The organism is Sinorhizobium psoraleae (assembly GCF_013283645.1).
Lineage (GTDB): Bacteria > Pseudomonadota > Alphaproteobacteria > Rhizobiales > Rhizobiaceae > Sinorhizobium > Sinorhizobium psoraleae.
Genome location: NZ_JABEKV010000003.1, coordinates 561,790 through 617,777 on the forward strand (window position 1 = coordinate 561,790; position 55,988 = coordinate 617,777).

Genomic DNA, 55,988 nt, shown 5'->3' on the forward strand with positions numbered 1-55,988 from the left:
CAAAATGCGTCTGAACAGACGACAAATGCTGGGCACGTCCGCGTTTGTGGCGGCCGCCGGCGCAATGGGCGCCGGTGGCGCGCTGACGCTCTCGGGTGGCACGGCAACGCCGGCAAAGGCGCAGGAAGCATCCGGCTCCAGCTACGAAGTGAAGCCGGGTGAGCTCGATGAATACTACGTCTTCTTCTCATCGGGGCAGACAGGCGAAGTCCGCGTCGTCGGCGCACCGTCAATGCGTGAAATGATGCGGATCCCCGTCTTCAACCGGTGCAGCGCCACGGGCTGGGGCCAGACGAATGAAAGCCGAAAGATCCTGACCGAAGGGCTGCTTCCCGAGACCGTGGAGTTCCTGAAGGAGCAGGGCGGCCTCTATCTCAACGGCGATCTTCACCACCCGCATCCTTCGTTCACCGACGGGACCTATGACGGGCGCTATCTCTTCGCCAACGACAAGGCGAATACACGCATTTGCCGCATCCGGCTCGACGTGATGAAGTGCGACAAGATCATCCAGCTTCCCAACCAGCACACTGTTCACGGCATGCGGGTTCAGAAGTATCCGAAAACCGGATACGTCTTCTGCAACGGCGAGGATCGCGTGCCGATCCCGAACGACGGCAAGGTTCTGGACGATCATAAGCAGTACAGCGCGATTTTCACCGCGGTCGACGGCGAAACCATGAAGGTCGCGTGGCAAGTCATGGTCGACGGCAACCTCGACAACGTCGATGCCGACTATCAGGGCAAGTATTGCTTTGCCACCTGCTACAACTCCGAAGAGGGCGTCAACCTCGCGGAGATGATGGCCAGCGAGCAGGACTGGGTCGTCGTGTTCGATCTCAAGCGGATCGAGGAAGCGGTCGCCAAGGGCGACTACAAGGAAATGGGCGGTGTGCCTGTTCTCGATGGTCGCAAGGGCTCACCCTACACGCGCTATATCCCGGTTTCGAACAGCCCGCACGGCATCAACACGGCACCTGACGGGATCCACGTCGTCGCGAACGGCAAGCTGTCTCCGACCGTGACCGTCTTCGACGTGCGCAAGTTTGATGACCTGTTCGAGGACAAGATCAAGCCGCGCGACACGGTCGTTGCTGAACCAGAACTTGGCCTCGGCCCATTGCACACCGCTTACGATGGCAAGGGCAACGCCTATACGACGCTGTTCATCGATAGCCAGGTCTGCAAATGGAATATCGAGGACGCCAAGCGTGCCTATGCGGGTGTGAAGGTTGATCCCATTCGCCAGAAGCTCGATGTCCACTACCAACCTGGCCACAACCACACGTCCATGGGGCAGACCAAGGACGCCGACGGCAAGTGGCTGATCTCGCTGAACAAGTTCTCCAAGGACCGTTACCTGAACGTCGGCCCTCTGAAACCGGAAAACGATCAGCTGATCGACATTTCCGGGGAAGAAATGGTCATCGTCCACGACAACCCGACCTTTGCCGAGCCGCATGACGCGACGATCGTGCATGCCTCCAAGATCAACCCCGTGCACGTCTGGAACCGCGAGGATCCCTTCTTCGCGGACGCGGTAGCCCAGGCAAAGGCGGACAACATCGATCTCACGGTCGATTCGGAAGTCATTCGAGACGGCAACAAGGTGCGCGTCTATATGACGTCCTCCGCTCCGGCCTTCGGCCTGGAAACCTTCACCGTGAAGCAGGGCGATGAGGTCACCGTCTATGTGACCAACATCGACGAGGTCGAAGACCTGACCCACGGTTTCGCCATCGTCAATTACGGCGTCAACATGGAAGTGGCTCCACAGGCGACCGCTTCTGTCACCTTCAAGGCCAGCAAGCCAGGCGTCTACTGGTATTATTGCTCGTGGTTCTGCCACGCCATGCATATGGAAATGAAGGGACGCATGTTCGTCGAACCTACGGCAGCATGATGAGCTTGCGAGCCCTGACATTGCGAATCGGGACGGCGGCTATAATGGCCGCCTTACCGGTGCTCGCGCGTGCGGAAAGCCGTTCCGTTGCACCGGACGAGGGGCGGCCCCTCCAAACGGTGATCGATGCGGCGACACCCGGCGACGTAATCACGTTGCAGGCCGGGGAACACATGGGGCCCGTCACGATCGACAAAGCCTTGTCGCTCGTAGGACAGGGGCGCGCATCGGTCGTCGGGAATGGCAAGGGCAGCGTCATCACGATCACCGCGGAGGGCGTTACGATTCGCCGCCTGCAGGTGAGCGGTTCCGGTATTGATCTTACAAAGCTCGATTCGGGGATCTTTGCTGCAAAGACCGCCAAGCGCGCCGTGATCGAGGACAACACGATTACCGGCAATCTCTTTGGGGTGTATCTTCACGGAGCATCAGAAAGCATCGTCAGGGGAAATCGCATTGCCGGCCTGCAGGAAGGCCGCCTGAGTGAAGCAGGGAATGGCGTCACGGTATGGAATGCGCCAGGCTCGATGGTTCTCGACAACGATATCAGCTTCGGGCGCGACGGAATCTCGACCAACGCGAGCAGGCGGAATGTCTTCAGCGGAAATCGCTTCCGCGACCTGCGTTTCGGGGTTCACTACATGTACACAAACGACAGCGAGATCAGCAACAACGTGTCGACGGGCAATGCCGTCGGCTATGCGATCATGTTTTCCAACCGCCTGAAAATAAAAGGCAATCGCTCGGATGGGGATCGCGACCGCGGTCTGCTGCTGAACTACGCGAACGGTTCCGAAATCACCGGCAATGTCGTCGTCGGTCGCCTGCAACCGACCGAGCGCTGGCTAACGGCAGGAACCCGATCCAGCGAACACGGCATGCCCAAAACAGAGGAGGGGAGCGCGGTCGCCGACGGAAACCGCCGTCTTGGACCGGAAAAATGCGTCTTCATCTACAACGCCAACAAAAATCGCTTCCGGGACAACGTGTTCGAGGGGTGCGCGATCGGCATTCACTTCACGGCAGGATCGGAAGGCAACGGCATCAGTGGCAACGCGTTCATAAACAATCGCAACCAGGTCAAATATGTCGGAACGCGTCACCTCGATTGGTCGGCGGACGGCAGAGGCAACTACTGGAGCGACAATCCGGCATTCGATCTCAACGGGGACGGGGTCGGAGACAGTCCCTATAGGCCCAACGATCTCATCGACAGGGTGCTTTGGACTTCGCCCCAGGCCAAACTTCTGACGAGCAGCCCCGCCGTTCAGGTCATCCGCTGGGCCCAGGCGCAGTTTCCGGCGATTCTGCCAGGAGGTGTCGTCGACAGCCATCCGCTGATGCTTCCGACCCAACGCAAGGAAGCTACACAATGAATGAGACCGTCCAGGTTTCAGGCATGGCCAAGCGCTATGGGAAGTCGACCGTCGTCCGGGACGTATCCTTCACGCTCCGCGCGGGAGAGACGGTCGCGCTCGTCGGGCATAACGGCGCCGGCAAGACGACGCTCATCAAGCTGATGCTCGGCTTGATCCGGCCCACGGCGGGCACAGTGCGTGTCCTCGGCGAGGATCCTGCCACTGGCGACTTCGCGGTGCGTCAACGCCTCGGCTACCTGCCGGAAAGCGTGTCGTTCAACATGGCACTATCTGGACGCGAGACCTTGCGCTTCTATGCGCGACTAAAGCGCGTCGATGCTACCGCCGCAGAGGAACTCTTCGAGCGCGTAGGTCTCGCAGCGGAAGCCGTTGACCGGCCTGTCCGGACCTATTCGAAGGGCATGCGGCAGCGCCTCGGGCTCGCTCAAGCTTTGCTCGGAGCGCCACGGATCCTGATGCTCGACGAACCGACCAGCGGGCTCGACCCGGCGCTCAGGAGGAACTTCTACGATCTGATCGCGGAGTTGCAAGAGAAGGGCACCACGGTATTGCTCTCGTCGCATGCGCTGACGGAGCTCGAAGGGCGCACGGATCGCGTCATCATCCTCAACAACGGCGTGGCGATTGCGGACGGCACGCTCGACGATTTACGTCGCATCGCGCAACTGCCCACACGCATCAGCGTCAACCTTTCGCAAATCGACGCAGCACCTCGATGGGCGAATGATGGCATGAACTGGCACCGGAGTGCGGACGGTGTCCTCGACGCGGAAATATTGCCCGATCGGAAAATCCGCTTGCTGCACGACATCACCGCAGATGCGGCGCTGATCTCCGGTTTGACGATCACCGAGCCGACGCTCGATGACCTCTACGCCCATTTTCTCAAAGCCCAGGTGATGAAATGAGAAATGTTCTGACGATCGCCGGGAAGGAGATACAGGAAGGCACCCGCAACCGTTGGGTCCTGGCAACGACGCTGCTGATGGCGGCACTTGCCTTGACGTTGACGTTTCTTGGAAGCGCGCCGACCGGCACGGTCGGCGTCAACAGGCTCGATGTCGTCATCGTCAGCCTCTCAAGTCTCACGATCTTCCTCGTGCCCCTGATCGCGCTCCTTCTTTCCCATGACGCCATTGTCGGGGAGATGGAGCGGGGGACGATGCTTCTTCTTCTGAGCTATCCCATCGGACGTCGCGAGATCGTCCTCGGCAAGTTCCTCGGTCACCTGGCGATACTCGCCTTCGCGACGCTATTCGGCTACGGCGTGGCCGCCATAGCCTTGATGGCGACAGGAAGCCAGATCGGACCGGAAAGCTGGCGCGCCTTCGCATCGATGATAGCATCCTCGATCCTGCTGGGCGCAGTGTTCGCCGCAATCGGATACCTGACGAGTTCCTTGGCGAGCGAGCGGACCACGGCCGGCGGCATCGCGATCGGGATCTGGCTGTTCTTCGTACTGATCTACGATATGGCGCTGCTCGGCGGCCTGGTTGCCGCTCAAGGGCAAACAATACCGACGGCCGTTCTCAACGCACTCCTGCTCGCCAATCCCACCGATGTCTATCGGCTGCTGAATCTCGGTTCCGGCGGTGCGAGTGCGCTTTCTGCCATGGGGGGTGTAGCCGACCACACGGGCCTTTCCTCATCGGTTCTGCTCGCCGCTCTCGGGCTCTGGGCGCTTGCCCCGCTCGGTTTCGCCACGGTGATCTTCTCAAGGAGGGAATTATGAGGCTGGCGCTTACTGCGGCAATGCTGACCGCAATGTTTCTCCTCGGTGGTTGTGAAAAGGAGGAGGCGAAAACGCCCGCTCCATACGCGCTTACGGCCGATGCCATGGGGCGCTATTGCGGCATGAACGTCCTCGAACATCCCGGGCCGAAGGGGCAGGTCATCCTCCGGGACATTCCTGAGCCGATCTGGTTCTCCTCGGCGCGCGACACCGTGGCATTCATCATGCTGCCGGAGGAGCCGAAAGACATTGCCGCGATCTATGTTTCCGACATGGGCGCTGCAAAGAGCTGGGGAGATCCTGGTGCCGAGAATTGGATCGACGCGAAGAAGGCGTTCTACGTCATCCGCAGCAGCGTGAAGAGCGGCATGGGGGCCGAGGAAGCAGTGCCGTTCCTCGATGAAGGCGCCGCGAGGAATTTTGCCGCGAAGAACGGCGGGCAGGTGACAGGATTTACCGAGATTCCGAGGGACTACGTGCTGGGGACCGATGCTCCCGATCGGGACGCGGGTTTGGAGATCGACAGCCATGGCGGGGGGCAAACTCATGGGTAATCCGATTACGCGCCGCCGTGCTGTCTGCATCATGGCCGCCGCTGCCGGACTTCCATTGCTGGGACCCGGCACGCAAGCGAGGGCCGCTGCCCCCGCGGTCACCTGGAAGGGCCAGGCCTTGGGAGCGCCGGCGACAATAATTTTGCACGTAGATGACGAGGCACAAGCCGCCCGTCTGATCGACCGCGTTATCGCGGAGGTTTCGCGGCTCGAGAGCGTGTTCAGCCTCTACCGGAGCGACTCGGTCCTCTCGGAGCTGAACCGGGCGGGAGCAATTGCTGCTCCGCCTTCGGATCTGGTGCGCCTGCTTGAGGCGTGCCGCAAATACTGGAAGGCGACGAATGGCGCCTTCGACCCCACCGTCCAGCCGCTGTGGGCGCTTTACGCAGGGCATTTCTCCGTAGAGGGTCCCGATCCCGCGGGCCCGTCCGATGACGAGAAGGTGCAGGCGTTGGCGCGGGTCGGCTTCGACAAGGTCAGGCTCGGCCGCGACCGCGTGGCGTTCATCCGGCCAGGAATGGCCCTGACGCTAAACGGCGTCGCGCAAGGCTACATAACCGACCGCGTCGTCGAGTTGCTCAAGGACGCGGGCATCGCAAACAGCCTCGTCAGCATGGGGGAGATGCGCGCAATCGGAGCGCGAAACGACGGCAGCCCATGGCGGGTCGGTCTTGCGTCGAGGGAAGATGCGCCGGCACCGGAAAGCACTCTGGACATCGTCAACAAGGCCGTCGCTACGTCGAGCCAGGACGGCTTTCTTTTCGGCGACTCCGGCCGCTACGGCCACATTATCGATCCGCACAGCGGGGGAGCGCCGAAACTCTTCAAGAGGATCAGTGTCATAGCCCCGACGGCGACGGAAGCGGATGCTTTCTCAACTGCGTTCAGCCTGATGGACATGTCCAACATTCGCCTCATGGGCGAACGACACCCTGATCTTACCGTTGACCTCGTTTCCAACGCGGGTGAACGCACCCGCTTCGGGTAGGCAGCGTCCTTTGCGCGCCTGATAAGACGAGGGGCGCTGTAGGATCAGGGCCGCACGCGTTTGCCAAGAATGGTCATTTCTTCGCTCGCGATCCGATCCTGGCTGTCCAGGATAGCCCGCCACACCCGCTTTCCGAGCTTTACGCTGAGGCGGCACGTGCCGGCATCCTCGGTCTCCCGAGGCCGCAACCTCGATGCCGGCCGTAGAGAACTTGCTGAACAATCTCAGCTCGGACATGCGGCTCGTGCGCGAAATCCTGCAGCGCCTTGAGGATGGCGGGCAGCAGTCGGGGCAGCTCAGGCGATAAAAATCCCGCAGGGGCGAGGTTGATCAGGGGTTAGGCGACAACTGCGGCATTAAGTGGCGCAAGTGACGTGCTGGATCGCGTTACCGAATATGCGACCTGAACTTCTCGCTTCTTGTTGCCGCCCATGACTTCCAACATGCGCGGCAGTCACTTCGAGTCTCGGCCGGTCGAATTGTCACGCGCGTCGGCTGCACTGGACTGAGCGCTTCCCTTCGATCGCTGACGATGCGGCGGCTACAGACGGTCGACGACAGCGCCGGCGGCCCAAAGGCGTGTCGAACATGGATCGGCCCTTGTCATCGAGCACAATTGCCTCGCCATCGAGGATGGCTGGTTACAGCAAGTGCCGGGGGGCCTCCCCGCCGGCTGGCCTAGATGATGACTTGCTCTCCCAACTCGACGACACGATTTGGAGGCAGATGGAAGTACTCGGTTGGATCAATCGCCGAGTCGGCCATAACGATGAAGAGCTTGTCCTGCCACTGGGGCAGTCCTGATTGGGAGTCTGCTATCAGCTTGCGCCGGCCGAGATAGAAGGACGTCGACATGATCTCGAACTTGAGCCCTTCCTTTCGGCAGCGCGCCAGGGCCCTTGAGACATTCTGATCATCCATGAAGCCGAATCTCAGCTCCAGTAGGCTGAACCGGTCCGAGAGCCTTGTAATTGTGTAGCGGTCCTTCTCAGGCACGTACGGGACCCTGGCGGTTTTGATGGTCAGGATGACATTGTGCTGGTGCAGCACGTGATTGTGCTTGATGTTGTGCAACAGAACTGCCGGAGTCGTGTCGGGCGTGGCCGTCAGGAAGATAGCTGTTCCGGGCACGTCGACAGGAGCATGCTCAGACTTTCGTTCGACCATGGCTATGAACTGGCTGAGCGGAATGTCCTGGCGAGCCGTCTTTTCACGCAGCAGTCTGACACCCTTGCGCCAGGTCCACATCATCGTAATCAAGGTGCCGGCAATGAGGATGGGCACGTAACCCCCATGGTGAACCTTGAACAAGTTGGCGCCAAGAAAGACCAGTTCGAGGCTGAACAATGGAAGCAGGACGGCTATTGCTGTCAACGCGGGCCAAGCCCATTGGCGGCGGACGAATTCGAAGGCGAGGATAGTATCAATCACCATCGCGCCGGTGATCGATACGCCGTATGCGGGGGCAAGGGCTTCGGAACTACCGAACAACAGCATGAGGGCCAGCACGCCAATCAGCAGAATGCTGTTGACCAAAGGCAGGTAGATCTGACCTGTCTGCGTTTCCGAGGTGTAGCAGATCTCGAACCTTGGCAGGAAGCCGAGGTGGATCGCTTGCCTTATGAGCGAGAACGCTCCGGTGATCACGGACTGGCTGGCGATGATCGTTGCGGCAGTGGCAAGGATCACCATCGGCAACAGGGCCCAGTTCGGGAACATCAAGAAAAACGGGTTGGAGAGAGCATCAGGATGGGACAACACCAGGGCGCCCTGTCCGAGGTAGTTCAACGCAAGAGCCGGAAACACCACGGCAAACCAAGCCGTCTGGATGGGGAGGCGTCCGAAATGGCCTAGATCGGCATAAAGCGCCTCGGCTCCGGTCACCGTGAGGAAGATGGCGCCGAGCACGATAAAGCCTACGAGACCGGCATTCCATAAGAAGGCAACCGCATTGAGCGGGTTGAATGCGGAAAGAATTGCCAAGTCGTCGCCTATATGCGCAACGCCGGCAGCCGCCATGACGAGAAACCAAATTAGAGTGATTGGGCCAAAGAATATCGAGACGGCCCCGGTGCCACGGGATTGCACGGCGAAAAGCAACACGATTATCGCGACGGAGATCGGAAGGACATAATCGTGAAGCGCCGGCGTCACGAGCTTCAATCCCTCGACGGCCGAGAGCACCGACAGCGCTGGCGTGATCATCGCGTCACCGATGAACAGGGCGGCACCGAGAATGCCGGCAAAAAACATCACGATAGGATACTTGGTTCCCCTCTTCATCAACAGGGCGAGCAGGGACAAGGTGCCTCCCTCACCATCGTTATCGGCACGAAGCAGAAAGAGCACGTACTTGATGGTAACGATGGCTGTGAGCGTCCAGATCACGAGCGAGACGAGGCCGATGACCTCGTCTCGCCCGACCCCACCTGGTCCAAATGGACGCAGTGCCTCACGGAAGGCGTAGAGAGGACTGGTCCCGATATCACCGTAGACCACGCCGATTGCCCCAATGGTCAGCGCCAGAAACCGCAGCAGATTGTTCGCTTGTGCCGGTACGTGGTCGAGGGAGTCGGCCAATGTGTTCTCCCAGTGTTGATCGGGCGACGTGCTGATGCAGTTGAAGACATAGATACCGCCCGTTCGAGAGTCGAGCCACCGAACTAACTGAACCGCGTTCTTATTTGTTCCTGCTTAAAGAACACCGGAACGCTCAATCCATCCGGTGAACACGGCGTATAACCGTCGAGATATTCTTCGAGTAGAGGCATTGCGCTTGATTTCACCTGTGCCGTCTCTAACTCTCTAGGGGTAGCGACGTTCGCAGCGGTTCCCTTGGATGGAACAGGGCGAATGAGCCCCAGCTACATGATGAATACGTCGCGATCGGAGCTGCAGCGGACCCGGCCAATCCATGTGCAGCTCTATTGCCGTTTGGGCGCGACGAGTTGCCGTCACGCCGGCTGTAACTCTTTAGGTCCTGGGCTGCGGTCGCCTTCGCCACCATCGTCGTCCGGCCACCATCCTTGCCAATCATCGCCGAGCGCTTCTTTCGCCTGCTGGCCGCTCAGTCGGGTCAATAGCTGCTGAAGAAACTGGTGCTCGGTGACTCCGCTAGCCGCCGCTCGCTTCTGGCGCACCAAAAAAAGGAAGCGACTTATCGCTTGACGGTCATCCCTGGGGATCGGCGCTGACCCATTACCCGCATGTGCACATCACCGTGCCCGGCGGGGCTGACGGATGCCACCCGCTGGATCGCATGTCGCCCCGGCTTCTTCCTGCCCGTAAAAGTTCTGTCGCGTCTGTTCCAGCGATTTATTCCTTGAGGGCCTGATGGCACTGCGTCAATCCGGCGATCTGTCCTTCTTCGCCGATATCACTGGGCTCGCCGAGGCGGATGCATTCATCGCCGGGCTTGCCCCTTGTCGCGCCTTCGAGCCTTGGCTTCAGGGCCCTTAGGGCTCATCGGTACGTCGAGCCACAAGATCGTGAAGCTGCCGGCCGAGTACGCCGTCGCAATCAGCAAGGTCCAGGACGATGTTCATGTGGTTGAGGCCAGGAACGGAGAGCAGTTTGGCGCATTCATCCTGTGCACGCAGCAGCTCGCATAGCCCAGCCGCCTGATCTTGGAACGGCGCCGTCTCATCCGCTCCATAGGCGATGATGCGCGACGGGCAGGAATGTTGCGAGCTGGTGAGAGGCGACCATGCGGCCGCCTCTGTCGGTGTCATCTCCGCTTCGTCTCGAAGGAAGCTGTCCGGTATCCCCGACAGGTCGTAGATGCCGCTTAGGAGCAGCAAGCCTTGAAGCGTCGGCAGGGAGGGCGGGTAGGCTTCCTCAGGCCCAGTCGCGGCGAGGAAGGAAGCGAGGTGCGCGCCTGCCGAATGACCGCTGACGGTCAGCCGCGCAGGATCTGCTCCGAAATCCCTGGCATGGGCCTGAAGCCAGAGCACCGATCGCCGAACCTGATCCACCAGCACGTCCAGGCGTTTGCCAGGCATCAGGTCGTATTCGACCAAGGCAGCAATGCCGCCGGCCGCAAGAACCGGTGCGGCGACGAAACGATAGTTGCCCTTTTCGCCGGAGCGCCAATATCCGCCGTGAACGAACACGTGCAGGGGCGCGCCGGCCCCCGGGCGTTCCGGCAAGATGACGTCCAGGACCTCCCGGGCGCCCGGGCCGTACGGTATGTCTGCCCGCACATCGGCGCGCGCCGAAAGGGCACGGCTGCGTTCGGCGAACTCTGCGGCGATGGTGTCGAAATCGGGCACGAAGTCGCGAATGCGGTAAAGGTCCTGTGCTGTCATCGTCTGCTCCGCCGATCAATAATCAACCGCGTAATATTTCGCCTCCATGAATTCCAGAATGCCCGTCACGCCGCCCTCGCGGCCAAGGCCGCTCTGTTTAACGCCGCCGAAGGGAGCTGCGGGGTCTGACATCAGGCCCCTGTTGATGCCGAGCATGCCCGTTTCGATGCGCTTGCCTACCTTCATCGCACGTTTGAGGTCGCGCGAGTAGATGTACGCGGCGAGGCCATACTCCGTATCGTTTGCAAGGCGGATCGCCTCGTCGTCGCTTTCGAACTTGTAGACAGGCGCGACCGGCCCGAAGATTTCCTCACGTGCGATTGACGCGTTTACGGGGACGTTTTCGAGTACAGTCGGGGGATAGAAATAGCCGTTTTCCATAAGCGGTTTGCCGCCGGTGGTCGCCCGCGCACCCGCGGCGAGTGCGTCGGAGACGAGCCGGTCGATCTTGCGGACGGCGGTTTGCGTGATCATCGGTCCACATTGCGTCTCGGGATCGTAGCCGGGACCGATCTTCAGTGCCATCATCCGCGCAGTGAGGCCGGCGACGAAGGCATCATGGATGCCCGCCTGGACATAGAAACGATTGGCGGCAGTGCAGGCTTCTCCAGCGTTTCGCATCTTTGCGATCATCGCACCGTCGAGTGCCGCCTCGAGGTCAGCGTCGTCGAACACGATGAAGGGCGCATTGCCGCCGAGCTCCATCGAGCAACTGACGACCGACTTGGCGGCTTCGGCAAGAAGAACGCGGCCAACGCCGGTCGAGCCGGTGAAGGAGAGCTTGCGAACGCGTGGATCGGCGAGCATCGCATTCGTTATTCCGCTTGGGTTGCTTGTGGTCAGCACGTTGACGACGCCAGGCGGGACGCCCGCCTCTTCGCCGAGACGGGCCATGGCATAGGCCGTCAGCGGCGTCTCCGAGGCAGGTTTCAGGATCACCGTGCAGCCAGCGGCAAGGGCAGGTCCGATCTTGCGGGTCGCCATCGCGGCGGGGAAATTCCAAGGTGTGATCAGGACGGCGATGCCGATCGGCTCATGGTCGACGAGGATATTGTGCGACCCGGAGGGGGTGCGTCGGAATTCGCCTGGAATGCGGGTCGCCTCTTCAGCGTACCAGCGGAAGAATTCGGCGGCATAGGCGACTTCGCCGCGCGCGTCGGGCAGAGCCTTGCCATTTTCGAGTGCGATGAGCGTTGCAAGCTCCTCAGCGTGCTGCGTCATCAGCTGGAACCAGCGTCGCAGGATTTCCGATCGCTGGCGAGCGGGAGTGGAGCGCCACTCGGCGGCAGCGGCATCCGCGGCATCGACGGCGCGCCGTGCATCCTCGATAGAAGCGTCGGCAACCTCGGCCAGCAGATTACCGGTCGAAGGATCGAGAACGGTTATACCGCTGCCGCTTTGCCATTTGCCGCCGATGTAGAGGCCCTCGGCATGCAGGGCAGGATCGGCGTAACCGGAAAACTTGGCATGGAACGTCATGAAGGGGTCCTTTCGACTCAGTTCAGGCTGCAGCGATCGCCGAAATAGGCGGCGGCAACGAGGTTGCGCATCTCGTGCGGGTTCAGCGGGCGGGGATTGTTCTGGATGAGGCGCGCAATGCCCAAGCTTTGCTCTGCCACCCAGTCGATCCGGTCTTCCTCAAGGCCGAGATCCCGCAGCGTGGCGGGAATGCCGATGCGTTCAAAGAGCGAAACGAGGGCAGGTATCACGTCATCCGGTCCGTTGAGTCCGGCCGCAAGCGCGATCTTCGCAAGTTCGTCACGGATGAGTGGCGCGTTCCAAGTCATGACATAGGGCATGAGGCAGGCGACGCCGAGGCCATGCGCCGTATGGGTAAGCGCGCCGACGGGGTACTGGATGGCGTGGGCCGCGGCGGTGCCGGCCACGCCGAATGCAAGGCCGGCAAGAGTTGCGCCAAGCATCACCTTTTCACGCGCGCCGCGGTCGGCGCCGTTCTTGCAGGCCGTTTCCAGCCCCTGCCACAGGAGGCCAATGGCGCCAAGGGCAAAATGGTCGGAAAGCGCGTTCTTACCGACGAAGACGCGCTGCTGCGCGATGCCGGGAACGGGCTCGCGCCGGATCGCGGTGAAGGCTTCGATCGCATGTGTCAGGGCGTCCGCGCCGGCGATTGCCGTCAGGCCAGGCGGGCAGGAGAGGGTGAGTTCCGGGTCGCAGATCGATACCGCCGGGATCAGGTGGGGGCTGGAAATGCCGACCTTCAGGCTGCGCTCGGCATCCGAAAGCACGGCGACGGGCGTCACCTCCGAGCCGGTGCCGGCGGTGGTGGGGATGGCGATCAACGGCATCACAGGTCCCGGCACGGTATGTTCGCCATAATAGTCCTGCGGCCGTCCGCCGTGGGTAAGGAGGAGGGCGACGCATTTTGCCATGTCGAGACATGACCCGCCACCGATGCCGATGACGAGGTCAGGAGCAAAGACCTTGGCCCGTGTAGCGCTGGCGATGGCCGATTCGACCGGGACGTCCGGCAGGGTGGAACTGTCCACCATAACCGCGAGCCCTGCTTCTTCGAGTTGCCGCACCAGCGCGAGCAAATCGGCATCCGCGGCAAGGCGCGTGTCCGTGACGACCAGCGCGCGTTGGCCGAGCCTGGCGGCGATGCCGCCAAGGGCATGGCGCTGCCCGGCGCCGAAAAGCAGTTCGCGCGGCGCCCTCAGTATGCCGAATAGGTTCATTCCGTGTCTCCTCGCTGAATTCAAGCGGCCTCGAGGGCCGTAAGGTGTTCGAAAAGCGGCTGCGGCAGTTCGATCCCGGTTTTCGCGGTTGCAGCGCGACGTGCTCGTGCACCATCGCCCGGAATGGCGACTGGTTGGGTGGGGTCGAGCGGGCGGGATAGGCGCAGGCGGTCGAGATAGGCGGCAAGTGCTGCTGTACTACCCGAACCTGCCGACGGATCGATCAGAATGACAAGGTCGCCTTTGTTGGCGGGGTGAATGTCGTCGAGCGTTCCATGTACGTCAGGTGCGAGATCGGATCCGGCAAGCGCCGCGACCAGAAGCTCGATCGCAAGACCCAGGCCATATCCCTTGGCGTCGCCGAAGGGCGCGATCGCTCCTGCCTTTGCTGCGTGCGGATCGGTTGTCGGGCGACCGTCTCGGTCCATTGCCCAGCCGGGTGGGATCGGTAGGCCGCGCATCGCATGGCTGTTGATCTTGCCCATGGAAACGACGCTGGTTGCGAGATCCAGCACGAAAGGATCGCCATCAGCAGGAATGCCGATCGCGATCGGATTGGTGCCGAGCATGGCTTGCGTTCCGCCGTATGGGTGCACGAGCGCTTCGCTGGTCGACATGACAATACCGATCAGGCCGTCGCTTGCGGCGGCCTCCGCATAATAGGCAAGCATTCCGATGTGATTGGCGTTGCGGATCGCAGCAACGGCGAGCCCAGTCTCCTTCAGGGCGCCTTGCATGACGCGCATGGCGTTCATGACCACAACCGGGCCCAGGCCGCCTTCGCCGTCGATGCTCAGAAATGCATCTCGTTGCCAGGTTCCGTTTCCACGCGTTGTGGGATTCGCCAGTCCGTTATCCAGGCGGGAAAGAAGCAACGGCAGGCGTTGCAGGCCGTGGGAGGGCAATCCGCGCAGTTCGGCCTCCAAGAGGAGGTCTGCCTGAAGGCGAGCGGAGTCGGCCGGAACTCCCCGCTTTTCGAGCAGAGCCACGGTCAAATTCCTCAGCCGAGTAGGCGGGAGCTTCATTTCAAATCCTATATCAGATCCTATACGATATTATATTTGACATACGATATCTTATTTGCAACAAAAGATCGCATGTCAATAAGCAGTCGGAGAATCGAAGTGACAAATGCAGCGGCGCGGGAAGGCAGGGCGACCGGCATACGCCCGATGAGCGTGGTCGATGGCGTCTATGACAGCATCTATCACCGGCTGATGTCGCTTGAAATTGCGCCTGGTGCACGCATTCCGATTGATGTCCTCGCTCGCGAACTCGGCGTTTCGCAGACGCCGATCCGCGAGGCCCTGAGCCGTCTGGAACGTGAGGGCCTTGTTCGCAAGGAGCATCTGATCGGCTATAGCGCAGCCCCTCAATGGACGCGCAAGCAGTTCGAAGACCTCTATGCTTTTCGCCTGCTGATCGAACCCGAAGCTGCCCGGCTTGCCGCGATCAATATGACTCCTGAGGCGCTCCAGCAGCTCGAGAATTCCGCCGCCGACATGGGCCACGGCGAGGCGCCTGTCGATCGCAACACGCGCTACTCGCGCTTTGCCCGCGCCGATGCGCAGTTCCATGACGCGATCTTGAAAATCGCCGGAAACGACGTGATCCGCAGCACTTTGTCGAACCAGCATGTCCACCTGCACATCTTCCGGCTGATGTTCCACACCCGGGTGACTCAGGAGGCGCTCGAGGAGCATGAGAACCTGCTGGCTGCCTTCCGGGCGCGCGATCCGCAGGGCGCATATGATACCATGCGCGTCCACATCGAACGCTCGCGCGACCGCTTGCTTTCGGCTTTCGAATGAACGCGGTCCCGTCTCCCAATCCGGTCGTGGCGCCGCCAAACCCGGCTGTTGCCGCGCTCAGGGCCGAAGGGCTTGGCAAGGCCTATGGTCTGATCACCGTCCTGTCGGACGTCACGCTTGAGATTGAAGCCGGGGAGGTTCACGCCATTATCGGTGAGAACGGCGCCGGAAAATCGACGCTGATGAAGCTCCTTTCCGGCCATGTCGCCCCAACGGCCGGCCGCCTGCTCATGGAGGGGAGGTCGGTTGAGTTCCGAAATGCGGTGGAAGCCGAAAATGCCGGCATCGTACTCGTGCATCAGGAAATCCTGCTCGCTGCCGACCTCACGGTTGCGGAAAACCTGTTTCTGGGACGCGAGGTCGGCCGCGGTCTGATGGTCAACGACCGGGCGATGAACCGACGCGCGGCCGAACTGCTCGCGCGGGTCGGTTCAACGGCCCGGCCGCGCGACCGTGTGGGTGAACTGCCGCTCGCCCAGCGCCAGCTCGTGCAGATCGCGCGCGCCCTTCTGGATGAGCGCAAGGTCATCATCTTCGACGAGCCGACTGCGGTTCTCGCAAACGACGAGGTGGCGGCGCTGCTCGACATCGTACGCAGCTTGCGCGACCACGGGGTTGCGGTGCTCTACATCTCCCATCGACTAGACGAGGTTCAGGCGCTTGCCGACCGCATCACCGTGCTTCGTGACGGCCGCATGATCGGGACCTGGCCGGCGGCAGGCCTCGGGCAGCGTGAAATGGCGGAACTGATGGTCGGGCGAGAGCTGGACATGCTCTATCCGCATAAGCGACCTGCCACGACCGCTGCTCCAATTCTGTCGGTCACCAACCTTGCCGTCGACAACGGTTCGCAGAGGGTCTCCTTCAGCGTTAGCCCCGGCGAAGTGCTGGGTATCGGCGGCATGATCGGGGCGGGTCGTACCGAACTGATCGAGGGCCTGATTGGCCTTCGTCCGTCAGAGGTGGAAAGCGTCGTCCTGAACGGCCGGGAGATCGGGAACCGCTCCGTCCGTACCCTAATGGACGCCGGCCTCGTCTACCTGACCGAGGACCGCAAGGGCAAAGGCCTGCTCCTGGAGGAGAAGCTCGGCCCTAACCTCACCCTGCAGGCGCTTGATACGATCAATCCGGGTGTCTTTCTGGACAAGCGGGGAGAGCTTTCCTGCCTTCAGAAGGCGGTCGTCGATTACGATATTCGCGTGCGCTCGCTGCGCCTTGAGGCCAGCAAGCTTTCGGGCGGGAACCAGCAGAAGCTGCTTCTTGCCAAGGTCATGATGGCCGATCCCTCCGTGATCATCATCGATGAGCCGACGCGCGGAATCGACATCGGCAACAAGAGCCAGATCTATGACTTCATCGACGGGATGGTGCGCGCCGGCAAGGCCTGCATCGTCATCTCGTCGGAAATGCCGGAGCTCGTGGGCCTTGCCGACCGCGTGCTGGTGATGCGGGCCGGGAGGATCGCCGCCGAGCTTCGCGGCACTGATATCAATGAGGAAAATGTCGTCTACGCCGCCACGACCGGGGGGCATGCAGACGTCGGGGAGGAGAAACATGACCGTAGCGACAGTAACAATCGCGCCCACGGATGACGGAGCGCGCTTTCGCTGGGCCGATCTGGCGCCCTTCATCGCCCTTGCGGTGATCGTGCTGTTCGGGGCGCTGGTGAATTCAAACTTCGTGTCGTCGGCCAATCTCATCAACGTTATCACGCGGAGCGCCTTCATCGCGATCATCGCGGTCGGGGCGACATTCGTGATCTCGTCCGGCGGGCTGGACCTGTCGGTGGGTTCGATGATGGCCTTCGTCACCGGCCTCATGATCATGGTGATGAACTATCTCGCCCCGGCATTCGGAAACTGGGCGATCCCGATGGGAGCGGGCGTGGCGCTGCTGGTCGGATCGCTATGCGGCCTCTTCAACGGACTCATCGTGACAGTCGGGCGAATAGAACCTTTCATCGTCACGTTGGGCACGATGGGCATTTTCCGCGCCTTCATCACCTTCATGACCGATGGCGGCTCGTTGCCGATCGATCGCAGCCTCCGGGAAGCCTATCGGCCGGTCTATTTCGGCAGCATCTTCGGTATCCCTTATCCGGTGCTCATCACCTTCGTCGTCGTCATGCTTGGCGCCTTCCTGCTCTACAAGACGAAGTATGGCCGCCGCTTGACATCGGCGGGATCCAATGTCGAGGTCGCGCGCTTTTCCGGCGTCAATGTCTCTGCCGTGCGCACCGTTGCCTACGTCATCCAGGGCGTCTGCGTCTCCGTCGCCGCCATCTGCTATGTGCCGCGGCTCGGCGCGGCGACGCCCACCACCGGGCAGCTCTGGGAACTGCAGGTCATCACTGCAGTCGTGATCGGCGGCACCCTGCTCCGCGGCGGGCGGGGGCGCATTGGCGGCACAGTGGCCGGCGCCCTCATCCTCGAGGTGATCGCCAACGTCACGGTTCTGTCGGACATGGTCTCGGAATATCTCGTCGCCGCCGTTCAGGGAGCGATCATCATCATCGCCATGCTGGCGCACCGCTTTACTGCCAACCGCTGAAAACAGCACCGACTTCAAAGGAGGAGAAAATGAAGTCTGTTATCCATAAGGCTGGACTCTTGTTATCGACGGCTACCCTGGTCCTCGCTCTACCGCTAGGCAGCACTCAGGCCCAGGAGAGGAACGTGACTGTCGCCGTCTCGATTCCGGCCGCAACGCATGGATGGACCGGAGGGGTCGTCTACCATGCAGAGCAGGCTGAAAAAGAGGTCGAGGCTGCGTTTGCAAATGTAGACGTCGTGCTGTCGACCGCGTCGTCGGCGACCGCGCAGGTCTCGGCGCTCGAAGATCTATCGGCGACCCGGAAGCTCGACGCGCTGGTCATCCTGCCCTTTACGTCGGAGGAACTGACGGGGCCGGTCGAGCAGATCAAGGAAAAGGGCACCTTCATTTCCGTGGTCGACCGTGGCCTCGCCGACCCAACGATCCAGGACCTCTATGTCGCTGGCGACAACATCGCCGTGGGTGCCAATACGGCGCGCTGGCTTTCCGACAAGCTAGGTGGCGAGGGCGAGATCGTCGTGTTGCGCGGTATCCCGACCGTCATCGACGACGAACGCATAAAAGGCTTCTCGGACGTCATCAACAAGACGAACATCAAGATCCTCGATATCCAGTATGCCAACTGGAACCAGGACGAAGCCTTCAAGTTGATGCAGGACTATCTAGCAAAGTACCCGAAGATCGATGCCGTCTGGGCCAACGACGACGACATGCTGCTCGGCGTGATCGAGGCCGTCGATCGTGCGGGTCGCAAGGACATCAAGTATGCGCTCGGCGGCAACGGCATGAAGCAGGTCATCGAAATGGTGAAGGAAGGCAACGAGCGCACACCGGTCTCGACTCCCTATCCGCCGTCGATGATCAAGTCGGCCATCTACATGACAGCGGCACAATTCGCTGGGCAGGCGCCCATGCGCGGTTCATTCCTGCTCGGTGCGCCGCTGATCACCCCGGAAAACGCCGACCAGTTCTATTTCCCCGATTCCCCATTCTGATCCGAAACGGTGCCCGGCCGGCCGCCGGGCACTCGTCCGAAATTCATGACAACAGGAGACACGACATGACCGGCAAGAAGATCCTCATGCTGACCGGCGAATTCACCGAGGAATACGAAATCTATGTCTTCCAGCAGGGAATGGAGGCGGTGGGCCATACGGTGCACGTCGTTTGCCCGGACAAAAAGGCCGGCGACCGCATCAAGACCTCCCTGCATGACTTCGAAGGCGACCAGACCTATACGGAAAAGCTCGGCCACTACGCCGACATCAACAAGACGTTTTCCGAAGTGCGGGTCGACGAATATGACGCGGTCTATGCAGCGGGCGGCCGCGGCCCGGAATACATCCGCACAGACAAACGCGTCCAAAACATAGTCCGCCATTTTCATGAGACGGGCAAGCCGATCTTCACAATCTGCCATGGCGTGCAGATCCTCATGGCCGTGCCTGGCGTGCTGGAAGGCCGCAAAGTCGCGGGTCTTGGCGCCTGCGAACCGGAGGTGACGGCTGTCGGCGGCACCTACATCGACGTGAAGCCCACCGAGGCCTATGTCGACGGCAACATGGTCTCGGCCAAAGGGTGGACGGGCCTTGCGGCTTTCATGCGCGAGTGCCTGAACGTGCTGGGCACGAAGATCACGCACACGTAGTCGATTGACCTGAGATCGATAACAGCTTCGCCCTCGGGTGGTCGGCCCGAGGGAGTTTTGCGCAGCCAAAGCCAGTTTGCGGGGTGCGGTCCGCTGTACCAAGTGCAGTTTTATCGTGTGATCTGCTCCATGTTCGCTGACCTGGGAAAAACGTTCGCCGGCTCGAACCTTCAAGACCCTTGAATGATAGGGTCGGCGGTTCGAATCCTGACAAGGCGACGGATGCATAGTCGACTCCCGAGCTGCGCTGTAGCAGGACGGATTCAAATTCTGGGGTGTCGATCCGCTCGCGCAAAAGGCGCTCGTCCAGCGTCAGGAACGGATGGATGATGTTGGCGTCGACTCGCCTCGCGCCACAAAGAACCAGACAATCACCTGTTTCTTCCGTCCTTGTGACCAAACCGCGTTTCAAGATAGTTCACCCCGAAAGAGACGACATCTTGCGCATCGAGCAGGTAGGAACGTGCGTCTCCCACTTGGCCTTCGCGATGCCGCCCCTGCGAGACGTACGCTTTCGCGATCGTCTCGACTTCATCCGGTTCTCCGTCAATGGCGAAGCAATCGAGGATGCCGTTCGTATCGAAGTCTTCAGCGGTCTCCCAAATTACTTCCCCGTTCGGTCCAAGCATCGGCATCTCATAGGTCACACGGCGTTTGCCCGGGATATCGGCTATCGCCTCTGCGTAATGCAGCACGGTGACCGTATCGAGGGGAGCTCCAAGCAAGAGCACTTTTCCGCCGCGCCGGACAAAGCGTTCGACAGGAGAACCGCGGCCCAGAGCATGGCCCAGTCTGTGCGGCTCGATCAGCTCTTTCGCAAGCGCGCCGATGGCTATCAGTGACGCATCGGGATGCGCACTGCGCAATGCGCCGGGCGTCTCGGCCAGGAACTGGTTCAGCAGACCGAAACCACGATAGGTTCGGGCGGTCGCGGGATCGAACGGCGGCCAGTTGCGCCGCACCTCCTCCGCCATCTGAGCGCCGTTCAACGTCTCCTCATAGGGAGACCGATCCCAAGAGGCATAGCCCATCAAGGTCCCGGTTGGTCCTATGGCATCACGCAGCGCTGCAACCACGCTTTCGGCCCCTCCTTCGACCACGCCAATCGCCTTCAGCGAGGCATGCACCATCACGGCATCGCCTGTCTCTATGCCGAGCGCGTTGAGGTCCGATTTGAGTGTCGTCCTGTTCGTCACGTGGGTCCTCAGCTGTATGGTGACCGGCACTGCTCATGCGCCATCACAGGGCTGATAGGTGTTATCGTATGCCCGATACGACCGACAATGATCAAACGCCCACCGAATATGCGCGGCCATAAGACCTCGAACCGGCGCCACCGGACGCGCGATTGCAACTCCAATGATCATACCGGCGGCAAATACGGCGGGAGGAAACAGTATTCCCTATGGCGGCGGTAGCCGGGGCGAGCGACTACGATGCCGCGATATCCGTTAAAGATCAGCCCGATATCCTCGAAGCTCGCGCGCAAGGGCCTAGTCGGATCTGGCGATCGCACGCGAGCGGTTTGCCCCGTGCGATCGCCAGATCGTCAGTGCCAGATCGTCAGTGCCAGATCGTCAGTGGTTGTGCCGCGGCGGCGTCTTGGAGATTTTACGGAACTCGTCCGCCTTCCTGATCGTCGCGCCGTCGGCGAGCTGGGTCACGGTCTGGCGGTAGATCATCTGCCAGGGAGTGGCGTCCTCCGGTACCTTCGGAATACCCTCGGCCTTCCGGCGCTCGATCTCGGCATCGTCCACCAACATGTCGCAGAGGCCTTCGTTGAAGTCGATGCGTATGGTGTCGCCGGTGCGTACCCAGGCAAGGCCGCCGCCGGCCGCGCTTTCGGGCGAGGCGTTCAGGATCGACGGGCTGTCAGCCGTGCCGGACTGGCGGCCGTCGCCGATCGTCGGAAGGCTCGTGATGCCGCGTTTCAGCAGGTGATCCGGCGGCTGCATGTTGACCACTTCGGCCGAGCCGGGCCAACCCCTGGGACCGCTGCCGCGGATCACCAGGATGCAGTTCTCATCGATTTCGAGCGAGGGATCATTGATCCGCTTGTGGTACTCCTCAGACCCGTCGAAGACGATCGCGCGACCCTCGAATACGCCCTCGCGTCCCGGCTCCTGCAGGTAGCGCTTGCGGAAGCCGTCGGAAACGACGCTCATCTTCATGATGGCGAAGTCGAAGAGATTGCCCTTGAGGACGAGGAAGCCGGCGCGTTCGCGCAGCGGCTCGGCAAAAGGCCTGATCACTTCGCGGTCGTCGGATTCGCGGCCTTCGAGGTTTTCTGCCATGGTCTTGCCGGTCACCGTCGGACAGCTGCCGTCGATCTTGCCGGCCTTGAGCAGTTCCCACATGATTGCGGGCACACCGCCGGCACGATGGAAACGTTCGCCGAGATAGGCACCCGCCGGCTGGACATTGGCGAGCAGGGGTATGTCGTAGCCATGAACCTGCCAATCGTCCGGGTTGAGCGTCACTCCCGCGTGCTTGGCCATTGCCATCAGGTGCGGCTGAGCATTGGTCGAGCCGCCGATGGCGGAGTTGACCTTGATCGCGTTCAGGAACGCCTCGCGCGTCAGGATGTCGGATGGCTTGACGTCTTGAAGTACGAGCTCAACGGCGCGGCGGCCGGTGCGATAGGCCATCTGTCCACGTTCGCGGTAGGCTGCCGGGATCGCCGCACAGCCGGTCAGCGACATGCCAAGCGCTTCGGCCATGGCGTTCATCGTGGACGCCGTACCCATGGTGTTGCAATGACCGACCGAGGGAGCGGAATCGAGGGCCGCTTCGAGGAACTCCTCGCGGGTTATTTCGCCGGCGGCATATTTGCGGCGCGAACGCCAGATCACGGTGCCGGAGCCGACGAGATCGCCGTCGTGCCAGCCGTCGAGCATCGGTCCGCCGGAGAAGACGATGGCCGGAATGTCGACAGTCGAGGCGGCCATCAATGCCGACGGGGTGGTCTTGTCGCAGCCGGTCGTCAGGATCACGCCATCGAGCGGATAGCCGTAGAGGATCTCGACCAGCCCGAGATAGGCGAGGTTGCGGTCGAGCGCCGCCGTCGGCCTCTTGCAATTCTCGAACAGCGGATGGGTCGGGAACTCGATCGGAATGCCGCCCGCATCGCGGATGCCGTCGCGCAGGCGCTTCGCCAGCTCCAGATGGTGGCGGTTGCAGGGGTTGAGATCGCTACCCGACTGGGCGATGCCGATGATCGGTTTGCCGGACCGCAGCTCTTCCGGTGTGGTGCCGTAGTTCATGAAGCGCTCCAGGTAGAGCGCGGTCAGGTCCAGGTGCTCGGGGTTATCGAACCAGTCCTGCGAGCGCAGCCGCCGGGTTACCTTCCTGTCGTCGGTCATTGATCTTTCTCCCGTTCTCTTCCGTTGACCTTCTCCAGATGCAACAGAAGCGCGCTGTGATCCTTTTCGCCGCCGCCATCGGTGACGAAGTCACGGAATTCGCTCCGTACCATGGCCGTCAATGGCAATTCCAGATCGAGGAGATCGGCCATGGCGGCAACCGCATCCAGGTCCTTCAGCTGCAGCCGAGATGGACCACCGGGGGCGAAGGTGCGGTTCACCATGCGGGCGCCGTGCAGGTCAAGAATCCGACTCTCGGCGAAGCCGCCGCGAATGGCGTCGCGGAAACTGCCGCGATCCGCGCCGCCGGCTTCCACGAGGATCATCGCCTCTGCAACCGCGCCGATCGTGATGGCGACGATCTGCTGATTGGCCAGCTTGCAGACCTGGCCGGCGCCGGCGGGGCCGACATGCGTGACGCGGCCAAGGGCGGCAAAGACGTCCGTAAGGCCGGAGATAACCTCGGCGTCGCCGCCGGCCATGATGGCGAGTGTCCCGGCTTCGGCGCCGACGACGCCGCCGGAGACCGGGGCATCGACGTGGGCGACGTCGAACTCGGCGAGGCGGGCGGCGTGATCGCGGGCGATCGGCGGGGCGATCGACGAGGAATCGACGACGGTCGCGCCGGCCTTCAGGACTTCGGCGACGCCGGCTTCGAACAGAACTTGGCCAACCGCGTTTCCGTCGCTCAGCATGGTGAAGATGATGTCGGCATCACGCGCAGCGTCGGCGGCCGTGGCGGCGAGGCTTGCGCCGTCGGTCGCGAGCGCTTCGGCCTTGGAGGCGTCACGGTTCCAGACGGTGACGGGAAAACCTGCCTTCAGCAAGCGGCGCGCCATCGGCGCGCCCATGAGTCCGGTGCCGAGAAAGGCAATGCGCCGGGACGCATTCGCTCTGTCCGCGGTCATCAGAGCTTGGCTCCCAATTCGTCCTCGATGTGGACCTTGATGATCTCGTCGAAGGATTTTTCAGCGGTGAAGCCGAGTTCGGTGGCGCGCTTGGCTTCGAAACCGGGCGCCCAGCCGGCGCACATGCGCATGATCATCTCGTCGGGCTCGCGACGGATGAGCGACACGGCCTTCTCGCCGGCGACGCGGCGCAGAGCGTCGATCTGTTCGCCGACGGCGGCGCTGAGGCCCGGCATGGAAAGGTTGCGGCGCGGGCCGACCTTTTCGACATCGATGGTCGCACCGTGGATCAGGAAGCCGACGGCCGAGCGCGGCGAGGCGTGCCAGTGGCGGACGTCCTCGGAGACCGGAAGTACGGCTTCCTGGCCGACCAGCGGCTCGCGCAGGATGTTGGAGAAGAAGCCGGAGGCGGCCTTGTTGGGCTTGCCCGGACGGATGCAGATGGTCGGAAGGCGGATGCCGATGCCGTCGAAGAAGCCGCGACGCGAATAGTCCGACAGCAAGAGTTCGCAGATGGCCTTCTGGGTGCCGTAGCTGGTCAGCGGCGTGGTGTGAAACTCGTCCGGAATCGGATAGGGCAGGGGAGCGCCGAAGACGGCGATCGACGAGGTGAAGACGACACGCGGCTTGTAGCCGTCCTCCCCGTGGGCGATGCGAATCGCGTCGAACAGGTAACGGGTGCCGTCGAGGTTGATGCGGTAGCCCTTGTCGAAGTCGAGTTCGGCTTCGCCCGAGACGATGGCGGCGAGGTGGAAGATCACGTCCGGCCGTCTGGCGACGAGGCGCTCCGCTTCGCCGGCAGCCGAAAGATCGACGGTTTCAAGGACGGTCGTGCCGGTGAAACCAGCCGGCGCTTCCGGGGTGACGACGTCGACCAGCGTCATCGCTTCGATGGCGCGGCCGTCCAGGTTTGCGTCCTTTGCAAGACGTGCAGCGAGCTTGCGACCCACCATGCCGGCGGCGCCGATGATCAGAATGTGCATGTGATTACCTCCTCCATGCTTTCGTTCCCACCTTCCGACGAAAGTGCGAACCACTCAGCCGAAAAAAGACATTGTAAGGTTGTCTGATAACCTTATATGGTGCATTTGAAAACAGAATAATTGGCATCCCGCACAGGTCGTCAGCGCCGGGGCCGGGAGGGACACGTGAGCGTGAGTATCCAGTCATATCAGCAGAAATTCGTGGACGCCCTCGGAGCGGACCTGGTTCTCCTCGGGGAAGAGGTGGAGCGCTATTGTCGAGACTGGCACGGCGATGTGACCACCGGAGCGATCGCCGTTCTTCGTCCGCGCTCTACCGAGGATGTCTCGAAGGCGGTGCGCATCTGCGCCGAACTCGGCGTCGCGATCGTGCCGCAGGGCGGCAATACCGGCCTCGTGCTGGGTGCCACGCCGGATGCGCCGGAAAGCCAGGTCGTGCTCAGCCTCGAGCGCATGAATGCCATCCGTCGGATTGACGTCGACGATTTTTCGGCCGTCGTCGAGGCGGGCGCTATCCTGTCCGAATTCAAGGACAAGGTCGCGGAAGCCGGAATGTTCTTCCCGCTCGCGCTCGGTGCGCAGGGGTCCTGCCGAATCGGCGGCAATGTCTCCACCAATGCCGGCGGCATCAACGTCCTGCGCTACGGCATGACCCGCGAACTGGTGCTGGGGCTGGAAGTCGTTCTGCCCGACGGTTCGGTTTTCGACGCGTTGTCGACGCTGCGCAAGGACAATCGCGGCATTGATCTGAAGCAGTTGTTCATCGGGGCCGAAGGTACCCTCGGGATCATTACGGCGGTCGCGGTGAAGCTGATGCCGATGCCGGATCAGGTGGCCACCGCACTTCTGGGATTGAATTCGCTCGACGACCTGATCGCGCTCTACCGCCGTGCCCGTCGCGACTGCTGCGACCTCCTGTCGGCCTTCGAGTTCATGCCGCCGCTCGCCTTCAAACTGGCGCGCGAGGCGATGCCGGACCTCGCCATGCCGATGTCGGGCGACCACGCGGCCTATGCGCTGCTCGAAATCTCGGGCTCGGGGCTGGTCGACGTGTCGGATCTGATGGAACGTTTCCTCGAAGGTGTCATGGGTGACGGTCTCGTGGTCGACGGGGTAGTCGCCACGTCCAAGGCGCAGTCCCGCAATCTCTGGCTTTTCCGCGAGGCCATGAACGAGGGCCAGGCCAAGCGCGGTCCGCACTTGCGCACCGACGTTTCCGTTCCGCTGTCGCGGCTCGCCGATTTCGTGCGCGATGCTGAGAAGGCCGTCCATGACGCGCTTCCGGAATGCGTCTGCGTCTCCTACGGCCATGTCGGCGACGGCAACGTGCACCTGAACGTGCTGCCGCCGGGTGACCTGCCGCGTAGTGAGATCGATGCGCGGATCTACAAGGCGAAGAAGATCATCAACGAAGTGCTCGACGGCTATCACGGCTCGATCAGTGCCGAGCACGGCATCGGTCGCCTGAAGAAATTCGACTTCGACACGCGTCTGTCCGAGGTTCGGCGCAAGCTGCTGACCGCGGCGAAGACGGCGATCGATCCGGATCTTCGGATGAACCCCGGTTGCCAATTGAGTTTCGCGAGGGATTGATAGAAAACCCTCACGTGACGCGGAGGAGGCGGGACGTAAAGATCATGGAATTCGGACATATCAGGCGAAGTGAACATCTGCCGGCGCGCATTGCCGGTCAGATTGCGCGCGACATCACGGAAGGCCGGATGCGTCCCGGCGAGAAGCTGCCGACCGAACACTTTCTGGCCAAGGCGCTGGGCGTGAGCCGGTCCGTGGTGCGCGAGGCGATTGCCCAACTCCGCAACGAAGGACTGGTCGAGACGCGCCAGGGTGTCGGTGCCTTCGTCACCGAGGCCCACGCACGGCCGATCCGTATCGAGCAGGATGACCTGGCCGACCGCCAAAGCTTCCGCGACCTCTTTCAGTTGCGCGTGCCGCTGGAGATCGAGGCCGCAGGCCTGGCCGCGCTGCACCATACGGCCGACGATCTTCGGCGTATCGACGAGGCGCTCGCCAGCATGAGCGGCGGGGAAAAGTGGACGGCGGAAGGCATCGTTGCCGACCTTGTATTTCACCGCGCAGTCGCTGCCGCCACCGGAAACGAATACTTCTCGGTCTTCATCGGGTTCATCGCGGAGCGCATCAGCCTGGCGATCGATGCCGCGCGGGCGGCCGCGGTTCTCGAGGAGATCGTCGAGGTGACGATCGAGGAGCATGTCGCCTTGCGCGATGCCATTGCCAGCCGGGATCCGAAGCGGGCGCGGAAAGCGATGAAGATGCACCTGTTGGGGGCGGCGAAGCGGCTCGACCTGACGCTCGAGGGCTATGAGGTCGCATCTGATTAAACTCGAGGCCAGGTATCGTCGAAAGTCCGCCAAAATGGTGGTGAGAACCTCATTCGTGGGGGCTTTTTGAGCAAGCCGTCATTTGAATGCTGGACAGTGCGACGGAGTCCGACTAAAACGATTGAGGAGCGTTGTCAGACACCCTGACAATAAGGCAAGGCAGCAGGAGGCCGCTGCCTGGGAGACATTCAAAAAGGGAGGATGGACTTGGTTTCCAAGCATTCACTATCCGCAGCCGTGATTTTGCCGGAAGATGCAGCGCAGGCCGTTCTGGTCGGGCGCGTGTGGTCGAAGGCCGGCGACGGCCCTTGCCCGGTACTGCTGCGCGATGGACGCTTGCTTGACCTGACAACCATCGCCGCCACCGTTTCCTTCCTGTTCGAGCAGGATCGGCTGGTCGACAGGCTGAAATCCGCGACCGGTCTTGCCGATCTCGGCTCTCTCGACGATTTCCTCTCCGGCAAGGCGGGCGAACTTCTGGCGCCGATCGACCTTCAGGCGATCAAGGCGGCCGGCGTCACCTTCGCCGACAGCATGCTCGAGCGGGTGATCGAGGAGCAGGCCAAGGGCGATTCCTCCCGGGCACGCGAAATCCGCGAACGGCTGGCGCCGGTGCTCGGCGACAGCTTGCGCGGTCTCGTGGCCGGTTCGGAGCAGGCGGCGAAGGTCAAGGCGCTGCTGCAGGACATGAATCTCTGGTCGCAGTACCTCGAAGTCGGAATCGGCCCCGACGCCGAGATCTTCACCAAGTCGCAGCCCATGTCCTCCGTCGGCTGTGGCGACACGGTCGGCATTCATCCGATCTCGCAGTGGAACAATCCCGAGCCGGAAGTCGTGCTCGCAGTTCGCTCCGACGGCACGATCCTCGGCGCCACGCTCGGCAACGACGTGAACCTTCGTGATGTCGAAGGCCGTTCTGCCTTGCTGCTCGGCAAGGCGAAGGACAACAATGCGTCCTGCTCGATCGGCCCGTTCATTCGCCTGTTCGACGAGAACTTCACCATCGACGACCTGCGCAAGGTTCGCGTCACGCTGCTCGTCAAGGGCGAGGACGGTTTCGAGATGAACGGCGAAAGCCCGATGGAAGCGATCAGCCGCAGCCCGGAAAACCTGGTATCGCAACTGCGCAACCGCAATCACCAGTACCCGGACGGCGCGGTGCTGTTCCTCGGCACCATGTTCGCGCCGGTGAAGGATCGCCGCGGCGTCGGACAGGGCTTCACGCACGAAGTGGGCGACCGGGTGGAAATATCGACGGCGAAGCTCGGACGCCTGGTGAACTGGGTTGATCGCTGCGATGCCTGCCCGGAATGGACCTTCGGGGTCGGCGCCCTCATGCGAAACCTCGCCAAGCGCGGCCTCTTGTAATTTTCGAATAGGGGAGGACCGAGTGCAAAAGGCAATCGATCTATTCTACAAAGTTCTCGAATTCCTGCTGATCATCCTTCTTTCGGGGATGGCGGTCATGGTTTTCGTCAACGTCATCATGCGCTACGCCATGAATTCCGGCCTGACCGTGTCGGATGAATTGGCGCGTTACTTCTTCGTCTGGGTGACCTTCATCGGCGCCGTGGTGGCGTTCCGAGAACACGGACACATGGGCGTGGAGACCCTCGTGGCACTGTTTGGCCGCAAGGGTCGCATTATCTGCATGGCCGTCAGCAACATCGTGATCATCGGCGTTTCCGCCATCTTCTTCTGGGGCACCTGGAAGCAGCTCCCGATCAACTGGAGCATGAGTGCACCGGTGACGGGCCTTTCCATGGGCTTCGTTTACGGCATCGGCTTCTTCACTGGCGCCGGCTGCGTGATCATCGCCCTGGAACGCCTCATTCGCCTTCTGACAGGTCGCGTGACCGAGGAAGAACTTGCCGCCTTTGCCGGCGAAAACATGTCCCTCGAACATCTGGCCGAGCGTAGCTGATGACTCTTCTCGTATTTATTGCCTCCCTCTGCGGCGCCATGGCCATCGGCGTGCCGGTTGCTTTCGCCCTGATGTTCTGTGGCGTCGTCCTCATGTGGTTCATGGGGATGTTCAATAGCCAGATCATCGCGCAGAACATGATCATCGGTGCCGACACCTTCACGCTGCTGGCCATCCCGTTCTTCGTTCTCGCCGGCGAGTTGATGAACTCGGGCGGCCTGTCCAAGCGCATCATCGAGTTCGCGATCGCCTGCGTCGGTCACATTCGTGGCGGTCTCGGCATCGTGGCGATCATGGCTGCCGTCATCATGGCGAGTATTTCGGGTTCGGCCGCTGCCGACACCGCTGCCCTTGCCGCGATCCTGATCCCCATGATGGCGAAGGCCGGCTACAACGTGCCGCGTTCCGCAGGCCTGATCGCGTCCGGCGGCATCATTGCCCCCGTCATCCCGCCGTCCATGGCGTTCATCGTGTTCGGCGTGTCGGCCAACGTATCGATCACCCAGCTCTTCATGGCGGGTATCGTACCTGGCCTTCTGATGGGCCTGTCGTTGATCCTCACTTGGCAGTTCGTCGTACGCAAGGACAACATCCAGCCGCTGCCCAAGGCTCCGATGTCCGCACGTCTCAACGCGACCGGGCGCGCCGCCTGGGCACTCGGCATGCCGGTGATCATTCTCGGCGGCATCAAGGCCGGGGTCGTGACGCCGACCGAAGCTGCCGTGATCGCGGCCTTCTATGCCCTGTTCGTCGGCATGTTCATCTACCGCGAACTGAAGCCGCGCGACCTGCCGAAGGTCATCCTGCAGGCTGCCAAGACAACTGCGGTCATCATGTTCCTGGTCTGCGCGGCGCTTGTCTCCGCGTGGCTGATCACGGCCGCGAACATTCCGAATGAGATCACAGGCTATATTGAACCGCTGATCGACCGTCCGAAGCTCCTGATGTTTGCGATCATGATCCTGATCCTGATCGTCGGCACGGCTCTCGACCTGACGCCGTCGATCCTGATCCTCACGCCGGTACTCATGCCGATCATCAAGCAGGCGGGCATCGATCCGATCTACTTCGGCGTGATGTTCGTCATGAACTGCTGCATCGGCCTGATCACCCCGCCGGTGGGCGTCGTTCTGAACGTCGTGAGCGGCGTCGGTCGAGTTCCGCTCGGAAAGGTCACAGTCGGCATCCTGCCCTTCCTGCTGGCCCAGACGGCGCTGCTGATGCTGCTCGTACTGTTCCCTGAAATCATCACCGTACCCGCCCAGTGGCTGCGGTGATGGACAACCCTCAATCTTCTCAAACAATCATCCTCGGGAGGGATATCATGAGAAAACTTCTACTCGCCACAACCGCCATTGCATTCGCCTGCACGGCTTCGGCTCCGGCGTTCGCCGAATTCAACGACCGCAACATCCGTGTGTCGAACGGCATCAACGCCGACCACCCGGTCGGCAACGGCATCGAAGCCATGCAGAAGTGCCTGGACGAAAAGTCCGGCGGCAAGCTCAAGCTGACCGCGTTCTGGGGCGGTGCTCTCGGCGGCGACCTGCAGGCCACCCAGGCGCTCCGTTCGGGCGTTCAGGAAGCTGTCGTGACCTCGTCCTCGCCGCTCGTCGGCATCGAGCCGGCGCTCGGCGTCTTCGACCTGCCGTTCCTCTTCGCCAATGCCGAGGAAGCCTACAAGGTTCTCGACGGCAAGTTCGGCAAGATGATGGACGAGAAGCTGGCAGCCGTCGGCCTCGTCAACCTCGCTTACTGGGAAAACGGGTTCCGTAACCTGTCGAACTCCGTTCGTCCGGTCACGAAGTGGGAAGACTTCTCGGGCCTGAAGGTCCGCGTGATGCAGAACAACATCTTCCTCGACACCTTCCAGAACCTCGGCGCGAACGCCACGCCGATGGCCTTCGGCGAGGTGTTCTCGGCTCTCGAAACCAAGACGATCGACGCCCAGGAAAACCCCTATGTGACGATCGACACCTCGAAGTTCTTCGAAGTGCAGAAGTACATCACCGAGACCAACCACGCCTACACGCCGTTCCTCTTCCTGTTCTCGAAGGCCATCTTCGACACCTACACCCCGGAAGAGCAGGCGGCCCTTCGTGAATGCGCCGTCGTCGGCCGCGACGTCGAGCGTCAGGTCATCGCCGACCTGAACAAGAAGTCGCTGGAAAAGATCAAGGCTGCCGGTCTCGAAGTGAACGTCCTGTCCCCGGAAGAACAGACCCGCATCCGCGAGAAGTCGATGGTTGTTTACCAAAAGCACATGGACGAGATCGGTGCGGACGTCGTGGACGCAGTCCTTGCCGAACTCACCGAGATCCGCAAGTAATCTCCCTGCTGCATGTTTCCTTAAATCGTAGCCGATTTAAGATAAAAACATGCAGCAATTCAAAGTGCTACAGGGTCCTTTGCGCGTCTGATAAGACGCGCGGCGCTGTAGTGGCGGCCCTTCGGGACCGCGCCAAAAAGAAGCCCGCAGCGGTTTCCGCTACGGGCTTCTTTCATGTGTTGTGCTCTCGAGAAGGCTTGTCCCGTATGAATGCCGGTGCCGGGGAAGCTTGGCGCCGGCTCTGGCGTGCCCATTACGTCGTTCAGCGCGAACAGCACCTGCCGAGCGGCATTACCGCGGGCCGGCGAAGGCGGCGAGCCCAAGGGCTTCCGCCGAAGCCTATTGGTTTTGTCGTCGGTTTTTCCTAAGGGCTTTCTGAGCCGTCACGTCGGTCAGATGCCCGAGGCATCGGACATGCGGCGGGTGACTGTGAATATCTTCCCCATGTCGGGGTGTAGCTCCATGCCAAGCCCCGGACCGGGGGGAACCGTGATCATCCCGTTTTTCACTTCCGGCAGCGCGGTCACAAGATCGCGATACCAGGTGTTGTAGAAGGCGCGCACGCTTTCCTGGACCAGCGCATTGGGCGCGTTGAGCGACAGATGGGTCGAGGCGCAGAGCACCACCGGGCCGGTGCAGTCATGGGGGGCGACGGGCAGGTGCCAGGCTTCGGCCATCGACGCGATCTTGCGGGCTTCCGAGAGCCCTCCGCACCAGGATATGTCGAGCATGACGATGCCGGCCGCGCCGGTTTCGAGATAGTCGCGGAAACCCCACCGGGTGGCGAGCGTTTCGGAGGCCGAGATCGGGGCCGGGGAGACTTCGGCATAGCGCTTCAGGCTCGAAAGGCTGTCCATCTTGATCGGATCTTCATGCCAGAAGGTGTTGAAGGGAGCGAGCGCCTTGGCAATCTGCATGGCCGGCAGCAACTGCCACATGGAGTGGAACTCGACCATGATGTCCATCTTGTCGCCGACGGCCGCCCGGATCTTTTCGAAGGGAACGAGCGCTTGCTTGAGGTCGGGGACCGATATGTACTGGCCGCGCGTCTTTTCGGCGGCCGCGTCGAACGGCCAAATCTTCATGGCGGTGATGCCGTCTTCGAGCAGTGAAAGCGCCAGTTCGTCGGCGCGGTGCAGGAAACCGTTCAGGTCGTCATAGTCCTTCCCGGTCGAAAGACCGTAGTTGGATGTCGTCTGGCCGGTCGCCTTCTTGATGTATTCTGTGCCGGCGCAGGTGTTATAGGTGCGGATCTCGCGCCGCGTGAAGCCGCCGAGAAGCTGGGCGATCGGCTGGCCCGTCGCCTTTCCGAAAATGTCCCAGAGCGCGATGTCGAAGGCGGAGTTGCCGCGCACTTCGGCGCCGGAGGAACGGAAGCCGACATAGCCGACGAGATCGGCTGCGAGGCGGTCGATCTCCAGCGGATCACGGCCGATCACGCGGGGCGCGACGTATTCGTGGATGTAGGCTTCGACGGTCTCCGCGCCGAAGAAGGTTTCCCCGAGGCCGGTTATGCCTTCGTCGGTGTGCACGAGCAGCCAGAGGAGATTGGCGCGCTCGGCGACGCGCACGGTTTCGAGACCTGTGATTTTCATGGAAACTCCAGTTTCTTGGTTCAAGTCAGGCCGGCACGGCCGAGAGCCTTGAGGCTCTGGTCGAAATGCCGGTCCATGATGGTCGAGGCCGCCTGAGGATCGGCGGCGGCGATCGCCTCGGCGAGCTTGAGGTGCAGGCGGTTTACGGCTTCGCGTTCGTCGTCGCTGGCGCGGGCCTTCCAGCCGATCGGCCAGCTCTCGACGATCACGCCTTGAAAGGCGCCGATCATGAGGGCGAAGACGGGGTTCTTCGAGGCGCGCGCGATCGCCAGATGAAGGGCGAGGTCGTTTTCCATGACGACGGCCGGTTGGTCGAGGCGGTTCTGCATGGCGCGGGCGAAGCCTAAGATCTGGTCCGCCTCCTGCTCGGTGCGCAGCAGGGCGGCAAGCGTTGCCGTACGCCCCTCGATGGTGCGGCGCGCGTCATAGATCTGGCGGATGTCGATCTGGTCGGTGAAGAGGCCGTGCCGGAAGGTCATGGCAATGGAACTGTCGTCGAGTTCGGCGACGGTGGGCCGCTTGCCGGCGCCGAGGTCGATCAGTCGCATCGCGGCGAGCGAACGCAGAGCCTCGCGAACCACGGTGCGGGACACGCTGAGGCTTTCCGTCAGGGCTGCTTCGGAGGGCAGGCGATCCCCCGGCTTCAACTGGTTTTTGCGAATGAAGGCGGAAATCTGCGAGACCGCGCCTGCGACGAGGTCACCGGAAGATGGCGTGGTCGTGTCCGTTTCGCTCATTCTCTATCCTATGACTTTTGCAAACCTGTATTATAGGTTTGCGCAAAAGCCAAGAGCAAAAGGATAACGGCAAACATAAAAAGGGGCGGCGAAGCGCCACCCCTTCCTCTCATGTCGCGTCTTGATCAGACGTCGGCCTTGAAGGTCTGCTTCTGCGTGCCGAGGCCTTCGATCCCGAGTTCAACGACGTCGCCGGGCTTCAGGTAGCGCGGCGGCTTCATTCCCATGCCGACGCCCGGAGGCGTGCCGGTGGAGATGATGTCGCCGGGTTGCAGCGACATGAACTGGCTGAGGTAGGACACGAGGAAGGCGACGCCGTAGACCATGGTCTTGGAGGTCCCGTCCTGCATCTTCTCGCCGTTCACGGTCAGCCACATGCCGAGGTTCTGCGGATCGGCGATCTCGTCCTTGGTCACCAGCCACGGGCCGATCGGGCCGAAGGTGTCGCAGGACTTGCCCTTGGTCCACTGGCCGGAACGTTCGGTCTGGAAGCCGCGTTCGGACACGTCGTGGCTGACGCAGTAGCCGGCGACGTAGTCGAGAGCTTCTGCTTCGGAGACGTATTTTGCGGTCTTGCCGATGACGACGCCGAGCTCGACTTCCCAGTCGGTCTTTTCGGACTTGCGCGGGATCAGCACGTCGTCATTCGGGCCGCAGATGGCGGAGGTGGCCTTCATGAAGATTACCGGCTCCGGTGGCACCGCCATGCCGCTTTCAGCGGCGTGATCGGAGTAGTTGAGGCCGATGCAGATAAACTTGCCCGTACCGGCGACGCAGGCACCGATGCGGTCCGCCTGGATTTCCGGCAGGGAGGCCGCGTCGAGGGCGGCAATCTTCGCCAGACCCTCGGGCGAGATATCGGCGCCGCCGATATCCTTCACGTGGGTGGAGAGATCGCGGATCTTGCCGTTCTTGTCGAGCACGGCGGGCCTTTCCTGGCCAAGCGGGCCGACGCGCATGAGCTTCATTAAGTGTTTCTCCTGTCTTCGTTGTCGTCAGATCGTCCAGCCGCCGTCGATGGCGTAGGCTTGGCCGGATGTGTAGGTGGCGCCGGCGAGATGCAGCGCGAGGTCGGCGATCTCTTCCGGCGTTCCGAGGCGGCCCATCGGCTGGCGGGCAATGAAGGCCGCACGAGCCGTGTCATAGTCGCCCTGGGCCTTCATACGATCCTGCAGGGAAGGGCTTTCGACCGTGCCGGGGCAGATGGCGTTGCAGCGGATGCCTTGGGTCACGTAGTCGGCGGCGACCGACTTGGTGAGGCCGATGACGGCCGCCTTGGAAATGCCGTAGGCGCAGCGGTTCGGCACGCCCTTAACGCTGGAAGCGACCGAGGACATGTTGATGATCGAGCCGCCACCGCGGGCGATCATGCCGGGAAGAACTGCCCGGATGGTGCGGATCATGGCGCGTACGTTGAGGTCCATGGCAAAGTCGAGATCATTGTCGGCCATCTCCATGACGTTGCCGCCATGAACCACGCCCGCGCAGTTGAACAGCACGTCCACGTCGCCGAAGCTGCCGAGTACCGATTTGACTTGTGCCTCGTCCAAGACGTCTAGCACGGCCGTCTCGACGAGAGTGCCAGGGCCGGCTTCGGCTGCGAGCGTCGAAAGTGCGGCCGCGTTGATGTCGGTCGCAAGAACGCGGGCGCCGGCGCGTGCAAAGGCAATGACGCTCGCGCGGCCAATGCCTTGCCCGGCGGCGGTGACTACGGCCTTCTTGTCTTTCAGGGACGTCATGACGCGTGCTTCCTCGTAGTTATCAGGTTGTCAGACTTGTTCATGCGCGAGGCCGATCTGTCAATGTCATTTTCGTCCAGGGGTGCACTTCGTCGCCGGCCGCATGCGGAGGCGATTGCGGTGCTCCAAAGAAGTGCGTCGCATTCGCCGGACGTGCTTATGTTCCTGGCACTTGCGCATGCGGTCGCGGGGATGCCCGGCGAGGTGGCCAAGACTACGGCTCGCTTGAAAGCTGAATTCCCGACTTTCAATGGAATGCTTCATCGCGGGGCCGTCCCGTGACGAACCAGATGAGGCTCCGCCTAGTGCCCGGATGGGTCAGGGAACGATGCCCCGGCAGGCCCAGGCGATGTTTGCAAAAGATCGGGGGCCGTCTGGCCGGCCGGCCTCATAGGCGTCGCGCACGGCCGCCTCGGTGCGCGCCCGCTCCGTGGCGTCGAGTGTTGCCACGTATTTGCCAAGCGGTCCTTCGCCCGCGGCAATCGGCCCCCAATAGTCGTCGAAGCTCTGGTAGTCCATGCGGATCATCAGCTGGGTTTCTGCAACGTCAACGAGGCCTTGCTCGACAAAAGTCCGGTTCATTTCACCGGGCTGCATCATCGGCTGAAAGCAATAGCGGGCGCGCAGTTGGCGCCCGCCTTCGCTGAGTGCTGCCACCGTATCGACCATCATGCGCATGCCGGGCATGCCGCCGAGGTGGTCCCAGACGGCCGCCGCGACAGCACCGCCCGGACGCACGACGCGACGCATCTCGGCGACCGCCTTTCCGGCTTCGGGCACGAAGTGGAGCACGAGCAGCGCCAAGGCGCGGTCGAACGTACCGTCTTCGAAGGGCAGGGCGCAGGCATCCGCCTGGCGTATCTTTATGCGGGTGTCGGTATTGCGCCGGTTTGCCTCCTCGACGAAGACCGGCGAATAGTCGATCGCGACGATCTCGCCGAGATCGGCGGTGCTGGCGAGCGCGAAGGTCAGGCTGCCGGTGCCACAGCCGACATCGAGAATCTTTTCGCCATCGGCAAGCCCCGCGAAGTCAATGAAGAGCGGCGCAAGATTTCGGCTCCAGCGGCCCATGAGCTGCTCATAGCCGGCCGCGTCGTGGACAGTGAAACTCGAGGTCATGTTACCCTCCCTGCGCAGGGCATATGCTAGACCTCGACAGAGAGGTTGCCAAGGCGCGCTGCGCGAGGCTCGCCGGGCGCGGTGGCGCTCTGCGCGTCGTTCGAGCCGTCTTCGTCCTATTCAGCCTCGGCCTCATGCGTTGACCCAGATCAATGTTGTTCCCGGTGCGGACATCGGCGTGTGTCGTCACGCTGGGGCTAGACTGGGCGGCTGCAACGGGCGGGCTGGATGACACGCGGCGCAGATGACCTTCAAAGGGAACAACTGGTTTGCGCGAGCGTTGGCTGACCAGAAGGAGGAACGACGATGGCCAACCCTGATCTGCATCAATCTCATGATCTCATTGCCAGCGACATGGTGGTGGGGACAAATGTCTACGACATGAACGGCGACCACATCGGATCGGTCGAGAGAATAATCCTCGAGAAACGCGGCGGACGCGTCGCCTATGCGGTGATGAGCTTCGGCGGTTTCCTGGGAATTGGGCATGACCATTATCCGCTTCCCTGGGAAATGCTCGACTACAACACGGATCTTGACGGCTTTCAGGTGAACATCACCAAAGAGCAGGTCGAAGGAGCTCCCCGGTATTCAGCAAACCAGGAATTTGACTGGAGCCCCGAGAGCGGTCGTCGCGTCTATGACTACTATGGAATTCCGCCTTATTGGGTGTGATCAAGCGAGCCTTTCGGGCCCGAAGAATTGACCTTTCTCCGAAGCATCTTCGAGAAGAGTTCGGGCCCGAAAACCTCCGGGTCGACCACGTGAGACGCGAAGCGGGTAGTCGCACAGAGTCCCCGGTCGTGAGTGGCGAGGTCGGTCAAGGAGAACACAATGACCGAAGGCGATAACACGCAGCAAGTCTTGCAGTGCATGACAACCGAGCATTTCGTGCTGCAGACCGCCCGCACAGCCACAATTCAGGAAGCGAACCAGCGTGCGAACCTGTTCCTGACTTCGGTTTCGAGCGCAACGATCGCTCTGGCCTTTGTCGCACAAGTTACTGAGATGGGTCCGCCATTCGTGCTGTTCAGCCTGATTCTGCTACCCTGCCTCTTTTTCATCGGCCTGGTCACCTTCGTGCGCGCCGTGCAGGTCGCCATCGAGGACATGGTGCACGCCCGCGGCATGGCTCGGATCCGGCACTACTACACCGAATTCGCGCCAGTCATGCAGAAGTATCTGATCCACTCCACCCATGACGACCGCTCGGCGGTGCTCGTCGACAAAGGCTTTAAACCATCGCCCCAGCAGTACTTCATGAGTGTCTCGGGCATGGTGAGTACGATCAACGGCGCAATCGCAGGCGTTTTCACGGGAATAGTGGCAACGTCCGTATTCAGCTCGGGGATGGCGCTCGGCGTAATCTCCGGGATTTGTGCTTTTGCAACAAGCAGCTTGCTGTTACGGCGCTACCACATGCGCGCCTGGGCTGCCGCCGAGCACAAGTTGCCGACGCTTTTCCCGGGCGACTCGTAATGGGTCCGCAGTACGGTGCGTCGCCCTGAACGCCTCGAACAACTGCTCGCGAACCTTCCAGAAGATCTACGCGCCGGTCGTCCGGCGAACAGTTTTCGGGGCGGCATCTGCGCGCCACTGTTTTTTTAGGATCCCGAGATCCCACGGAACCAAGATCAGTGTCGGATGTTTTTGCTTCATTCGACGGGAGCAGCGCGATGGCAAAGGTACGGTATGAGGTCGTGGAGCACGACGGGGGGTGGGCCTACAAAGTCGATGACGTCTTCTCTGAAACTTTTCCCAACCATGCCGACGCACTTGCCGCAGCGGAAATTGCGGCGCGTCACCATGAGGCTCCCGGTTCGACCGAGAATATCGAATTCCAGGATTCCGCCGGCCACTGGCAAGAGCAAGTCGCCTCCGGTTTCGACCGTCCCCGTACCGAAGTCGTCGATACACGAAGCGTTCAGCACGGGATAGGACACCCTACCGTGAAGCACCGCAGTGCACTTCGCACTGTCTTGCTGCTCGCCGGCATTGGCTTCGCGGTCGGATACGTTCTTCGCCCTACCCAACGTCGCTAACTCAAGGGCCGCTCGTTTCGCATTGCTTGCCGAAGTGCTGCCAACTCGCCTTCCTGGCGCTAACGCTTCGCATTCGCAGCCAAGATACCGGTCGGTTCCAACGAGCAACGGCGGACCATTGCGGCCGACTTCTCTCGGTGGAGTGTCGGTCGCGCAGGCCCGCAAAACGTCGACATCATTCATCACGGAATTGCATCGTCTCATCTAATCGTTTCATGATTCGCACCCTGGCATACCCTTGACTCCTGACGGTGCGCCTTTACACATAGAGTTGTCAGACATCTTACATAAAGAGGGATCGTGGCTGACGGATCGAACAGGAGGATCATGTGAAAAAGCTCATCGCACGACTTGCCATCGGGGTTGTATTCGTCGCCGCTGCGGTCTCTGCCCATGCGGGGCAGACGCTCGACCGGGTCATGGAAAAGAAGGCGATGGTCGTCGCGACCAACAGCGGCTGGCCGCCCCAAAGCTATTTGGATGATAACAACGAGATGGTCGGCTTCGACATCGATGTCTCGCGTGAGATCGCCAAGCGCCTCGGCGTCGAAGTGAGCTTCGAGACGCCGGACTGGGCGACGCTCACCGGCGGCCGTTGGCAGGGCCGCTACGACCTCGGCGTCGGCTCGGTGACACCCACCAAGGCGCGCGCCCAGGTCATCGATTTCGCCGGCATCTACTACTACAGCCCGTACGTCTACGTCCTGCACAAGGACAGCGAGGCGAAGGCGGTGGACGATCTGAAGGGCAAGGTTATCGGCGTCGAGACGGCGACAACCTCGGAAGATTTCATCAACCGCCGGCTCGAAATCGACGCGCCGGGCTTGCCGCCGATCGAGTACAAGCTGGAGCCGGGCGAGGTGCGGACCTTTGCCGACTCCATGCTGCCCTTCGATGACCTGCGCCTCGGCAACGGTGTGCGCCTCGATGCGGTGATCGCACCTGAGCAGACCGCGCTCAACGCGATCAAGAACGGCTATCCGCTGCGCGTGATGGACGGCGAATACGCCTTCAAGGAGCCGCTGGTCGTCATCGCAGAGAAAGTCGATCCGGAGTGGACCGAGAAGGTCGGCGGCATCATCGAAGAGATGAAGAAGGACGGAACGCTGGCGACGCTGACCACCAAGTGGTACGGCAAGGACTACAGCGCGGACTGACAGGATGGGCGCGGGCGATTTTCGCTCGCGCCCCTGCATTTTCAGCGGACCGGCACGGCATGACCTACCCAGACAGCTATTACAGACGAACCATGGCGGACCAGACGGTGCGCCGGTCGCTCGCGGGCAACGTGGACTGCGACACCGTTATCATCGGTGGGGGCCTGGCGGGCCTCACCACGGCACTGCAGCTTGCGCGGGGCGGGCAGGCGGTTGCCATCCTGGAAGCCGAGAGCATCGGCTTCGGAGCCTCCGGCCGTAACGGTGGCTTCGTCAGTCCCGGCTATGCGACCGGCAGCGCCGAGATCGCACGGATTGCCGGCGAGGATGCCGCCCGCCGCCTCCACCTGCTGTCGATCGAAGGCATGGACTTCGTGCGCGAGACGATCGAGGCGCTGGCGATCCGCGATGCCCTGCCGACACGCGGGATCACAAGCGTGCTGCGCTATGCGGACGGTGCCGGCCTGAAGGCGCATGCGGAGAAAATGCGTCGTCTGTACGACTACGATCTCGACTACCTCGACCGCGACCAGGTGCGTTCAGTGCTGAGATCCGATCGCTATTTCCAGGCGCTGCGCGACAGGCGGGCCTTTCACATGCATCCGCTCAACTATTTGCGCGCACTTGCCGGCGAGATCGAGCGCCTCGGCGGCCTGATCTACGAGTCCTCTGCTGTGACGAAGGTGGTGCTCGACGGCGCCGAGAAGCGGGTCTTGACCGATGGTGGCGAGGTCCGCGCCCGCACGGTCGTCTTCACGACGGGCGGCTACACGGGATCGCTTCATGGCAGGCTCAAGCGCGCCTTCCTGCCGATCGCGACCTACGTGATGGTCAGCGAGGAAGCGCCCGATCTCATCGCTTCGGCCATCGCGACCGCCGACGCGATCGGCGACAACCGCCGTGCCGGCGATTATTACCGCGTCGTCGACGGGGGGAAGCGCCTGCTGTGGGGTGGGCGTATCACCACGCGCGCGGCCTCGACGGATGCGCTCGTCCGGGAGCTGAGGGCCGAGATGGTAGGTACCTATCCGCAGCTTTCCGACCTGAAGACCGAGCTCGCCTGGTCGGGCCTCATGTCCTATGCCCGGCACCTGATGCCACAGATCGGGCAGATGAGCCCGGGCGTATGGTACTGCACGGCCTTTGGTGGACATGGACTCAACACGACCGCAATCGGCGGCAAGGTCGTCGCCGAGGGCATCCTCGGCCAATCGGAGCGCTACAAACTCTATCAGCCGTTCGGGCTCGTTTGGGCGGGCGGGTTCGCCGGGCTCGCCGTCGCTCAGCTCACCTATTGGAAACTCCAGGCGCAGGACTGGTGGCGCGAACGCGCCGCCTGAGACAGGAAAGACCACAATCATGATCGGTCGATTGATCCTCACCTACCCGGAAGCATCGCGGCGCGCCGGCGCCCTTCTCGTGCTCGCCCTCGTGACGCTTGCGCTCTACCAGCTCGGCATAAGCTCTGCCTGGATCGGCCGGTTGCTGCCGGCGTCGCAAGGCTGGCTCGGGGAAAATCCGGCGGCCGGTCGCCTCGTCTCGGCACTCCTGATCGCGCTGATCGTGGCGGCGAACTGGAAGGCGCTACGCCAGCTCTCCCGGCGTCAGCAGATCGTCGCCGTTTGGGCCGAACTCTTCGCGCTCCTGATGTTGTTCTTCTATTCCTTCGATCTGTCCTTCACCTTCATCGCAAAGAAGATCGGATTCCTCATCTCGCAGGGCGTCGTGACGACGCTCTACATCTCGGCGATTTCGATCGTGATCGCGACCGTCATTGCGCTTGCCGGCGCCATTGCGAAGCTCTCCAGAAACGGCGTCGTCTATGGGCTCGCTACCTTCTACACCTCGCTCTTCCGCGGCCTTCCGCTGCTCATGCAAATCTACATCATCTACCTGGGTCTGCCGCAGGTCGGCTACGTGATCAGCGCTGTTCCCGCCGGTATCCTGGCGCTCTCGCTCTGCTACGGCGCCTACATGACCGAGATTTTCCGCGCCGGAATCGAGAGCATTCCACGCGGTCAGACGGAAGGCGCGACCGCGCTCGGTCTCAGCCCTGCCCAGACAATGGGCCTCGTGATCCTGCCACAGGCGATGCGCGTCATCATCCCGCCCACGGGCAACCAGTTCATCGCGATGCTGAAGGACTCCTCACTTGTGTCGGTCGTCGGCGTCTGGGAAATCATGTATCTCGCGCGCACCCAAGGCCAGACCGAGTTCCGCCATATCGAGATGCTGATCACGGCCTCGATGATCTACTGGATCCTCTCGATCTGCCTCGAATACGCCCAGGCTCGCATCGAGGAACGCTTTGGACGCTTCGATGTCCGCTGAGGTCTCCTCCGCGGGTGCCGACGGTGCGGCGCCCGCCGCCAACGGGCGGGCCGCGCTCGTGGTGCTTCTGGCCTTCGCCGTCTTTTCCGGCACGGACGCGATCGTGAAAGTGCTTGCCGCCGGAATCGCGGCCCCGCAGGTGACGTTTCTGGTAACGGCGACGGCGCTAGTCATCCTCTTCTGTCATGCTGGCGTCGCTGGACGCCTCCGGCGGCTCGTGCCGCGCCAGCCCGGTCTCGCGCTGTTGCGTGCCCTTCTTTTAGCGGGCGACACCTTGCTCATCCACTATGCCTTTGCGGCCCTGCCGCTCGCCGAGGCCTACCTGCTTGCCTTCCTGACGCCGATTCTCGTGGCAATGCTCGGATTCCTGCTGCTTGGGGAACGGCTTTCGCCGATCGGCTGGGCAGGCGTGGTGATCGGCTTCGCTGGCGTGGCGGTGGCGTTGAAGCCTGGCGTCGCGCCGCTTAACCTCGGCCATGCTGCCGCCCTCGGCTCTGCGGTTCTTTTCGCGCTCTCGCTCGTTCTCCTGCGCCGGACGAAGACGGCGGAGACCGATGAGGCCCTCGTCGCGAGCCTGCTCGTCGTTCTGACGCCGCTTTCGCTCGGCGTGGCACTTGTCGGCGGCGGCATCGTCCCCGTCAGCACGCAAGACTTCGCGCTCGCGTGCGCCGGCGGAGCGTTACTTCTTGGCGGCCACGCTCTGCTCGTCCGGGCCTTCCGCATCGGCGAAGCTTCGGTCGTCGCTCCATTCCAATATAGCCAGATCGTCTGGGGCGGCCTCTACGGCGTGCTCCTCTTCGCAACACCCCTCGAATTCCACACGCTGGTCGGCGCCGGGATTATCGTCCTGTCCGGCTGGCTCGTACTCAAGTGATCCGGGAGACTCATCATGCCCACGTCCACCGAAGGACTGTCGGAAATCAAGCTTTGCGGCGTTCACAAGTGGTACGGCCACTATCATGCGCTTGACGACGTAAACCTTTCGATCGCTCCCCGCGAAAAAGTCGTGATCTGCGGCCCCTCGGGCTCGGGAAAGTCTACGCTCATCCGCTGCGTCAATCGTCTGGAGGCGCATGAAAGCGGCCGGATCGTCGTCGCGGGAGTCGAACTGGATCATGACGAGAAACGGGTGGAGGCGATCCGCCGCGAGGTCGGCATGGTCTTTCAGCAGTTCAACCTCTTTCCGCATCTGACAATCCTCGAAAACTGCACGCTGGCACCGATGTGGGTGAAGAAGATGCCGAAGAAGGAGGCGCGCCAGATTGCGATGCATTTCCTGGAGCGTGTGCGCATTCCCGAACAGGCGAACAAGTATCCGGGCCAACTGTCCGGCGGCCAGCAGCAGCGCGTCGCGATCGCGCGGGCGCTCTGCATGAACCCGCGCGTCATGCTCTTCGATGAGCCGACCTCCGCGCTCGATCCGGAAATGGTCAAGGAAGTGCTCGATACGATGGTGGCGCTTGCCGGCGAGGGCATGACGATGGTCTGCGTCACGCACGAGATGGGCTTCGCCCGCCAGGTCGCCGATCGCGTGATCTTCATGGACCGCGGCCGGATCGTCGAAGAGGGCACGCCGGACGAGTTCTTCGCGCGCCCCAGGACGGAGCGTGCAAGCCTGTTCCTCAGTCAGCTCCTCCACTGAGGCGGCTCCGGCGCTCCCCGCGGCCTAAAATGGCAAAGGTTCCTGCGGAAAACCGCCGACATGGGTGCAGGTCTCGGCGGCCCAGTCCCGCCCGTCCGCGAGGCATGCGGAGAGCGGCTTGCCGGCGAGATGGGCCGCGAGAAACGCAGCGATGAAACTGTCGCCGGCGCCCGTCGTATCGACGACCGCGACCGGCCTGATGCCGGCTTCAGCACGGATAATTCCGTCGGTTGCCATGGAACCATTCGATCCGCGCGTGACGACGGCGATACGGGCGCCCTGCGCCAGAAGTTCCGCCGCCATCCGCTCCGCCGCCGCTTCGTCTGGTCCGGCCGAGGCGAAGGCGATAGCAAGCCCTGCAACTCCGAGATCGTCCGGGGCGGCATTCACCGAGACGTCCTGCGACAGGCTGACCCCTTCCGCCACCAGCCTGCGCCTGAGCGCGCCGCCGTCGTTTATCCAGCCGATATGGACATGGTCGAACGTCTTCAGCACAGCCACCTCCGCGTCGTCCGGTGCATAGCCGGCACAGACGCCAAAATCCTCGTAGGAAATGATGCGCTCGCCCGACGGCAGCACGTCTATGTTCGTATAGGCGGTGATGCCCGACCGCTCCTGGAGATAATCCAGGGCCACCCCGTTGCTCTGCAGCAGGCGGCGCGTACGCACCCCGTCTGCATCACGCCCCACCGCACCGAAGTAGTGGGCGATATGCCCCTTCCGGGCGAGTTGTACGGCAACGTTCACCGCGTTGCCGCCGACGAGTGATTGCGAGAGGGGCGGCTGGAAGCGGTCGATGCAATTGTCGCCGACTGTGGCGAAGCGAAGGGATTTCATACAGGCCTCGTGATCGGACATTAAGCCGCGAATGCGACGATGTGCATTCGCGGCTACTGCCTGATTCCTTAAATCGGAATCGATTTAAGGACAAAATCACGCAGAGACTCAAAGCTGTACAGCGACCTTTCCGCGTCTGATCAGACGCGCCGCGCTGTAGCGGCCTCGGGAATCAAGCGTCGGCGTCAGTAGGCGACGCGTTTGTAGTAGCGGCGAGTCGTGAGCGGATGGTTGCGCATGACCTCGAGATGGGCGCTGATCCGTTCGAGCACGGTGGCGAGCAGCACCGGCGAGACCAGCGCGCGGACCTCGGGCGAAATGCCAGGCAGCGCAAAATCCGCCGTGTCGAGTACCGTCAGCTTGTCGGTGTAGTTCGGCGCGAAGTTCTCGACGCGTTCGGCGAGCGGGCGGAGCGCATCCTCGCCCTTGAAGAGGACGACACTGACGCCCTTTTCGACCAGTTCCAGAGTGCCATGGAAGAAGTCGGAGGCATGCACCGGCCGGGTGCGGATCCACTGCATCTCTTCCAAAATGCACATGCCGTAGTAGAAGGCTTGCGGCCATACGTTCCCCGCGCCGGTGATTATGTGATAGTCGGACCCCGCGAGGATCTTCGCGAATGCCTCCGCCTTCGGTTCGTAGGCGCGTTTCACATCGAGAAGCAGTTCCGGCATCCGTGCCAATTCGGCGATGATCCCGTCGTGGTTCGCAATCTCGCCGCGCTGCTTCAGGATGGCGAGTGCGATGAAGAGCGACTGCAGATAGAAGGACTCGCAGGACGTGTCGTCCTCGGCGAAGTTGACGAAGACATGATCGCCGCCCTTGCCTAGTGGCGTTTCCTCGTGGCCGACCAGCGTGACGACGGTCGCCCCAATCTCCTTGAGTCTGGCAAGCAACGCGACGCTCTCCTTCGTCGTACCGGAGAGCGACGGCATCACGACGATCGATTTGTCCGTGAGATGCGCGCAGCCGGTAACGACGAGTTCGGCCGGCATGTCGACGAAGGCAGGGAAGCGCGAGCGGCGTTGCAGCAGTTGAGCGGCCGGCTGCATCAGAATCGCCGCTCCGCCGGTGCCAAGAAAGAAGATATTTTCGGCACCGGCCGAAAGGCAGGACGCGATCACCGTTTCGAGGCGCTTCTGCAGCGCGATGGCCCCCGACTGGATGCGGAGAAATCTCTGTTCGTCAAAATTCAGCATGGTCTTGCTCTCGGTGCAACGGGTGGTGATTGTCGGAAGTTTTGTGTTTCAATGTTGTAAGACAACTGACATCATGATGAAGTCGAGTCAAGCCGTACCTTCTGATTTCCGCTGCAGTTACCTGTGACAAGAGGTCCCCATGATGGACGGAGCGCTCTTCATTCGCTTGACCTCCTCGAATTTGTCAGACAAGAACAAGACTGAGATCTTCTTGCTCGAGGCCGCCATGGACGAACCTCTTCGCGATTCACGTACCCTGGCGATCCAGCTTCGTGACCGCATCGCCGATCTCATTCGCAGCGAAGGCCTGAAGCCGGGCGACAAGCTGCCGACGGAAGCGCAGTTAACCCAGCGCTTCAAGATTTCCCGGCCCGCGTTGCGCGAGGCGCTGAAGCTGCTGGAACAGGATGATCTGATTTACGTCGAGCACGGCCGGGGCCGCTTCGTCTCGGCGATCTCCGCCGTCCACGTCGACCGGCCTATCACGGTCTTCGAGAGCGTGACCGACATGGCGCACCATTACGGCTACAAGCCGGTCAGCAAGGTGCTTTCGATCGCTGAGGAGACCGCTGACAAGCACGTGGCGGCGCAGCTTCAACTGACGGCGACGGACCGCGTCATCCGCATTGAGCGGCTGCGGCTGCAGGGCGATGAGCCGATTCTCTACTGCCTCGATTACGTGCCGCGCAGCATCATTCCGGCCAGGCTCTATGACATCGACTGGAGTGGTTCGCTGCTTTCCCTGCTGGAGGAATACAAGAACCGGCCCCGCATGTCGGCTGCCACGGTCTCTGCCGTCATGCTGCCCGACGAGGTCGTCCAGCGCAACGACCTGCGCGATTTCGGACCGGCGCTGCTCATCACCGAGACCTGCTTCAATGCTGCCGGCACGCCAGTGAACTACGCGATCGACTATCACCGCGGCAGCCATTTCTCCTTCAGCCTCGTCCGCAAGTGAGCTTGGTTAGAGAACTGCCCCGGTAAGCGGATCAATATCCTAAAGCGCCGCGCCTTGTCAGACGCGCAAAGGACGCTGTAGCACTTCGAACTTGGCAGGTAGGATGCGGCTCCTCACATCGACTTGTCGTCGTTGCCGCCCCTGCGTGAAATTGCACTGATAGCTCCTCTCAAGCCTGGTGATGAGCGGAAGCGAGATCCCGGCCGCGATTTTCAATCGGCACTTACGAGACAGTCTCGCGACTTGCCGGTTGATGCAGAGAACGAACAGAGTAGCTTGCCGGGGCGCAGTCGACCGGTAGACTTTCTACCAGCATGGATTGTTACGCATCCTTGAAGCCCCATTTCTGCTCGGGCCCGCTTTCCAGCGGAACGATCTGTCTCCGGCGCCCTTCCAGTTCGTCCACCCGCCGGGTTACGACGTCGGCGACGAAGGCCCGGCATCATCCTCGTCAAGCGCGTTGCCGTCGGCAAGTCCAGTGTCCCTCATTGCGGAAATGAGCATTGAGGGCGTGAATGCCGCACCGCTTTGGTCGAACTCCTGCAGGACTCTGCGGACTTCTTCCTCGAGTAGCAATTTCTGTTTCTCATCTAACATTTCTTCCTCCTGAACGGCAGCAGGATCTGCAATAAGCCTGCCTCTGCATCACCGTGTCCGACAAGGCGGGGCCTGCGCTGCCATGGATTTTCGCGCCCGTTGCCAGCCTCCAGCTGTAGCTCCGCCACCGGCAAATGGGACGCAGGGCTGCACCCTTCTCGCATTCCGGTTGCGGATATCGGCGCCGGGGACGCTTCCCAATGCGAGATGCGGAGATGCGCTCTGGTGGACCTTCGTCCACCAGCTCGTTTCTGCGCATTCCCGCATGTCGTCATAGACGTGGTAACGACTGGTTGCCGAGACTGTTCCGCGCGAGATGATACAGCCGGCAGCGGCTACGTTCCCTCGCGAGCCCGTTACGTCGCTGTCGGATGGCCTGCACGCTTTAGTGCACGGTGGACCGCGGCGCCCGGCCCTGAAATTGCGCGATCAGAGCGATGCCGTGCTGCAAGAGAAGCTCAGCCGCTGGCAGGTCCCTTGTCACGACCTCGCTGGCGCAACCACTTATGGTCCTGGCCAGACTGATCGAGTTTGCTGCAAACCTGTCGTCGCCGATTTCCTGCGCCTCCTCGGCAGTCGCCTCAAGCGCGTTTGCGACCAATGTCATCATGTCCGAACGCTCGCGAAGCGTCATCGCGTCCAGGGTCTTGGCAGAATCCCTCATGGCTAGCTCCTCTGTTCTTAGTCGGAATTGGTCGCGCGCGGCCAGGCAGCCGGACGGACGTCTATTGCGTTGATTGCTTCGATGATTGGAGTTCGGGAGGCCGAAGGCCGCTCCCAGCCCATTAGATCGGGATCGAGGGCGATGGATGCAAGGAATAGCTACCATGCGGCTGGCGCATGTCGCGAACGCCCGTCGTGCTCTGCTTACTTTACCTTGGCATGGCGCTGCTCCGGTGAGATGGAGCAAAGGCATCATAGGCGCGCGGCGCTGTAGTCGTACCGCAGCGATGGATCGGGATCATTCACGTAGTCGAGCTGAAAGAAGAAGCAGCGGTCGTCCCCCTCCACGGCCATTAACCCGAGCACCCTCTCCGGACCGATCCTTCGGAAATGGTCGATGATGGGCTTGCGGTCGTAGAGCATGGCCGCGCTGGTTCGGTCTCGAAAGCGTGACGTCCGCAGAATAGCTGTCGGGCCTCGCGCGCGCAGATGTTTGACCAAATGGGAGAACAAATTCCTCGCGGCGCTGGTACGACCTAACCGATGGAAGCGAAAGGCCAGGTGAAGCGGGATTGGAGATGGATCGATCGGCACGAGGAGGTTGCCATATGTATTGAACAACAGAGCGTCGGCGCGCATGTCGGGGCGGAAGCGTTTACCGAACCAACCCAGGTTCTCCAGCACCCCGTCCAGCGGATGCCCGGTCGCAATTCCGCGGCCTTTCCAAAGCCCCACCATCTCGGTCACCGGCACCGCGTCCAGGCTATCGAAATAGGCGAGGGCCTCGTGCTGGGAGCCCATCTTCATGTGCGTACTCAACGACGTGCCTAAGTCGCTACACATGCCGCGTTTATCTAGGGCACGCCTCCTGATCGTCCACCGGAGCCGACAAGGACAAGAACATGCAGCAATACGAAATGCTGCCGCTGCCTTTGCGCGTCCGGTGGACGCGCGGCGCTCCAGGGCCGGGCGGTTGACACAGGCGAGCCTGTGAGCGTCAGATGACTTGAGAACTGCGCTGCGCGGCATTTCCCGAACGCAAGATTCCACGCACGAGGCGGTTTGCCGGGTCGTATTCTGCAGGAGCGGCATGTGGTGTTCCTTGTTCAACCCAGGCTGGTCAATGAGCCTTTCGGCGATGCGGGCGTCCTGCTTGATTTCACTTTCAAGTCGCGTGCGATCCTGTTCGATCTCGGCGATCTGTCTCCTCTTCCGGCTGGCACCGTTTCCAAGATCCGGCACGTGTTTGTGTCTCACATGCATATGGATCATTTCGCGGGCTTCGACCGGATGCTCCGGTTCCACCTCAACCGGACGGCGGAGCTTCAAATATTCGGTCCTCCCGGTCTGACAGACGCCGTCGAGGCAAAGCTGCGATCGTACACCTGGAATCTTCTCAATGAGACTTCCGAGGATTTCTCGATCATTGCGGCAGAGTGGAATCTCAAGGATGAGCTGACCCGATCCCGGTTCAAGGCACGCAGTAGATTCGATCGCGAGACGCTCGGCGTCGAGGTGCTGGCTTCCCCCCGTCTCCTCGTGGAGCCAGACTTCCACATCGAAGCGATCGAGCTCGATCACGGGATTCCGTGCCTGGCATTCGCGTTTCAGGAGAGCCTGCGGGTAAACGTGCATAAGACGGTGCTGGATCAGCTTGGCCTTCCGGTAGGCCCCTGGCTGACGGAGGCCAAACGTCTCGTGAGGTCTCACGGGGGCCCGGGCGCGGTCGTGCAAATTCCCGGCCACCGCGACGTGACACTGGGCGACCTCCTCAGTGCCAAGGCGCTCGTCACCGGCCCGGGAGAACGAGTCTGCTACGCAACGGACCTGGCATTTACCGACGCGAACGTCTCACGCTTGCTTGCGTTGGCGGGAGGGTCGGACTACCTCTTTATCGAGGGCGGCTTCCTTGATGAGGACAAGGCGATTGCAGCTTCCAAAAGGCACCTGACCGCATTGCAGGCCGGCAGTATCGCTGCAGACGCCCTTGTGACAAGGGCTGTTCCCATGCATTTCTCACCGCGCTATCTCGGTCGGGAACAATCGCTGATTGAAGAGTTCCGGGCAGGCCTTGCCGACCAGGCTCCTCATGCGGATCCTTGAGCTAAACTGACAACTGCAATCGCCAGCCCATGAGCTTGATTCGGTCCTCGCCGAGCGAAATCAGTCACGGCGATCCATTTCGAGGTGGCGTCACGTCGTTGAGATGGTAGTTGCCGACCACGTGATATTTCCAGCGCACCGGATCGTGCAGTGTGTGCGTGCGCGCATTGCGCCAGTAGCGGTCGAGATTGAGTGCGACCTTGGTCGAGGCGGTGCCGGCAAGTTCGAAGAGCGTGTTGGTGGCGTCGAGCGCGACCTCTGTCGTCAGAACCTGGGCGGCGGCGACAGCAAGGCTCGCTTCGATTGCGTGTTGCTCCGTCGGATCGATTTGGGCGATGTCGACCTTTCTTCCCGCATGTTCGACGACTGCCGACGCCGCCTCCAGGCGGATGGCGATCTCGCCGACCCGGGCGATCGTCAATGGGTCTTCCGACGCCCGTTCCACGCCGCTGCCCGTCCACGGCCGCGCCTTGGTGCGGACGGAGTCGACGGTCTCCCGGAAAGCGGCGCGCGCAATGCCGAGATCCACGCCGGCATGGATGATCTGGCCGACGGAGCCGATGGTGCCGGGACGTTCGAATCCGCGGTGAAACCGGACGACGGATCCGGCGTTCACATAGACATTCTGCAGTACGGTCGTGCCGCTGCCGGTGACGCGTTGCCCGAAACTGTCCCAGTCGTCGATGATCTGCACGCCTTCGGTGCCGCGCGGGACGAAGGACATTGTCAACTGGTCGGCAGGATCGAGCGCGAAAATTGCGATCCAATCGGCAAAGAGAACGCCGGTCGAATAATATTTGCGGCCGTTGATCCGGTATCCGGCACCGTCTTCGGTCAGGCGCGTGTCGTAATCGCCGACGGTCTCCGTACCGGTTTCGGCGAGCGCATTGCCGAACCGGTCGCCAGCAAGCACCCGCCCGAAAAAGAACTTCTTCTGCTCCTCCGTCCCGTCGTGACGAAGCGCCTCCAGGACATAGAAATGGTTCTGGGGAATCTGGCCGATCGAGCTGTCGGCTTCGGAGAGGATCGCCGCGACCTCGGCGAGCACGGCGTTCGATACATCGATCCCGTCGTAATCCGATGGAACGCTGATCGCCAGCAGGCCCGATTGCGCGAGTTGATCGAGTTCCTCATGGGGAAGAACGCGCTCCAGATCACGCTCGCTGGCACGTACCGCAAACTGCCTTGCCAGATCTCTTGCAACCGACAAGGCCTCTTCCTCGCTTTCGATGCGCTGCGCGGGCGATCTCGTCTTCTCGGCGAACTGCGAGATGGTTCCCATATCGATCCTCCATAGATCGCGACGTCCCTGGATCGCATCAATCCGGAACACTCGCAATCGGTTCCAAGAACGTCGGTGCGGGCGGAAGCCGTTTTCACTCCCCACGAGTCCGCTCCGACCATTGGCCGTATCACTGAACGATCACCTTACATCCGGTAAGGAAGCTTGTTCTATAGAATTTATGGATATTGAACTTTCTTTGCTTCGCTCGCGTCGATCCACTCTCATATCATGAAGCATGGACTGTTTTCTTGCATTCGCCAATTGTACGTCCGGTCGCGGTGGAGAAGGCTGTAAAGGCGGCGACGGGCGAAGCCGTTTGGCGCACTGCTGTCGAGGGGCAATCGTGGCTTGGTTTCAATCGGAAGCGCCGCGTGATGTTATTCGGCGGCGACTGCTTGAGACGAGTGGTTGAGACGAGCGGTCGAACAAAACGCTTGCCGATCGGTCTCTTTGTCATAAAATACTAACTTGATAGACTATGCCGCATAAGCATGCGTCTGATAGGAGGCGCGGCGCTGGAGGCAGCCAAAGGAGCGCAGACTTCCCGGTAGCCGAGCGGCATCCAGTCTTGATATCCCTGAAAATTCAAACGGCAGCTATTTGTGTGTTTCGAAGTCCTGCGTAGGGGTTGCCCACGACTGATACGGCTGCGGCCGGACGCAAAGGAGCTCACATGACTGTTTACGGATTGTTTGCAACGAAGCCGCCCGCGGCGGCCGGCCTATCCTCGAAGCCCGAGATTGCCATAGTCGGGCGTGGATTTTCAGGCATCATGATGGCGATCGCGCTCATGAAGTCGGTCCGCGTATCCTTCCATTTGACCATGTACGATCCTCACCCGTCGATCAGCGGTGGCCAGGCCCTGTCTTCGGCGCAGAGCTGCGAGATACTCAACAGCCGCGTGCGTGATCTCTCGGTTGCCGCCGGGCAGCCTGACGATTTCAACGACTGGCTTTGCACCAATGGCGAATTCCGGGCGGCGGTACCGGCGGCGATACCTGGCTTCCAGCAGATTTTCGTGCCCAGGGGCATTTTCAGCGACTACGTCCATCAGCGTTTTTCCGAGGCGCTTGCACGCCGTTCCGATATCACCGTGAAGTTCTCCCACCAGCCAGTCCGTGGTCTGCACAAGCTCGCCACAGGTCGCTTTACGCTCGTTCACGATGCCGGAACCGACGAATGCGATGTCGTCGTGCTCGCGACCGGCTTTGGCATGAGGCCTCGCGACGTCGATGTTCCCGACGAGGAGCGGCCGGTCGTCAGAGCCCGCCGGCTTGTCGATCCGCGGCATGCGATCCTTCTTGGCAGCGGCATTCGTGTCGTCGATCAGCTCTTCCAGTTGCGTGACAACGGCTACGCGGGAACGGTCACGCTCCTGTCGCGACATGGCTTTCTTCCGCAGACGCATACGCGCCTGTCGGCGGCCCCGAGTTTCCCGGTCGACCCGATGCCGTCGAGCCTCCGGGAGATCGTCCGGTTCGTCCGCAAGGCCTGCGCCGATGCGGAGGCCAAGGGGCAGAGCTGGCAGTCGGCGATGAACGGGCTTCGCCGCCGTGCGCGCTCGCTCTGGCAGGCGCTCCCCGCGCGGGAAAAGCGCCAGTTCAACCGGCATCTGCGCGCCATCTACGACAGCCACAGAAACCGCCTGCCGGCGGCCGTCCATGCTCGCCTCCAGCAGGAGCTTGCCGAGGGCCGGACGATACTTCGTCGCGGATGGGCCGGGCGGCGGGTGCCGGAAGGACTGATGGTTCGCTGGTCCGGCGAGCCAACGGAGGAACTGCTGCGGGCCGACCAGGTGATCGACTGCCGCTGCTCGGCGCCGGACCTCCAGGCGCCGTTGCTTCAAAGCCTTTTTGCCGGCGGATTGGCCATGCCGGACGAGCTCGAACTCGGCATTGCCGTCAGCCCCACCGGAGAGGTGCTCGGCAGCGGCGGCCGCACGCCGAACCTCTTTGCGATCGGTCCGCTCGGAGTGGGCAGCCTGCCCGACATCGACCTCGTCCCGGAGATCGTCACCCAGACCTATGCGGCGGCACGCCTGATCGCGACCGGCAAGCGCGTGGCACTGAAGGCGGGGTGATCGGAACCGCGACGATGTAGGCTGCAGCACCCGTGCGTCTTTTTAGACGTGCAGGTGCTGTAGCACTTTGCGTGGCTGCGTATTTTTCTAGATCGGCGCGACGTCGAATTCGCACAACAGCCGCTCGAACCTGCCAAGCCGTGCTAGCGCTCAGAGACAGACGGCGGATAGCTATCTATGTCATTCTTCGAACGACCCAGAGCGACCGTTCCGCATGAGCGATTCCCGACACGAGTTGAAGGCGAGGATTATCCTTGAGCCGTTCGGCCTCATTCACGTCAAGTAGCAGGACCTGCTGATCGGTCTCGTTTGCGTTCGGCGTAATCCACCAGCGCCGATCCTCGTAGCAAAGGCCGGCTTCCGGGTTCTCCTGGAAGTATTCAATCGCATATTCAGCGTCCGCTTTTCGCGGACCCGCGCCCACGGACATTTGTTCTTTCGCTCCCTCTAAGATCGGTTGGGGGTCTACGCGATTATACTTCATTATGGCGCCTGTTGCAGCGAGGACCATTTTTGCTCGCCGTCGAACAACCCGATGCTCAAGATAGCCGAGCCCTTGACAGCCTTTCACAGCATATTTAACATCCATGTTAAATACAAGGATATGTCATGCACACCGATCCCCTGAGCGCCCAGTTCGCTGCCCTTGCCGATCCCACGCGCCGCGCGATCCTTGCCCGGTTGAGCGAGGGCGAGACGTCGGTGAACGATCTCGCCGCTCCGTTTGCGATGAGCCTGCCGGCCATCTCGCGGCATCTGAAGGTGCTGGAGAGTGCCGGGCTCGTCAGCCGCAGCCGCACCGCGCAGTGGCGGCCCGCCAAGCTCGAGCCGCTTGCGATGAAGGGGGTCGCCGACTGGATCGATCAGTATCGCCACTTCTGGGAATCGAGCTTCGACCGGCTGGATGCCTATCTGAAGAGCATCCAATCGGGGAGCGACGATGGCTCCCGTCACTGACAGGCTTGCAGCGCACACGCTGAACCTGCGTCGCATCTTCAATGCGCCGCGAGAGCTGGTCTGGCGCGCCTGGACGCGGCCGGAGATGCTTGTCGCATGGTTCGGGCCGCCTGAGTGGCCCGCGGTCCGCACCGAGCAGGACCTGCGTCCGGGCGGCACCTGGCGTGCCTGCCTGCGCTCGACGTCGGAAGATCGCGTGCTCTGGCAGGGCGGCGTCTATCGCGAGGTGGTTCCGCCCGAGCGGCTGGTGTTCAGCTTCAAGTGGGAGAGCGACGATCACGAGGACGGCACTCCGGTCGACACGCTCGTCACCATGCTCCTCACCGAACTGCCCGACGGGCAGACGCAGATGGAGTTCACGCAGCAGGGATTGAAGTCCGAGCAAAGTCTTGCCGGACATCGCCACGGCTGGACGGGCACCTTCGCCCGTCTCGATCAGTGGCTGCACACCTACGGGAGGACAGTATGAACACGCCCGCGATGCTCTGGACCGGTCGGATTCTCACCGGGCTTTTTGCCCTGTTCATGCTTGGTGCCTCGATCGCGCCCAAGCTGCTCCAAATGCCTGTGGCGGAAGCGACGATGGCTGAGCTTGGCTGGCCTGCCGGCTATTCGTTCATGATCGGCCTCATCGAGCTGACCTGCCTCGTGCTTTACCTGATTCCGCGCACAAGCGTGCTCGGTGCGGTGATGATGATGGGGCTGCTCGGCGGCGCTATGGCGACCCAGATCCGCGCGGGCAGCCCACTCTTCAGCCACATCCTGTTCAGCATCTATCTCGGGCTGTTCATGTGGGGTGGCCTATGGCTCCGCGACCAGCGCCTCAGGGCTCTGTTTCCGCTTGCGCGAGAGCCTTCCGCTCCACCTCGTTCGAGGGACGTGGCAGCGTTGCCTGTTTCCAGCCAATAAGCGGGATGGACGCACCGGCGACCTGCAGTGCAGCTCCCCTCGACGGTTTCAGCCAAGTGGGTCTTGAGCGTATTCGTTCTGCAGCCGGTCGCCCAGCGTCCGCGCTGGCGACGAGAGCGTTCGTTGCGACGGCGCAACGGCCACCAACTTCGATTGAAGGAGACAGCAATGCCCAAGATGATTTTCGTGAATCTGCCGGTGAAGGACATCGCCGCCTCGACCCGCTTCTATCAAGCGATCGGGTGCCAAAAGAACGAGCAGTTCAGCGACGAGAAGGCATCCTCGATGGTCTGGTCGGACGTGATCACCTTCCAGCTGCTGACGCGCGACTATTTCGCAACCTTCACGTCGAAAGAGATTCCGGACGCGCATACGACCTGCCAGGTGCTGCTTTGCCTCTCCTGCGACAGCCGCGAAGAGGTGGACTCGCTCACCGAAACCGCAGGGAAGGCCGGAGGCAAGGCAGACATTCGTGAACCGATGGACATGGGCTTCATGTACAACCGCGCGTTCGAAGATCCCGACGGGCATGTATTCGAGTTGGCGTGGATGGATCCTCAAGCCGTCATGGACGGCAATGCAGAATCAGCCTGACGTCGGC

At 61.9% G+C, this 55,988-nt stretch carries 53 protein-coding genes and 1 pseudogene (1 of these 54 running past the window's edge); 33 read left to right on the top strand and 21 right to left on the bottom strand.

All coding sequences use genetic code 11. From position 1 onward, the window contains the following. The 6 genes in view from nosZ to ILFOPFJJ_RS18420 are tightly spaced (at most 44 nt apart) and all read left to right on the top strand, a layout consistent with a single transcriptional unit that may run on beyond the window. A protein-coding gene (gene nosZ, locus ILFOPFJJ_RS18395) for a TAT-dependent nitrous-oxide reductase (protein ID WP_173511996.1) crosses the window boundary here: on the top strand, positions 1-1,903 show its 3' portion. It extends 17 nt beyond the left edge of the window; only the last 1,903 of its 1,920 coding nucleotides appear in the window; its start codon lies beyond the left edge, outside the window; it ends in the stop codon at positions 1,901-1,903. Positions 1,904-1,947: 44 nt separating this feature from the next. Further along, on the top strand, positions 1,948-3,279 hold the full coding sequence (locus ILFOPFJJ_RS18400) for a nitrous oxide reductase family maturation protein NosD (RefSeq protein WP_246299681.1): 1,332 nt from the start codon (positions 1,948-1,950) through the stop codon (positions 3,277-3,279). Further along, on the top strand, positions 3,276-4,190 hold the full coding sequence (locus ILFOPFJJ_RS18405; RefSeq protein ID WP_173511998.1) for an ABC transporter ATP-binding protein: 915 nt from the start codon (positions 3,276-3,278) through the stop codon (positions 4,188-4,190). The genes ILFOPFJJ_RS18400 and ILFOPFJJ_RS18405 overlap by 4 nt, the downstream gene beginning before the upstream one ends. Then, the gene (locus ILFOPFJJ_RS18410) at positions 4,187-5,014 is read left to right on the top strand and encodes an ABC transporter permease (protein ID WP_173511999.1); all 828 of its coding nucleotides are present in this window, start codon (positions 4,187-4,189) and stop codon (positions 5,012-5,014) included. Before ILFOPFJJ_RS18405 ends, ILFOPFJJ_RS18410 begins: the two co-directional genes overlap by 4 nt. Beyond that, positions 5,011-5,568, top strand: coding sequence for a nitrous oxide reductase accessory protein NosL (locus ILFOPFJJ_RS18415; RefSeq protein WP_173512000.1), 558 nt, complete (start codon positions 5,011-5,013; stop codon positions 5,566-5,568). The genes ILFOPFJJ_RS18410 and ILFOPFJJ_RS18415 overlap by 4 nt, the downstream gene beginning before the upstream one ends. Continuing rightward, positions 5,561-6,556 (top strand): FAD:protein FMN transferase, encoded by a 996-nt coding sequence (locus ILFOPFJJ_RS18420; protein ID WP_173512495.1) that lies wholly within the window; start codon positions 5,561-5,563, stop codon positions 6,554-6,556. The genes ILFOPFJJ_RS18415 and ILFOPFJJ_RS18420 overlap by 8 nt, the downstream gene beginning before the upstream one ends. Positions 6,557-7,234: 678 nt before the next feature. Here the strand turns inward: ILFOPFJJ_RS18420 and ILFOPFJJ_RS18425 are convergent. Next, positions 7,235-9,136: a potassium transporter Kup gene (locus ILFOPFJJ_RS18425; RefSeq protein ID WP_173512001.1), complete on the bottom strand. Its 1,902-nt coding sequence runs from the start codon at positions 9,134-9,136 to the stop codon at positions 7,235-7,237. Between the two features lie 592 nt (positions 9,137-9,728). On the opposite strand from ILFOPFJJ_RS18425, the pseudogene ILFOPFJJ_RS35125 reads away from it, so the two are divergent. Continuing rightward, a pseudogene (locus ILFOPFJJ_RS35125) lies at positions 9,729-10,003 on the top strand (transposase); the annotation flags it as partial. Between the two features lie 8 nt (positions 10,004-10,011). Here the strand turns inward: ILFOPFJJ_RS35125 and ILFOPFJJ_RS18430 are convergent. From ILFOPFJJ_RS18430 to ILFOPFJJ_RS18445, 4 genes are read right to left on the bottom strand one after another with little or no spacing between them, the layout of a single operon-like run. Next, positions 10,012-10,863: an alpha/beta hydrolase gene (locus ILFOPFJJ_RS18430; RefSeq protein WP_173512002.1), complete on the bottom strand. Its 852-nt coding sequence runs from the start codon at positions 10,861-10,863 to the stop codon at positions 10,012-10,014. A 15-nt stretch (positions 10,864-10,878) separates the two neighbouring features. Further along, the gene (locus ILFOPFJJ_RS18435; RefSeq protein WP_173512003.1) at positions 10,879-12,342 is read right to left on the bottom strand and encodes an NAD-dependent succinate-semialdehyde dehydrogenase; all 1,464 of its coding nucleotides are present in this window, start codon (positions 12,340-12,342) and stop codon (positions 10,879-10,881) included. A 17-nt stretch (positions 12,343-12,359) separates the two neighbouring features. Then, positions 12,360-13,559, bottom strand: coding sequence for an iron-containing alcohol dehydrogenase (locus ILFOPFJJ_RS18440; RefSeq protein WP_173512004.1), 1,200 nt, complete (start codon positions 13,557-13,559; stop codon positions 12,360-12,362). A gap of 20 nt (positions 13,560-13,579) precedes the next feature. After that, on the bottom strand, positions 13,580-14,584 hold the full coding sequence (locus tag ILFOPFJJ_RS18445) for an Ldh family oxidoreductase (protein ID WP_173512005.1): 1,005 nt from the start codon (positions 14,582-14,584) through the stop codon (positions 13,580-13,582). Between the two features lie 93 nt (positions 14,585-14,677). On the opposite strand from ILFOPFJJ_RS18445, the gene ILFOPFJJ_RS18450 reads away from it, so the two are divergent. The 5 genes from ILFOPFJJ_RS18450 to ILFOPFJJ_RS18470 all read left to right on the top strand — a co-directional run bounded on the left by ILFOPFJJ_RS18450 (position 14,678) and on the right by ILFOPFJJ_RS18470 (position 19,571). After that, complete coding sequence (locus tag ILFOPFJJ_RS18450; protein WP_376741435.1) at positions 14,678-15,370, top strand: GntR family transcriptional regulator; 693 nt, start codon at positions 14,678-14,680, stop codon at positions 15,368-15,370. After that, positions 15,367-16,962 (top strand): sugar ABC transporter ATP-binding protein, encoded by a 1,596-nt coding sequence (locus tag ILFOPFJJ_RS18455; RefSeq protein WP_173512006.1) that lies wholly within the window; start codon positions 15,367-15,369, stop codon positions 16,960-16,962. Before ILFOPFJJ_RS18450 ends, ILFOPFJJ_RS18455 begins: the two co-directional genes overlap by 4 nt. Continuing rightward, positions 16,925-17,920 (top strand): ABC transporter permease, encoded by a 996-nt coding sequence (locus ILFOPFJJ_RS18460; protein ID WP_173512007.1) that lies wholly within the window; start codon positions 16,925-16,927, stop codon positions 17,918-17,920. Before ILFOPFJJ_RS18455 ends, ILFOPFJJ_RS18460 begins: the two co-directional genes overlap by 38 nt. A gap of 29 nt (positions 17,921-17,949) precedes the next feature. Continuing rightward, entirely contained in the window at positions 17,950-18,918 is a 969-nt protein-coding gene (locus ILFOPFJJ_RS18465) for a substrate-binding domain-containing protein (RefSeq protein ID WP_173512008.1), read from the top strand. Between the two features lie 65 nt (positions 18,919-18,983). Beyond that, positions 18,984-19,571: a DJ-1/PfpI family protein gene (locus ILFOPFJJ_RS18470; protein WP_173512009.1), complete on the top strand. Its 588-nt coding sequence runs from the start codon at positions 18,984-18,986 to the stop codon at positions 19,569-19,571. Between the two features lie 371 nt (positions 19,572-19,942). Here ILFOPFJJ_RS18470 and aac(3) read toward each other — a convergent pair whose 3' ends face one another. From aac(3) to denD, 4 genes are all read right to left on the bottom strand, one after another. Beyond that, the gene (aac(3), locus tag ILFOPFJJ_RS18475; RefSeq protein ID WP_173512010.1) at positions 19,943-20,767 is read right to left on the bottom strand and encodes an aminoglycoside 3-N-acetyltransferase; all 825 of its coding nucleotides are present in this window, start codon (positions 20,765-20,767) and stop codon (positions 19,943-19,945) included. Between the two features lie 381 nt (positions 20,768-21,148). After that, positions 21,149-22,933 (bottom strand): IlvD/Edd family dehydratase, encoded by a 1,785-nt coding sequence (locus ILFOPFJJ_RS18485; protein WP_173512011.1) that lies wholly within the window; start codon positions 22,931-22,933, stop codon positions 21,149-21,151. Next, positions 22,930-23,841 carry an NAD(P)-dependent oxidoreductase gene (locus tag ILFOPFJJ_RS18490; protein ID WP_173512012.1) on the bottom strand — a complete coding sequence of 304 codons (912 nt, stop codon included), beginning with the start codon at positions 23,839-23,841 and terminating at the stop codon, positions 22,930-22,932. Before ILFOPFJJ_RS18490 ends, ILFOPFJJ_RS18485 begins: the two co-directional genes overlap by 4 nt. Continuing rightward, a complete protein-coding gene (gene denD / locus ILFOPFJJ_RS18495; RefSeq protein ID WP_173512013.1) occupies positions 23,841-24,824 on the bottom strand; it encodes a D-erythronate dehydrogenase in 984 nt (327 codons plus the stop codon). The genes ILFOPFJJ_RS18490 and denD overlap by 1 nt, the downstream gene beginning before the upstream one ends. 201 nt (positions 24,825-25,025) lie before the next feature. On the opposite strand from denD, the gene ILFOPFJJ_RS18500 reads away from it, so the two are divergent. The 6 genes from ILFOPFJJ_RS18500 (at position 25,026) to ILFOPFJJ_RS18525 (ending at position 31,437) form a co-directional block, all read left to right on the top strand. Then, positions 25,026-26,417: an FAD-binding oxidoreductase gene (locus ILFOPFJJ_RS18500; RefSeq protein WP_376741436.1), complete on the top strand. Its 1,392-nt coding sequence runs from the start codon at positions 25,026-25,028 to the stop codon at positions 26,415-26,417. 44 nt (positions 26,418-26,461) lie between these two features. Next, positions 26,462-27,184 (top strand): FadR/GntR family transcriptional regulator, encoded by a 723-nt coding sequence (locus ILFOPFJJ_RS18505; RefSeq protein WP_173512015.1) that lies wholly within the window; start codon positions 26,462-26,464, stop codon positions 27,182-27,184. A gap of 207 nt (positions 27,185-27,391) precedes the next feature. Then, the gene (locus tag ILFOPFJJ_RS18510) at positions 27,392-28,552 is read left to right on the top strand and encodes a fumarylacetoacetate hydrolase family protein (protein ID WP_376741427.1); all 1,161 of its coding nucleotides are present in this window, start codon (positions 27,392-27,394) and stop codon (positions 28,550-28,552) included. Between the two features lie 22 nt (positions 28,553-28,574). Next, positions 28,575-29,108: a TRAP transporter small permease gene (locus ILFOPFJJ_RS18515; protein ID WP_173512017.1), complete on the top strand. Its 534-nt coding sequence runs from the start codon at positions 28,575-28,577 to the stop codon at positions 29,106-29,108. Then, a complete protein-coding gene (locus tag ILFOPFJJ_RS18520; protein ID WP_173512018.1) occupies positions 29,108-30,385 on the top strand; it encodes a TRAP transporter large permease in 1,278 nt (425 codons plus the stop codon). The genes ILFOPFJJ_RS18515 and ILFOPFJJ_RS18520 overlap by 1 nt, the downstream gene beginning before the upstream one ends. A gap of 47 nt (positions 30,386-30,432) precedes the next feature. After that, entirely contained in the window at positions 30,433-31,437 is a 1,005-nt protein-coding gene (locus ILFOPFJJ_RS18525) for a TRAP transporter substrate-binding protein (RefSeq protein ID WP_173512019.1), read from the top strand. 392 nt (positions 31,438-31,829) lie between these two features. On the opposite strand, the gene ILFOPFJJ_RS18530 is transcribed toward ILFOPFJJ_RS18525, so the two are convergent. The 5 genes from ILFOPFJJ_RS18530 to ILFOPFJJ_RS18550 all read right to left on the bottom strand — a co-directional run bounded on the left by ILFOPFJJ_RS18530 (position 31,830) and on the right by ILFOPFJJ_RS18550 (position 36,627). Further along, positions 31,830-33,032: a mandelate racemase/muconate lactonizing enzyme family protein gene (locus tag ILFOPFJJ_RS18530; RefSeq protein ID WP_173512020.1), complete on the bottom strand. Its 1,203-nt coding sequence runs from the start codon at positions 33,030-33,032 to the stop codon at positions 31,830-31,832. Between the two features lie 20 nt (positions 33,033-33,052). After that, on the bottom strand, positions 33,053-33,769 hold the full coding sequence (locus ILFOPFJJ_RS18535) for a FadR/GntR family transcriptional regulator (protein ID WP_173512021.1): 717 nt from the start codon (positions 33,767-33,769) through the stop codon (positions 33,053-33,055). Positions 33,770-33,894: 125 nt separating this feature from the next. Next, positions 33,895-34,737, bottom strand: coding sequence for a fumarylacetoacetate hydrolase family protein (locus ILFOPFJJ_RS18540; protein ID WP_173512022.1), 843 nt, complete (start codon positions 34,735-34,737; stop codon positions 33,895-33,897). 27 nt (positions 34,738-34,764) lie between these two features. Then, positions 34,765-35,508: an SDR family oxidoreductase gene (locus ILFOPFJJ_RS18545; RefSeq protein WP_173512023.1), complete on the bottom strand. Its 744-nt coding sequence runs from the start codon at positions 35,506-35,508 to the stop codon at positions 34,765-34,767. Positions 35,509-35,826: 318 nt separating this feature from the next. Then, entirely contained in the window at positions 35,827-36,627 is an 801-nt protein-coding gene (locus ILFOPFJJ_RS18550; protein ID WP_173512024.1) for a class I SAM-dependent methyltransferase, read from the bottom strand. Between the two features lie 306 nt (positions 36,628-36,933). Here ILFOPFJJ_RS18550 and ILFOPFJJ_RS18555 point away from each other — a divergent pair, with 306 nt between their 5' ends. The 8 genes from ILFOPFJJ_RS18555 to ILFOPFJJ_RS18590 all read left to right on the top strand — a co-directional run bounded on the left by ILFOPFJJ_RS18555 (position 36,934) and on the right by ILFOPFJJ_RS18590 (position 43,799). Continuing rightward, entirely contained in the window at positions 36,934-37,302 is a 369-nt protein-coding gene (locus tag ILFOPFJJ_RS18555; RefSeq protein WP_173512025.1) for a PRC-barrel domain-containing protein, read from the top strand. Positions 37,303-37,461: 159 nt separating this feature from the next. Continuing rightward, the gene (locus ILFOPFJJ_RS18560; protein WP_173512026.1) at positions 37,462-38,106 is read left to right on the top strand and encodes a hypothetical protein; all 645 of its coding nucleotides are present in this window, start codon (positions 37,462-37,464) and stop codon (positions 38,104-38,106) included. 197 nt (positions 38,107-38,303) lie between these two features. Beyond that, positions 38,304-38,669 (top strand): DUF2188 domain-containing protein, encoded by a 366-nt coding sequence (locus ILFOPFJJ_RS18565; protein WP_173512027.1) that lies wholly within the window; start codon positions 38,304-38,306, stop codon positions 38,667-38,669. A gap of 329 nt (positions 38,670-38,998) precedes the next feature. Then, complete coding sequence (locus ILFOPFJJ_RS18570) at positions 38,999-39,826, top strand: transporter substrate-binding domain-containing protein (protein WP_173512028.1); 828 nt, start codon at positions 38,999-39,001, stop codon at positions 39,824-39,826. Positions 39,827-39,885: 59 nt separating this feature from the next. Next, positions 39,886-41,166, top strand: coding sequence for an NAD(P)/FAD-dependent oxidoreductase (locus tag ILFOPFJJ_RS18575; protein ID WP_173512029.1), 1,281 nt, complete (start codon positions 39,886-39,888; stop codon positions 41,164-41,166). A gap of 19 nt (positions 41,167-41,185) precedes the next feature. Next, a complete protein-coding gene (locus ILFOPFJJ_RS18580) occupies positions 41,186-42,157 on the top strand; it encodes an amino acid ABC transporter permease (protein ID WP_173512030.1) in 972 nt (323 codons plus the stop codon). Further along, the gene (locus ILFOPFJJ_RS18585) at positions 42,147-43,031 is read left to right on the top strand and encodes a DMT family transporter (RefSeq protein ID WP_173512031.1); all 885 of its coding nucleotides are present in this window, start codon (positions 42,147-42,149) and stop codon (positions 43,029-43,031) included. Before ILFOPFJJ_RS18580 ends, ILFOPFJJ_RS18585 begins: the two co-directional genes overlap by 11 nt. A 15-nt stretch (positions 43,032-43,046) precedes the next feature. Next, positions 43,047-43,799 carry an amino acid ABC transporter ATP-binding protein gene (locus tag ILFOPFJJ_RS18590; protein ID WP_173512032.1) on the top strand — a complete coding sequence of 251 codons (753 nt, stop codon included), beginning with the start codon at positions 43,047-43,049 and terminating at the stop codon, positions 43,797-43,799. A 24-nt stretch (positions 43,800-43,823) separates the two neighbouring features. On the opposite strand, the gene ILFOPFJJ_RS18595 is transcribed toward ILFOPFJJ_RS18590, so the two are convergent. Both ILFOPFJJ_RS18595 and ILFOPFJJ_RS18600 read right to left on the bottom strand, forming a co-directional pair. After that, the gene (locus ILFOPFJJ_RS18595; RefSeq protein ID WP_173512033.1) at positions 43,824-44,636 is read right to left on the bottom strand and encodes a PfkB family carbohydrate kinase; all 813 of its coding nucleotides are present in this window, start codon (positions 44,634-44,636) and stop codon (positions 43,824-43,826) included. Between the two features lie 185 nt (positions 44,637-44,821). Then, positions 44,822-45,835, bottom strand: a complete 1,014-nt coding sequence (locus ILFOPFJJ_RS18600) for an SIS domain-containing protein (protein ID WP_173512034.1) — start codon at positions 45,833-45,835, stop codon at positions 44,822-44,824. Positions 45,836-46,061: 226 nt separating this feature from the next. Here ILFOPFJJ_RS18600 and ILFOPFJJ_RS18605 point away from each other — a divergent pair, with 226 nt between their 5' ends. Continuing rightward, entirely contained in the window at positions 46,062-46,793 is a 732-nt protein-coding gene (locus ILFOPFJJ_RS18605; RefSeq protein ID WP_173512497.1) for a GntR family transcriptional regulator, read from the top strand. Between the two features lie 414 nt (positions 46,794-47,207). Here the strand turns inward: ILFOPFJJ_RS18605 and ILFOPFJJ_RS18610 are convergent, their stop codons facing one another. From ILFOPFJJ_RS18610 to ILFOPFJJ_RS18620, 3 genes are all read right to left on the bottom strand, one after another. Next, positions 47,208-47,390, bottom strand: a complete 183-nt coding sequence (locus ILFOPFJJ_RS18610) for a hypothetical protein (protein WP_246299682.1) — start codon at positions 47,388-47,390, stop codon at positions 47,208-47,210. A 385-nt stretch (positions 47,391-47,775) separates the two neighbouring features. After that, positions 47,776-48,054, bottom strand: coding sequence for a hypothetical protein (locus ILFOPFJJ_RS18615; RefSeq protein ID WP_173512035.1), 279 nt, complete (start codon positions 48,052-48,054; stop codon positions 47,776-47,778). Between the two features lie 251 nt (positions 48,055-48,305). Next, positions 48,306-48,854 carry a GXWXG domain-containing protein gene (locus tag ILFOPFJJ_RS18620; RefSeq protein ID WP_173512498.1) on the bottom strand — a complete coding sequence of 183 codons (549 nt, stop codon included), beginning with the start codon at positions 48,852-48,854 and terminating at the stop codon, positions 48,306-48,308. A gap of 291 nt (positions 48,855-49,145) precedes the next feature. On the opposite strand from ILFOPFJJ_RS18620, the gene ILFOPFJJ_RS18625 reads away from it, so the two are divergent. Then, complete coding sequence (locus ILFOPFJJ_RS18625) at positions 49,146-50,156, top strand: MBL fold metallo-hydrolase (protein ID WP_173512036.1); 1,011 nt, start codon at positions 49,146-49,148, stop codon at positions 50,154-50,156. Positions 50,157-50,220: 64 nt separating this feature from the next. On the opposite strand, the gene ILFOPFJJ_RS18630 is transcribed toward ILFOPFJJ_RS18625, so the two are convergent. After that, positions 50,221-51,438 carry an SfnB family sulfur acquisition oxidoreductase gene (locus tag ILFOPFJJ_RS18630; protein WP_173512037.1) on the bottom strand — a complete coding sequence of 406 codons (1,218 nt, stop codon included), beginning with the start codon at positions 51,436-51,438 and terminating at the stop codon, positions 50,221-50,223. Positions 51,439-52,114: 676 nt separating this feature from the next. On the opposite strand from ILFOPFJJ_RS18630, the gene ILFOPFJJ_RS18635 reads away from it, so the two are divergent. Beyond that, the gene (locus tag ILFOPFJJ_RS18635; protein WP_173512038.1) at positions 52,115-53,521 is read left to right on the top strand and encodes an FAD/NAD(P)-binding protein; all 1,407 of its coding nucleotides are present in this window, start codon (positions 52,115-52,117) and stop codon (positions 53,519-53,521) included. Between the two features lie 175 nt (positions 53,522-53,696). Here ILFOPFJJ_RS18635 and ILFOPFJJ_RS18640 read toward each other — a convergent pair whose 3' ends face one another. Continuing rightward, positions 53,697-53,951, bottom strand: coding sequence for a hypothetical protein (locus tag ILFOPFJJ_RS18640; RefSeq protein WP_173512039.1), 255 nt, complete (start codon positions 53,949-53,951; stop codon positions 53,697-53,699). Positions 53,952-54,130: 179 nt separating this feature from the next. Between ILFOPFJJ_RS18640 and ILFOPFJJ_RS18645 the strand changes: the two genes are divergently transcribed. The 4 genes from ILFOPFJJ_RS18645 to ILFOPFJJ_RS18660 all read left to right on the top strand — a co-directional run bounded on the left by ILFOPFJJ_RS18645 (position 54,131) and on the right by ILFOPFJJ_RS18660 (position 55,981). Further along, on the top strand, positions 54,131-54,478 hold the full coding sequence (locus ILFOPFJJ_RS18645) for an ArsR/SmtB family transcription factor (RefSeq protein ID WP_173512040.1): 348 nt from the start codon (positions 54,131-54,133) through the stop codon (positions 54,476-54,478). Continuing rightward, positions 54,462-54,947, top strand: coding sequence for an SRPBCC family protein (locus ILFOPFJJ_RS18650; RefSeq protein WP_173512041.1), 486 nt, complete (start codon positions 54,462-54,464; stop codon positions 54,945-54,947). Before ILFOPFJJ_RS18645 ends, ILFOPFJJ_RS18650 begins: the two co-directional genes overlap by 17 nt. Then, a complete protein-coding gene (locus ILFOPFJJ_RS18655; protein ID WP_173512042.1) occupies positions 54,944-55,387 on the top strand; it encodes a DoxX family protein in 444 nt (147 codons plus the stop codon). The genes ILFOPFJJ_RS18650 and ILFOPFJJ_RS18655 overlap by 4 nt, the downstream gene beginning before the upstream one ends. A gap of 168 nt (positions 55,388-55,555) precedes the next feature. Further along, positions 55,556-55,981, top strand: a complete 426-nt coding sequence (locus ILFOPFJJ_RS18660; protein ID WP_173512043.1) for a VOC family protein — start codon at positions 55,556-55,558, stop codon at positions 55,979-55,981. The last annotated feature ends 7 nt before the right edge of the window (positions 55,982-55,988 follow it).

Bases quoted from the DNA above. Each gene is read 5' to 3' on its own strand.
- ILFOPFJJ_RS18400 (WP_246299681.1), top strand. From the start codon at position 1,948: ATGGCCGCCTTACCGGTGCTCGCGCGTGCGGAAAGCCGTTCCGTTGCA.
- ILFOPFJJ_RS18405 (WP_173511998.1), top strand. From the start codon at position 3,276: ATGAATGAGACCGTCCAGGTTTCAGGCATGGCCAAGCGCTATGGGAAG.
- ILFOPFJJ_RS18410 (WP_173511999.1), top strand. From the start codon at position 4,187: ATGAGAAATGTTCTGACGATCGCCGGGAAGGAGATACAGGAAGGCACC.
- ILFOPFJJ_RS18415 (WP_173512000.1), top strand. From the start codon at position 5,011: ATGAGGCTGGCGCTTACTGCGGCAATGCTGACCGCAATGTTTCTCCTC.
- ILFOPFJJ_RS18420 (WP_173512495.1), top strand. From the start codon at position 5,561: ATGGGTAATCCGATTACGCGCCGCCGTGCTGTCTGCATCATGGCCGCC.
- ILFOPFJJ_RS18430 (WP_173512002.1), bottom strand. From the start codon at position 10,863: ATGACAGCACAGGACCTTTACCGCATTCGCGACTTCGTGCCCGATTTC.
- ILFOPFJJ_RS18435 (WP_173512003.1), bottom strand. From the start codon at position 12,342: ATGACGTTCCATGCCAAGTTTTCCGGTTACGCCGATCCTGCCCTGCAT.
- ILFOPFJJ_RS18440 (WP_173512004.1), bottom strand. From the start codon at position 13,559: ATGAACCTATTCGGCATACTGAGGGCGCCGCGCGAACTGCTTTTCGGC.
- ILFOPFJJ_RS18445 (WP_173512005.1), bottom strand. From the start codon at position 14,584: ATGAAGCTCCCGCCTACTCGGCTGAGGAATTTGACCGTGGCTCTGCTC.
- ILFOPFJJ_RS18455 (WP_173512006.1), top strand. From the start codon at position 15,367: ATGAACGCGGTCCCGTCTCCCAATCCGGTCGTGGCGCCGCCAAACCCG.
- ILFOPFJJ_RS18460 (WP_173512007.1), top strand. From the start codon at position 16,925: ATGACCGTAGCGACAGTAACAATCGCGCCCACGGATGACGGAGCGCGC.
- ILFOPFJJ_RS18465 (WP_173512008.1), top strand. From the start codon at position 17,950: ATGAAGTCTGTTATCCATAAGGCTGGACTCTTGTTATCGACGGCTACC.
- ILFOPFJJ_RS18470 (WP_173512009.1), top strand. From the start codon at position 18,984: ATGACCGGCAAGAAGATCCTCATGCTGACCGGCGAATTCACCGAGGAA.
- ILFOPFJJ_RS18485 (WP_173512011.1), bottom strand. From the start codon at position 22,933: ATGACCGACGACAGGAAGGTAACCCGGCGGCTGCGCTCGCAGGACTGG.
- ILFOPFJJ_RS18490 (WP_173512012.1), bottom strand. From the start codon at position 23,841: ATGACCGCGGACAGAGCGAATGCGTCCCGGCGCATTGCCTTTCTCGGC.
- denD (WP_173512013.1), bottom strand. From the start codon at position 24,824: ATGCACATTCTGATCATCGGCGCCGCCGGCATGGTGGGTCGCAAGCTC.
- ILFOPFJJ_RS18505 (WP_173512015.1), top strand. From the start codon at position 26,462: ATGGAATTCGGACATATCAGGCGAAGTGAACATCTGCCGGCGCGCATT.
- ILFOPFJJ_RS18520 (WP_173512018.1), top strand. From the start codon at position 29,108: ATGACTCTTCTCGTATTTATTGCCTCCCTCTGCGGCGCCATGGCCATC.
- ILFOPFJJ_RS18525 (WP_173512019.1), top strand. From the start codon at position 30,433: ATGAGAAAACTTCTACTCGCCACAACCGCCATTGCATTCGCCTGCACG.
- ILFOPFJJ_RS18530 (WP_173512020.1), bottom strand. From the start codon at position 33,032: ATGAAAATCACAGGTCTCGAAACCGTGCGCGTCGCCGAGCGCGCCAAT.
- ILFOPFJJ_RS18535 (WP_173512021.1), bottom strand. From the start codon at position 33,769: ATGAGCGAAACGGACACGACCACGCCATCTTCCGGTGACCTCGTCGCA.
- ILFOPFJJ_RS18540 (WP_173512022.1), bottom strand. From the start codon at position 34,737: ATGAAGCTCATGCGCGTCGGCCCGCTTGGCCAGGAAAGGCCCGCCGTG.
- ILFOPFJJ_RS18545 (WP_173512023.1), bottom strand. From the start codon at position 35,508: ATGACGTCCCTGAAAGACAAGAAGGCCGTAGTCACCGCCGCCGGGCAA.
- ILFOPFJJ_RS18550 (WP_173512024.1), bottom strand. From the start codon at position 36,627: ATGACCTCGAGTTTCACTGTCCACGACGCGGCCGGCTATGAGCAGCTC.
- ILFOPFJJ_RS18555 (WP_173512025.1), top strand. From the start codon at position 36,934: ATGGCCAACCCTGATCTGCATCAATCTCATGATCTCATTGCCAGCGAC.
- ILFOPFJJ_RS18560 (WP_173512026.1), top strand. From the start codon at position 37,462: ATGACCGAAGGCGATAACACGCAGCAAGTCTTGCAGTGCATGACAACC.
- ILFOPFJJ_RS18565 (WP_173512027.1), top strand. From the start codon at position 38,304: ATGGCAAAGGTACGGTATGAGGTCGTGGAGCACGACGGGGGGTGGGCC.
- ILFOPFJJ_RS18575 (WP_173512029.1), top strand. From the start codon at position 39,886: ATGACCTACCCAGACAGCTATTACAGACGAACCATGGCGGACCAGACG.
- ILFOPFJJ_RS18580 (WP_173512030.1), top strand. From the start codon at position 41,186: ATGATCGGTCGATTGATCCTCACCTACCCGGAAGCATCGCGGCGCGCC.
- ILFOPFJJ_RS18585 (WP_173512031.1), top strand. From the start codon at position 42,147: ATGTCCGCTGAGGTCTCCTCCGCGGGTGCCGACGGTGCGGCGCCCGCC.
- ILFOPFJJ_RS18590 (WP_173512032.1), top strand. From the start codon at position 43,047: ATGCCCACGTCCACCGAAGGACTGTCGGAAATCAAGCTTTGCGGCGTT.
- ILFOPFJJ_RS18595 (WP_173512033.1), bottom strand. From the start codon at position 44,636: ATGAAATCCCTTCGCTTCGCCACAGTCGGCGACAATTGCATCGACCGC.
- ILFOPFJJ_RS18600 (WP_173512034.1), bottom strand. From the start codon at position 45,835: ATGCTGAATTTTGACGAACAGAGATTTCTCCGCATCCAGTCGGGGGCC.
- ILFOPFJJ_RS18605 (WP_173512497.1), top strand. From the start codon at position 46,062: ATGGACGAACCTCTTCGCGATTCACGTACCCTGGCGATCCAGCTTCGT.
- ILFOPFJJ_RS18610 (WP_246299682.1), bottom strand. From the start codon at position 47,390: ATGTTAGATGAGAAACAGAAATTGCTACTCGAGGAAGAAGTCCGCAGA.
- ILFOPFJJ_RS18615 (WP_173512035.1), bottom strand. From the start codon at position 48,054: ATGAGGGATTCTGCCAAGACCCTGGACGCGATGACGCTTCGCGAGCGT.
- ILFOPFJJ_RS18620 (WP_173512498.1), bottom strand. From the start codon at position 48,854: ATGGGCTCCCAGCACGAGGCCCTCGCCTATTTCGATAGCCTGGACGCG.
- ILFOPFJJ_RS18630 (WP_173512037.1), bottom strand. From the start codon at position 51,438: ATGGGAACCATCTCGCAGTTCGCCGAGAAGACGAGATCGCCCGCGCAG.
- ILFOPFJJ_RS18635 (WP_173512038.1), top strand. From the start codon at position 52,115: ATGACTGTTTACGGATTGTTTGCAACGAAGCCGCCCGCGGCGGCCGGC.
- ILFOPFJJ_RS18640 (WP_173512039.1), bottom strand. From the start codon at position 53,951: ATGTCCGTGGGCGCGGGTCCGCGAAAAGCGGACGCTGAATATGCGATT.
- ILFOPFJJ_RS18645 (WP_173512040.1), top strand. From the start codon at position 54,131: ATGCACACCGATCCCCTGAGCGCCCAGTTCGCTGCCCTTGCCGATCCC.
- ILFOPFJJ_RS18650 (WP_173512041.1), top strand. From the start codon at position 54,462: ATGGCTCCCGTCACTGACAGGCTTGCAGCGCACACGCTGAACCTGCGT.
- ILFOPFJJ_RS18655 (WP_173512042.1), top strand. From the start codon at position 54,944: ATGAACACGCCCGCGATGCTCTGGACCGGTCGGATTCTCACCGGGCTT.
- ILFOPFJJ_RS18660 (WP_173512043.1), top strand. From the start codon at position 55,556: ATGCCCAAGATGATTTTCGTGAATCTGCCGGTGAAGGACATCGCCGCC.